The sequence below is a fragment of the Micromonospora marincola genome (assembly GCF_056150385.1).
Window position 1 is genome coordinate 381,019 of sequence record NZ_JAXCFT010000004.1, and the last position, 56,879, is coordinate 437,897.

Consider the following 56,879-nt stretch of genomic DNA (forward strand, 5'->3'; position numbering starts at 1 on the left):
TCCGGAACAACTATCGCGGACGCCGGCTCAGCCGGGACACCCGACCGGAGCCGGGCATCGTCCGCGCCGGTGACCGGGCCCCGGACGCGCCCCTCACCCTCGCGGACGGCTCGCGACTCCGGTTGTTCGAGTTCATGCGTGGCGTGGAGTTCACCGCGCTCGCGTTCGGCGACGAGGCGGTCGGTGGCGGCGAGGCGGTCATGGGCCGACGCGACCCGGCGGAGGCCTTCCGTGTGCTCGACGTCCGGCGCGGGTCGTCGGAAAGCGCCGACGCGATCCAGGCGATCTACGGCGTCGCGCACGACGAGGAGGCGCTCTTCGTCGTCCGTCCGGACGGGCACGTCGGGCTCGTCGCGGTGAGCCGGTTCGCCGAGGAGCTGGGCCGTTACCTCCCGCTCCTGGCGGGTGGCGGGGCCTGAGGCGGGCGCCGGAGCAGTCGCGTCAGCCGCGACCGCGCACCAGGGGCAGGAACACCTCGTCCACGATCTCGACGAGCACCTCGTCGGGGACCGAGGGAATGCCGCGCATCGCGTACTCGGCGCGTAGCAGCATCATCGGCGTGGTCGCCACCCGATGGTGGGTGGCCGCCGCCGGCGCCTCGCCACGGGCCGCGGCCCGTTCGAGCATCCCGATCCACGCGCGGTCCATGGTGTCCGCGCCGGACCGTTCGCGCATGAGGGTGAGCAGTTCCGGGTCGTCGGCCGCGGCGGCGAGCAGGCCGCGCAGGATCGCTCCGTGCGGCGACGACCACGTCTCGTTTGCGCGCCGGAGCATCTCGAGCGCGTCGCCGCGCAGGCTGCCCGTGTCCGGGCGCGGCAGGGCGGCGTCGGACAGGTGGCGGTAGGCCGCGATGCCAAGCGCCGCGCGGTGCGGCCACCGGCGGTAGATGGCGTTCTTGTTGGTGCCGGCGCGGGCGGCCACCCGGTCCATCGTCATCGCCGGGTATCCCGACTCGCGCAGTTCCGCCGCCGCCGCAAGCAGGATCGCCCGTTCCAGTTCCTCGCCCCGCCGCCGCGTACCCATGTCTTGCAGGGTACTCGCCGTACCTTATAGGGTACGAGGCGTACCTTAAGGAGAGGGTTCCTGATGCGCGTCTTCGGCATGAACTACGACACCGGCTTCGTGAGCGCCGGGTCCACCACCCACGAGCCGTTCGAGCCCGACGCCGTACGCGACGACATGCGTGTCATCCGCGACGAGCTGCACTGCGACGCGGTGCGGATCACCGGCGGCGTCCAGGACCGGCTGGAGCTGACCGCGCGGCTGGCGGCCGAAGCCGGGCTCGAGGTGTGGTACTGCCCGTTCACCAACGGCCTGGACCGCGACGAACTCATGGCGTTCGTGCTCGACGGCGCCGAGCGGGCCGAGCGGCTGCGGCGTGGAGGCGCCCCGGTCGTGTACCTCACCGGCTCCGAGATCTCCATCTTCACCGACGGCTTCCTGCCCGGCCGCGACCTGGCCGAGCGGATGGCGCTGTGCACCGATCCGATGCGGATACGGGAGGCGCTGCCGGCCGCCCGGGCCGCCGTGCGCGACTTCCTCGCCGAGGCGGTGCCCGCGGTGCGGGAACGCTTCGGTGGCCCCGTCGGATACGCCTCGATCCCGCTTGAGGACGTCGACTGGGCGCCGTTCGACATCATCGCCAGCGACGCCGGCTACCGCGACGCGACGAACGCCGCGGCGTTCCCCCAGACCCTGGCGGCGGCGGTGGGACAGGGCAAGCCGTACGCCGCGACCGAGTTCGGCTGCTGCACGTACCGCGGCGCGGCCGACGTCGCGGGCGCGGCCGAGCCGGTGACGTACGACGAGCACGGCCGCGCCGCCACGCTCACCGCCGAGTTGGAGCGCGACGAGGAGGGCCAGGCCCGCTACCTCGTCGACCTGCTGCGCGACTACGAGGCCGGCGGGGTGGAGGCGGCGTTCGTCTACACGTTCGCGAACCGGCACCTACCGACCACCGGCGACCCCGCGCACGACTACGACCTGGCCGCGCGGGGGATCGTCCGGGTGCTGCCGGACGGCTCATGGACACCGAAGGCCGCCTTCCACGCCCTCGCCGGGTATGGCCGATCCCGCGCGGCGCGGAGCCGGCCGGCCGGCTAACCGGCACCGCGGACCCACTCGCCGTACACGGGCCGCGACAGCGTTCGTCAGCTCCTCGGCAAGGCGGGTCTCCCGCCCGGCGAGATCTCCCGCATGGCGGACCGGACGCGCTGCCGGAGAAGGTCGTACTGCTGCCGGCACCGCCCGGGCGGGCCCGGCGGACGGTGCTGCACCCGGCCGCCGACGACTGCCTCTCCCGGGTGGAACTGGTCGGCGGTGAGGTCGACGTCGTCGCTGCCGGGCAGCCGGTTCCAGTAGTGGTGACCGACTTTGACGTCACCGACGAAGACCTCGCCGAGGATGAGCGCTCCGCCGAGGAGTTCCTGCACGACAAGTGCGGTGACCCCGCACTGCCCGCGGGCCGGGTTGCCGGGGTGCCAGGCCGCCACGTCGTGCGGATCGCAGGTGTCCGCTCCCCAACTCGCCCGCAGGATCGGCCGCAGCCGCTCCAGGTCGATCACCTGACGATCCTGTCGCGTGTCACGTTCTTCGAATGTCACGCACGAAGGGTGCGGGCTCCACCAGGTCGAGGGTCAAGGAACAGCGGGTACGCCTCCTGCGCCGGCCGCGATCCGCCCGGCACCTACCATGGTCCCGATGACATTTCCCGAACGGCGACGCGACGACGTTCCCACCGACGAAGCCCGGGTCGACGAGGCCCTGCGACTGCTCTCCGGCGCGCCGGCCGGCCTCGATGTCGCAGTCAAGCGGCTCAGCCGTGGCAGCGGTGTCTACGCCTGGTGGGCTGCGCACTCCGTCCTCCCCGACCTTCCCGGGCCGACGAACGAGCACGACCCGTCCGTACGGCTGCTGTATCTCGGGCGGGCGACAAGCCTGCGGGGCCGGATCCTGCGCAACCATCTGAGGCGTTCGGGCAGTTCGACGCTGCGGCGCACCCTGGCCGGGCTCCTGGTGGCCGAGGGCTACCGGACGACCTGGACCGATCGTGTCGTCCTGGTCCCCGAGGACGAGGCGCGGCTGACCGCGTGGATGCGCACGCACCTGCGCCTGACCTGGGCGGAGGACGCGGAGCCGGCGACCATCGAGGCCGAGCTTGTCCGGCGGGTGCACCCGCCGCTCAACGTGCACGGCGTCGATCCCGAGCACCTCCAGGCCGCCGTGGTCGCCGCCAAGGACTCCTACCACGCCAGCAGCCGTCCGGCGGATCCCCCGCCCGCGCCCTGACCGCCGTGCGCGCCACGGCCGGAGGTGTCAGGCGCCGGCCCCACCGTCCACCGGGACGATCGCGCCGGTGACCATGGCGGCGCGGTCGCTGAGCAGCCAGGCGGCGGCCTCGGCGACCTCCCGGGGCTCGGCCATCCGACCCAGCGGAATGCGGGCGTTGATCCGCTCGATCACGCCCGGGGACGCCGCCTCCCAGGCGTCGATCATCTCGGTCGCGGTGCCGCCCGGCGTGATGCCGTTGACCCGGATTCCCTGGCCGGCCCAGGTGACGGCGGCGCTCTCGGTGATGCTGTTGAGCGCCCGCTTCATCGCACCGTAGGCGGGGAGGTCCCGGTTCGCGTGGCGACTGCCGATGCTTGAGGTGTTGACGATCGCGCCGCCGCCGGTGCGCCGCATCAGCGCCGCCTCGGCGGTCATCGCCGTCCAGTGCCCGCGGAAGTTCACGGTGAACTGCCGTTCCACGTCCTCGTCGCTCGTCGTGTCGAGCGGCCCCGGCTGCTGGAGCGCCGCGCCGTTGTTGAAGGCGCCGTCGAGGCGACCGTGCAGCTCGTCGACACGGTCGACGGCGGCGCGTACGCTCGCCCGGTCGGCGAGGTCCATGGTGACCGCGTCGGCGGCGCCGCCGTCGGCGCGGATCCGGGCGACGATCCGGTGCAGGGCGTCAGCGCCCCGGGCGGCGAGCACGACCCTGGCGCCCTCGCGGGCGAACAGGTGGGCCGCGGCTTCCCCGATTCCGCGGCTCGCGCCGGTGATGAACACGACCTTGCCGGTGAGCAGGCCGATCGGTGTGGTGTTCCCGTCGTTGGTCATGGGCCAAGCGTGGTAGCGGCGCGACCGCGCAGACAGGCACAGGCGGTACCAGGCTCCGCCGCCGCGCGGGAGGCAGACTCGGGGGATGGACAGACACGAACTCGGGGCGTTCCTGCGCAGCCGCCGCGAGCGGCTGCGACCGGAGGACGTCGGCCTCGCCCCGGGCCGGCGACGCCGTACGCCGGGCCTGCGCCGCGAGGAGGTCGCGGTGCTCGCGCACATCTCCACCGAGTACTACGTGCGACTGGAACAGGGCCGCGCGCCACGGCCCTCGGGCGAGGTCCTCGCCGCCATCGGGGGCGCGCTGCGGCTGACCGACGTCGAGTCCGACCACCTGCACGTCCTCGCCGGCGCCACGCCGAGCCGCGCCGGGCTGCACCGCCGGGACGTACGCCCGAGCATCCTCGCGCTTCTCGGCCGGCTGCCGGGCACGGCCGCGTTCGTGACGTCCGCGACGTTCGAGGTGCTCGCCTGGAACGAACTCGCCGCCGCGCTCATGGAGGACTTCGGGCGGCTCACCCCTCGGGAGCGCAACCTCGCGCGCCGGGCGTTCCTCGGGCCGGCGCCCGCCGCCGCGCCGATGTACGGCGTCTCCGACGCCGCCGAGTTCCGCCGGCACGCCGTCCGGCGACTGCGGGCCACCCACGCCCGGTATCCACGCGACCCCGCGGTGACCGACCTGGTCGCCGAGCTGCGCCAGGGCAGCGCCGACTTCGCCCGTCTCTGGGAACGCCACGACGTGCGGGCCGCGTCGATGCTCACCAAGACCTTCCACCATCCGGTGGTCGGTGAGGTCACCGTCGACTGCGACTCGCTGGACCTCACCGACCGCGACCAGCACCTCGTGCTCTACACCGCGCCGGCCGGATCCCCGGACGCCGACACCCTGGCCCTGCTCGCCGTGGTCGGCCCCGACTACGCCCCGGCACACCGGTCACCCTGACCGCACCTGCTACCGGCCGGTCGGGCTCGGCGGGTTGAGGTCGGGACCGGCCTGCAACTGGACGAGCGAGGTCGGGGTGACCACCTCCCACGGGTCGCCGACGGCCACCTCGTCACCCGGCCGGTCGAGGGCGTCGGCGATCAGGTCCTCGATCGGCGGGTACGGGTTGCCGCCGTCGCGCCACGGCCGTGGCGACAGGGTGGGCACCCGGGAGGTGGCGAGGAACTCACCGACGGCGTACTCGTAGCCGGGCCGGACCGGCACCACGACCCGGGCCGCGCCGGCCTGGAGGAACGCCTGGTGCAGCGGGTCGCTGCTGGTGCGGCTGCGGACGGTGACCCAGCGGTCCCGGCCGGCCCACTGGTAGGGGTAGCACAGGTAGATCAGGTTCTCCCACTCGAAGTTCTCCTCGGCGAACTGGATCTGGTCGGCCTCGGCGACGATCTGCATCCGGTCGATGCGGGGAGCCTCGTCGTCCGGTGTGTCGAGCGCGCCGTACAGGTCGAACTCCTGCCCGGTGAGCACGGTCTGACAGGCCCGCTTGAGTTCCAGCAGCTCCACCTGCCGCAGGGTGGCCGCCGACCCGTCCGCCTGGTAGGCGGTGCGTGCCTGCCGGCGGGCCTGGTCGTTGTCGTAGGCGGAGCGCTGGGCCAGGTATCCGGCCCGGATCGTCTCCCAGGCCCGCAACCGCCACGCCTCGAACGCGCCGTCGGTCCGGGCACACCGGACCCGCACCACGACGGTGAGCCCGCCCCGTTGGTCGGTGCTGATGCCGATCGGGACCGGCCCGGGGACCGGTGAGTCGAAGTCGATGACCGACACACCTTGGGTGCTGTCGTTGAGGGTCAACCGGTGCTCACCGACCGCGATCTGCACGGCCTGTGGCGGGCTGCCGACGTCGGTGGGGTACTCACCCTCGGACAGGCCCCAGGTGGTCCGGACGTACGCCCGGCTCGCCTCGTAACCGGCCGGCACCGCGACCTCGCCGGTGTAGGAGGCGTACCCCCATTCGGGCTGGGACTTGTCGGTGGAGTTCTTGGGATAGTCGAACGGCCGGGCGGGCGGGTCGACGAACGTGGCGGTGGCGAAGACCTCCGGATCCGGGGGCGGCTCGACGCCGAAGATGTCCCAGCGGGCGGCCTTGGCGGCCCAGTTGTCGTCGTCCAGGTCGTCGACGTCGAGGAACCAGGCGGGCGGCTTGGGGACGGCTCCCGCGCTCGTGTCCTCGGACGTCCGGGTGTTCAACCAGACGAGCGTGGCGGCGGGCTCCGGGACGATGAACTCCAGCATCAGCCGCTCGCCGTAGTTGTAGACCTGCGCCTGGTCGACCTTGTCCAGCCAGCGGTAGACACCGCTGATGTTCGCGGCGCCGGCGGCGTTGTCGAACGAGTGGGTGTTGGTCTCGGTGACCCGGACGCTGCTCGTGGTGGTGCGGCGTTGCCCGGTCTCGGTACGCAGGAGCTGGCTGGCGCTCTCGGTGAGCGTCTTGGCGTAGGACACCGCCGAGCTGCTGCTCGTCTCGGTCGAGGTGGACTGGTCGACGTTGATCTCGATGCCGGCCTGGACCGGCCCGAGCCCACCTGACACGCTCACGCCCAGCGAGGTGGAGTTCTGCTGCGACGCCGCCGTCACCAACGCCCGGTCCAGGCTGTTCTGCTCGGTGGACTCGAGTTCCTCGGTGGACGCGTCGATCGACTTGCTGATCGTGGTCACGGTGTCGCTGGTGCGGGTGTCGGCCACGTGGGACCGCCCGCGCGTCTCGCTGGCGAGCACGTTCTCGACGTACGAGATCTCGCCGGGCTGGTAGCGCAGCAGCGCGGTACGGATGACCATGAGGTCGCCCCGGCCGGCGATGCGGGCGTACGCGTCGAGCACCGGCACCGTCGGCTGCCCCGGATAGGGCAGCGGATCGGCCGGGCCGGGGTGCGACGGGACCGGTTCGAACTCGCCCGGGTCAAGCTTCGCCGTCGCCCGGCGCCGGGCGTCGTCCTGCTCGGCGGAGAACACCCGGGCGAGGCTGCTCAGCGTGGTGGTGTCCGGAACACCGAGATCGGCCGCCGCCTGCGTGGTGGCCGCGATCGCCGGACCGAGATCGGGAAAGCCGCTGTCCCGCAGGTCCCGCACCGTCGCGTCGGTCAGCCCGACGGCGCCGGCCCGGGCGCGCAGCCGCCGCAGGGTCTGACCGAGGTCGGCGAACCGGTCGGCCCGATCGGCGTCCGCGTCGGTCCGCGGCGGCGCCGGCGGGTCCGGCAGCAGCACGTCCCGTCCGCCGAGCAGGGCCCGGACCAGACACGCCGCGTCGGCGTCGGACCGGGCGAGGCGCAGCAGCGTCATCCCGCGCAGGACACGGACCAGCACGACCGCTGCCGGTGACCGGGGGATCCGCAGGAACCGGCCCAGCACCAGCACGTCCACCACCCAGGTGGTCAGCTCCGCCGCCGCCGAGGCGAGCTGCCCGGCGTCCAGGTCGTGCTCGGTGGCCCACCCGGCGACGCCGTCGCGCAGCCCGCCGACGGTCAGCCGGGCATCGACGGCGACCCGGAGCAACAGCCACAGCGTCTGCCGGCCGAGTTCGTCGAGGCGGTCGTCCCTCCCCGCCAGCCGTTTGGCGAGCAGTCGCCGCGCCCGGTCGTCGTCCCCCTCGGTGACGACCTCCCGGACGGGATCCGACCAGGCGTCCCGGAAGTCGACGACCGCGTCGATCAGTTTCGGGCCGGTGGTGCAGGTGTCCGGGGCGGCGTCGCCCTCCCGGCGCAACTGGACGAACCGTAGGCCCACGTGGGTGGTGACAGGGGTGGTCATTGTTCCCCTCCGGTCTCCCGACTCGGTTGTGGTCAGATCTTCGGCAGGTGCAGGGCCGCGGGCATGCCGTACGCGGCGAGGTGTGTGTCGAGCCGGTCCACGAGCCGGTTCCAGTCGGCGCGCACCTGGCCGCTCTGGCCGGCCGCCGCCTTCAGAGCCCGCTGCCACTCGTCCTCGTGCAGCGCGCCGACCAGTTCCGCGAGGGTGAACTGGTCGAACGCCACGATCGGTTCGTCGGCGCGCGCCGTGTCGGTGAGCGGGAACGCCCGCAGCGTCCCGCCCTTCGACAGCGGGGAGTCGGCCGCCCGGGCGGCGTCGTCGTACGCCGCCACCTCACGGAGGGTGGGTACGGCCCGGTTGCCGTACCTGTCGACGCGTGTCACACCGTTGAACATCCGCCCGGCGTGCAGGTCGACGCGGGCGTGCTCCCAGGGCGAGAGGAGCTGGAGGTTGGCCGGCTCGGCGGCGCCGGTGAGCATCGACAGTCGGCTGGTCCAGAGGGTCTCGTCCAGGTGCTTGCGCAGCCGTCGCGCCCAGCCGTTCATGAGTCGGGCGAATCGCTGGGTCAGGCTGTGTTCCCATTCGTAGGGGCGGATCCGCACGTTCCAGGCGCCCGGGAGGCGTAAGGCCATCCCGAACAGCTCGTCCCGGGACATCCGGTAGTACGGATCCCGGGCGTACCGTGTCTCCAGGTTCGTGGGATCCCCGGTCTCGCGGGCGGTGTCGCTGCCGTGGTGGCTCCACAGCCGTTGCAGCTCGGCCTCGTCGGCCTCGATGAAGGCGTCGTCCCCCAGCCGGGTCGCCAACTCCCACCGTGCCTGCTCGGCGGTGCGGGCGCTGGGCTCCTCGCGCACGAGTTTGAACTGGTACACCGGCGCTTCGCCAGTCGTGATCATGTGGGCGATCTGCGGCTTGGACAGCAGCAGATCGGGGTCGAAGTCCCAGGCGTGCAGCATGTCGTCGCTCGTGAGATCCAGCGCCCGGAACAGGCTGACACCGCGCGTGTCGAGCGGGATGTCGCGTCCCCACGCCCGGGATGCCATCACCATCGCGATGATGCGATGGCCGCGGCGGGTGACGAGCGACCCGTAGGGCGGATAGTGCGAGTCCGGCCCGGTCGGCGCGTTCATCGGGAGGACGTTGAGGTCCTCCGGCAACGCCACGTGGCGCCCGGTCTGGTAGCGGTACCTGCTGTAGGCGATGCCGCCGTCGTACGGCGTCGGGCTGAACCGGAAGTCGTGGAACGCCTGGACGAGCGCCTGGCGGTAGAGGTCGGGGTCGGTGGTGCGCAGCATGGTCGCGGCGGCCGGACCGAGGTACGCGTCGACGAAGCCGTGCAACACCGAGCCGGAGACACCGCCGGCGAGGAACTCGTCGGCCGTCAGCCGTGGCTTGTCCCGCCGGGCGGCCTGGAAGAGATCCTGCAGGAGCGCGGGTTCCAGAGCGACGCCGGAGCGGTCGACGAGTTGCGCCGGATCACGCAGGAACGCGGTCGGGATCGGCGCCTCGGTCGCCGCTTTCGCGATCTCCCTGCCGGCCCTGGTGGCCAACCGCTGCTGCGTCACCAGCAGCGCCTGCTGCCGCAGCAGTTCCATCTGCCAGGTCATGGCGACACCTGCGACAGGCCCGTGAGCAGGGTTTCGGCCAGATCCTTGTCCAACGGGGTGGTTGCCACCGCCGCCGCCCGTGCCAGTCGGGGCAGCGGCACGTCGCCGCGGGTCAGCACCCGCCGACCGGCCGCCAGCAGCGAACCGCCGACCCGCTCCACCACCGGGGGCACCAGCACGCCGCCCAAAGTCAGCGCGGCCGACAGGCCACTCACCGGCTCCCCGGAGAGATCCTTGCCGGTAAGCACGTACGCGGCGACGGAACCGAGGTCACGCAGGTCGTACATGGCCTGGATGGTGGGTACGGGGACGAACTGGCCCACCGTGACCACCACGTGGGCGATCTCCTCCACCGTCGCCGGCTCATCCCGCAGATCCACCACCGGCACCACCTCGTCGGTGATCTCCAGGGGCACGTCGTCGAAGTGCGTGGCCACCTGCTCCCGATACCTGACAATGCCCTTGAGAGTGCTCACCCCGGCGGCGCCGACCGCGTCGTCGAGGAACACCCGCACCCCCGCGGTGCGGATCACGGTCAACTGGAACGCCGGCCCGTCGGGCACCCCGGTCACCGGGCCGCCGACCGGCTCGCCGTCGGAGTCCAGCACGTCAAGCCGGTAGGCGAAACGGTCCTCGGCGCTGGCCGGGTCGACCCGGATGCGGATCGGCAGCGGCGCGCTGTCGGGTATCCCGCCCAGCCAGTCGACGTAGGTGTCGTACAGGTCCTTGGCCAGCGCGAACGCGACGGCGTCGAGGACCGAGGCGGCGGCGACGAACCACTCGGGCTGCCAGGACCAGGGCTGGCCGGCGGGCGGGCGGTCCGGGTCGGGGCGGACCAGCACCAGGTCGAGTCCGTCCACCCGGGCCTGCTGGACGGCCGCCGGCAGCAGCGCGCCGCCGCTCCCCCCGACCGCCGCCTCCAACGCGACGGTCCCGGCCACCAGGTCGGGTTCGGTGAGCGGGACCGCCCGCAGCGGACCGCCGAGCGGCGGCAGCGTGTCCGGGTGCCGGTGGCGCTGGATCTCGAACGCCAGGCTCTGGTCGCAGCGGGTGGGTCCGTCCCCGGGCAGGTGAACGGCGCGCAGCGCCCGCAGCCCGTCGGCGCCGAGCAGGGGCCGCGCCGAGTACGACACACCCGGCGCCATCGCCAGCAGCAGCCGCATCGCGCTCCAGTGCACGAGTGGGGTGACGTCCGGGTTCGCCTCCTGGATCTCGAAGGCGCGTGCGGGCGTGAACGTGTATCCCATCGGCAGCGGCGCGTACGAGATCGTCTCTCCGCCGACCACGACGTTCCGCTCTGCGCCGGTGATCCGGTGCTCGACCCTCAGCTCGAAGGCAAGCGGCTGGGCGGTGTCGACGTCGGTAACCAGGATCGCGGACGCCTCCGGTCGCCGGTCCGCGTGCGCCGCGGTGGCGGCCTCGTAGCACCAGCCCGGCAGATAGCTGACGGTGAGCGAGTCGGCCCCCTCGAAGCGGACGTGCAGCACGTTGCTCATCGCGTCGACGCACACGAACACCGGATCGGCGGGTACGCCGCCGTAGAGCTCCAGCCAGCGGCCCTCGCCCTCGACCGCGGTGTCGAGGGTCGACCAGACGTCCTCCAGCACGGCGCGCAGCGGCCGGGCCGCCTCGTCGGCGGCCTCCAGGATGGTCGGCGGACCCGGCGCCATGGTTGGCAGCCTAGAGACGGGCTGTCAGGCCGCAGTCACCTATCGACAGTCGTCGAATCGGAAAGCGGACATCGACGAGTTGACCTCCGCACGAGGCCCCGTGGTGTACGCGTAGGGCACCGCGGCCACCTCCGTGGCGAACCCGGTCCGGGTGTCGACAGCGGTCACCGTCAACGATCCGGACACCCGTTCCCCGACCGGTCCGCCCGGGGTGAACGTCACCATGACCCGGCCGCGCTGCCCCGGCGCCAGGGTCAACGGCGCGTACGGCCAGGTCGACCCCTCCACCACCCGCCGCCACCAACTGCCTGTCGACGACGCGCTCCGCCGGTCGGGGAGTCGGGTCAGCGCGGTCGCCGCACAGTCCACCCGGGCCGGTGGCTGCGGCGCGGCGCCGAACGGGCCGGCCCGGTTGGCGTTGCAGATCCAGGTCGTCGCCGCCACCTCGGCCGACGGCACCACCACCACCGCCGATCGCCGGCCGCACCACGGGCCACCGGCCGGCCTGCGGGGCACGACCGGGGAACGGTACGGGGAAGCGAGCGCGCTCAACGGGATCGCCGAAGCAGCGCGCCCGACCGGCGACATCGCGGACGCGCTCAGCCACCACACCGCGGCCCACACGATCGCGGTCGACATCGGCGCGCACCAGGAGCACGCCCGCGCGCAGGTCGACTGCGGACGCCGGCCGCCCGGCACATGAGGGCCGGTCGAGTTCTTACCGATCCGTGACGCGCCGGGAAAAGCTGATCGGCCGTACCAGGTGCGGCCGTACCCGAACGCGACAGCCGGCGAGACGACGGGCCGGCCCCCGCGATCGAGGAGAAGCGACATGAGAAGGCGTTACGGAAGGGGACCGTCGGGTGGCGCGACACCCACGCGGATCGTCCTGGGCGCGGTGGTGCTCGCCGCGACCGGCGCGCTGACGGCCACGTTCGTCTCCAGCGGCGGTAAGGGCACCGCGGACGCGGCGACGAACCTGTCGTCCTTCGTCCCGATCGACCAGGTCAGGCCGAACGTGGTCCGCCCCCGGACCGGGCCGGGCGCCTCGACCGGCCGGTTCACCGTCGACTGCGGGACGAACGGCAACCGCAAGTTCAGCCCGGACAACCCGGTCGCCCAACCCGGGGTGCGGAACGGCGCCGAGCACGTGCACGACTTCATCGGGAACCTCGCCATCACCGCCAACTCGTCGGACGCCGACCTGGCCGCCTCGGGAACCACCTGCGTCAACGGTGACAGGTCCTCGTACTTCTGGCCGGTGGTGCGGATCGACCGCACGGTGCGCCCCGACGACGAGGACATCCGGCGGGCGCTGGCCGCCACCCCGGGAACCGTGGTCTGCCCGTCCGTGCGTGACCGCCTTCCCGCCGTACCCGTCCGGGCGAAGGCGGCAGTCGACAGTCACTTGGCCGACCTGGAGCGGTACCGGGTCGCCGCCGACCGGCGCGTCTGGGCCACCCGCGGCGTGCACGTCCAGCTCACCAACGACGTGCTGCAGTGGCTGCGGACCCGCCGGGCGGCCTCGCTGGCCGCGATCGGCGACACGATCCGCCGGGCCGGCGGGCAGAACCCGGCCCGCCTGCGCTCGCTCACCGACTGCGATGTCAGCTACGACGCCATCCACGCCCGTCTGCGCGCCGGGCACACCGCCGCCGCCAGGTCGGCCACCCCGCAGGTGACCTGCCCGTCCGTACGGGATCGGCTCCCCGGCGTGCCTCAACCGGCCCTCGCCGAGGTCGACCGCGGCCTCGGTGAACTCGACCGGCAGATCTCCGAGGCGAACCAACGCCTGGTCACCAGCCGCGGTGAGGGTGGTGCCGGCTTCGTCGAGAACGTCGTCCTCGGCCCGCTGAGGGCCAAGCGGATCGCCGTGCTCGACCGGATCGCCATCGCCATCGGCCGCGGTGGCGCCCGTCCCCAGGGCCTCGACGCCCTCGCCACGTGCACGCTCGACCAGCGCGGCGGCCAACCGGCCACGGCGCCGACCGGCAGCGCGAGCCCGCTGCCCGACCCGCAGGGCGCGAACCTGGAACTCCCCAACAACACAGGCGAGATCCTGCGACCGGCGTCGGTCCTCATCGAGTACCGCGGCAACCCGGTCGGCAAGGTCGTGCCGATGCCCGCGTTCCTGCGCGCACTGACCGGCGACGCCAAACCCACTAGCCGTGGCCCGGCCAACGCCCGCGCCACCTGGACCTGCTCCGGGTTCACCGATCGGCTCTCCGACAGGTATCCGATCTGCCCGGCCGGCCGCCAGGTGCAACGGGTCCAGGACTTCCCCGGCTGCTGGGACGGCACGAACACCGACAGCGCCAACCACCGCGACCACCTCGCGTTCGCCGACCGGGCCACCGGCGCCTGCCCGCAGGGTTTCGTCGCGATCCCGCAGCTCCGGATCACGATCTCCTACGACATCCCGCGGGAGGTGCAGGTCAAGGGCCAGTACGCCCTCGACTCCTTCCCGGAGGAGAACCACAACCCCTTCTCCGACCACAACGACTTCGTCAACGTCAACTCCGCCCAGACCATGCAACGCATCGCCACCTGCCTGAACAAGGGCAAGAACTGCCGATGACCGCACCCGTGGATAGGCTCCGGAGATGGACAACCAATCCCAGCCGGAACCGTCGGCCGAGACCGCGGTGATCATCCCTGCCGTCCCACCGAGCGGAACGGGCTGCGTCGAGTGCGAGTCCGCCGGCGGATGGTGGTTCCACCTGCGCCGCTGCGCGGCCTGCGGCCACGTCGGCTGCTGCGACTCCTCACCGGGCCAGCACGCGACCGCACACGCGGCCACCACGGGTCACCCGGTCGTCCAGAGCTTCGAGCCCGGCGAGTCGTGGTTCTGGGACTACGCCGACGACCGGCTCCTCGCCGACGGGCCGGAGCTGCCCGAGCCGCACGCGCGCCCGCTCGACCAGCCGGCCCCGGGTCCCCGGGGCCGGGTGCCGCAGGACTGGAAGACCCGGCTGCGCTGACGGTGCGGCCGGCCGGGTCGGTCCGGCGTCACGAGGGTGTTCCGGGGGCCGACGCCCGGGCCATCCGCTCGCGTACCCCTTCGACGTCCGGATGGCCCAGGCCGTCGAGGATGATCAGGGCCCGCCGCCAGGTGCGGAGCGCGCCGGCCCGGTCGCCCGAGGAGTGCCGGCAGTCACCGAGCCGGGTCAACGTGTCCGCCTCGTCGTACCGGTCTCCGATGCGCTGGTAGAGCGTCAGCGCCCGGCCGAAGCACCGGATCGCCCGGCGGTGGTGTCCGAGCCGGTCGTGGATGAGGCCCAGGCTGTCCCAGGTGTTCGCCTCACCGTGCCGGTCGTCGGTGCGGCGCAGCAGCGCCAACGCCTGCTCGCAGTGCTCGCGCGCCGCGCCGTACCGGCCGAGCCGGGCATGTGCCCAACCCATCGCGTTGCGGGCGCTGCCCTGCCCGGCCGGGTTGCCGGTGTGCTGATAGAGCGCCAGCGCCCGCGCGGCGTGGTGCAGCGACTCCTCGTACCGGCCCAGCGCGTCGAGCATGGCGCCGAACGCCCGGTGGGTGCGGGCCTGCCCACTGTCGTCGCCCAGGTCGGCGAAGAGCGCCAGCGCGTCGCGGTAGTGGCCGGCGGCCTCCTCCTCCCGGCCCAGACGGACCAGGGCGCGGGCGAGGTCGCGGTGGGCGTTGGCCTGACCGGCGCGCTCGCCCGCCTGCCGCGCCGCGGTCAGGGCGGTGCGCTGGGCGTCGGCCAGGTCCGACCAGCGTCCCTGGCGTTGCAGGAAGTCCACCAGGGTCCGGGCGAGCCGCCAGGCGTGACCGTCGCACCCGGTGCGCCCGGCATGCACCACCGCCGCCAGGAGCACGCGGTACTCGGCGTTGAACCAGGCGAGCGCGTGCGCCGGGTCGGTGATCTCCTCGGGCACCACGCCGGGTGGGGCATCGGGCAGGGGGACCGGATCCCATCCCGGTTGCAGCAGCACCGCGGCGGCGTGCGCGGAGTGCAGATAGTGGTCCAGTCCACGCCGGATAGCCGCCTGCCGCTTGTCGTCCGGGTCGAGCCGCTCGGTCAGCTCGGCCGCGTACGCCCGCAGCAGGTCGTGCGCGCCGAACCGGCCGGGCGCGTGCTCGCTGAGCAGGTGCGCGTGGGCCAGCTCGGCCAGCAGCCGGGGCATCCGGCTGCGGGGCAGGCCGGCCAGGCTGGCCGCCGCCGGAACTCCGATCTCCGGGCCCGGGTGGCAGCCGATCAGCCGGAACAGCCGCGCCGCCGGCGGGGTCAGGTTCCGGTACGACCAGGAGAAGACCGCCTGCACGTCGGTGCCGGTGTCCCCGGTGTCGAACGCGTCCAACAGCCGTGCCGCCTCGCGTAGTTCGGCGGCGAGGGTCGCGAGCGGAAAGGCGGGGTGCGCCGCGCCCCGGGCGGCGAGCACCGCCAGCGCCAACGGCAGCCGCGCGCAGCGCTCGACCATCTCGTCCACGATCTGCGGCTCGACCGTCAACCGGTCCGCGCCCAGACGCCGGGCCAGCAACTGCCACGACTCGGCGCTGCTGAGCAGCCCCACCGGGATCGACCGGGCGCCCTCGGCCGCGATCAGGCCGGCGAGCCGGTTGCGGCTGGTGACCAGGACCAGGCAACCCGGGCTGCCGGGCAGCAGGGGCCGGATCTGCTCGACGTCGCGGGCGTTGTCGAGCAGCACCAGGATCCGGCGGTCGGCGAGCAGGCTGCGGTAGAGGCCGACCTGCGCGGACAGGTGGACGGGCATCCGCTCCGGAGACACGCCCAGCGCTTCCAGGAAGCCGTGGACGGCCTCCGCCGGTGTCACCACCGCCCCGGTGGCGTCGAACCCCCGCAGGTCCACGTAGAGCTGGCCGTCCGGGAACCGGTCCGCGGCGCGGTGCGCCCAGTGCACCGCGAGCGTCGTCTTGCCCACCCCGGCGGTGCCCGACAGGACCACGATGGTCGAGGCGGGTTCGCCGTCCGCCGGCCCGTCCCGGTCGTCGCCGGCGTCCAGCCGCGCCAACTGCGTCGCGCGGCCGACGAAGCCGGGCAGGGCCGGCGGCAACTGGCGCGGTACGGGCAGTCGTGCCGGCCGGGAGCGGGCCCGTCCGCCGCCGGCCCGTACGGCGGGTGTCTCGTCCCGGTCCGGCTGCCGTCGGGCCTCCTCCACCCGGTCCCGCGCGGTGGCCAGCGCCCCCTGCTCGGCGGCGGTGGCTCCGAGCAGCCGGATCAGGATGTCGAACCGTTCCGTCGGCGGCAGGATGTTCCCGGCGAAGTACTCCCCGATCACCCCTCGCGACCAGCCGGTCTTCGCCGCCAGTTGCCGGTACGTCAACTGGGTCTCGCCCTGTTGCCGCGCCTCCCGGCGACGCAGCTCGCGCAGCAGGCCGGCCAGTTCCGGCACGGTCCGGGCCGCGTCGGCGGCGTGGATCAGCGGACTCACGGAGCGGTCCGTCGCGGTCGCGCCCGGTGACGTTCTCCGGGCACCACGACGCCCCACCTGATCGGACATCCGGCCTCCCCACCGGCCCCACCCCGGCCGCCCAGGGGGAGGGTAGGGCCGAGCGTGAGCAACCCCATAGACCCATGCTGATGTACGACAGTTCCCTCCCGAAGGACGGGATCCGGCCCGTGGCTGTCCGGCGGTGTCCAGCCGAGTCCAGGATGCGCGGCAGGGCACCGACGCCCCGTGCCACCGTCCCGGTGCGGGTTCGGCCCGCGCCTTGCCACCTGGGGAAAGGGAGCACCTGATGAGTCACCGACCACTGAGCACACGGGGCGGACTGCTGCGTCGCGCCGCCGTCGCGGCGTTCGGCCTGGCGCTGCTCGCCACGGGCGTGTCCGCCGCGCCGGCCACCGCCGCCGCGCCGTCCGACAAGACGGCCACCACCCGGTCGTTCGTGGACAGCACGCCGGCACCGGCCGGCTTCGCCTCGTGGGCGGAGCTGTTCCGGGTGCAGCAGCGGATGAACACCGCCGCCGCGCGGATCGAGCAGGCGGCGCGACGGGGACCGGACTTCGGGTTCGCCGGCGTCGTCGCCGACCCCACCACCCGGCAGCTGCGGGTCTACTGGAAGGGCACGGCGCCCGCCGGTCTGCTGGCCGCCGCCCGCAGCGTCGTCCCGACCCGGGTGCTGCCCGCCGCGTACTCGCAGCGGGAGCTGGCGGTGGCAGCCGCCCGGCTGCGCGCCGCGGCCGGCAGCGAGGTCACCACGGTCGGGCCGCGCGCCGACGGCGCCGGCCTGCTCGTCGGTACGCAGGACGGGCTGCTCGGCGCGGCGAGCCTCGCCGGCGTCCCGGTGACCGTGCAGACCGGCGTCGCCGCCGCGCCCGCCACCCGGTGGGACGACTCGCCGCCGTGGTGGGGCGGCGCGGCGTGGCGTAACGCGACCACCGGCGGCGGCTGCTCGACCGGCTTCGGCGTCTACCAGGGCGGGGTGTCGCGGGTGCTCTCCGCCGCGCACTGCGGCAACCTCAACAATCTCGCCACCGACCCGACCGGGCAGACGATCGGCATCGTCGGCACCCGCAACGTCGGCACCGACACGCTGCTCCTCGCCGGCAGCGGGGGCGGCCGGGTCTTCAACAACACCACCGACGCGGCCGGCGCGGTGACGAGCGAGTTCAACAACCAGGTGATCGGCGCGCTCGCCAGCCAGGTCGGCAACTTCGTGTGCACCTCGGGCGCCTACTCCGGCACCCGGTGCTCGATCCAGGTCAAGGCCCGGGACCTGTGCATCAACATCCGCAACTTCGGCACGGTCTGCGGCCAGGTGCAGGCGGAGAGCACCACCCGCACCAACGCGGTCGGCCAGGGTGACAGCGGCGGCCCGGTGGAGATCGTGAACGGGGCGAACACCACCCAGGTCTACGCCACCGGCACGAACTCGGCCATCGACGACACCAACACCTCGACGGCCTGCACCGGGTACGTCCCCACCGGCCGGGTCTGCGCCTGGCGGATGTACTACGAGGACATCTTCTCCGGCCTGGCCGGGGTCGGCGCCTCGGGGGTGGTGCTGGGCTGACGATCCTCGGGCGCGACGCCCGATCCCGCGACCCGGCCGGTACGCGCTGCGCGTACCGGCCGGGTCCCGGTCAGCAACCCGGGCAGCGGGTGTCGCCGCCGCTGCGTTCCATGCGGTGCCCGGGCGGCCGGGGCGTGGCAGGTGCCGGCGGCGGGTTGAGGTCCCGGCCGGCCCGCACGGCGACCGGTAGCCCGGGGACGGCGAGCCGGCGTACTCAGAAGCGGGCCCCCCGTGCGGAGGCGCGGGCGGTCACCGCTCGTCCGGACCGGCCGCGCGCTCGGTCTCCTGCACCAGATAGTGCGGTCGGCGTTTGGTCTCGTAGTAGATCCGGCCGATGTACTCCCCGATCACACCCAGGAGCATCATCTGGATGCCGCCGAGCCCGATCACGCTCACGATGATCGTGGTGTAGCCGGGGACGTCGATGCCCTTCTCCACGGCGTCCGCGACCACCCAGGCCATGTAGACCACCGCGATGAGGGTGAGGAACAGGCCGCCGTAGATCGCCAGGCGCAGCGGCCGGTTGTTGAACGACAGCAGGCCGTCGAACGCGTAGTTGAAGAGCTTGCCGAACGTCCACCGGCTCCGCCCCGCCTGCCGGATCTCGTTGCGGTGCGACACCACAGCGGTCCGGAAGCCGATCCAGGAGAACAGCCCCTTGGAGAACCGGTTGTACTCCGGCATGGTCAGGACCGCGTCCACCGCGAGCCGGGACAGCAGACGGAAGTCACCCGCCCCGTCCAGCAGGCGCACGTCGATCCACCAGTTGATGGCCCGGTAGAACGACCGCGAGGCCATCGTGCGGAAGAACCGGTCGCCGCGCCGGTCCCGGCGGGCGATCACCTGGTCGAAGCCGTGCCGGTAGAGCGCCACCATCTCGGGCAGCAGCCGCGGCGGGTGCTGGAGGTCGGCGTCCATGATGACGACCGCGTCGCCGGTCGCCCGCCGCAGGCCGGCGAGCATCGCCGCCTCCTTGCCGAAGTTGCGGCTCAGCGACGTGTAGCGGACGCATCCGTCGGCGGCGGCGAGCCGGCGCAGCGCGGCCAGGGTGCCGTCGGTGCTGCCGTCGTCGACGTACACCACCTCGACGTCCACGTCGGGCACGCCGGCGAGCGCGGCGCGCACCGTCTCGTGCAACCGCTCCACCGACGCTTCCTCGTTGAAGCAGGGCACCACGAGTGACAGCCGCACGGTCGCCACCCCGGCGCCGTCCCGGTCAGAGGTGGTAGACGAGTGCGCCATCGACATCCTCCCGGGTGATGCCCAGCCCGTCGACGGGTCGCGCCTCGATGCCCTCCCACGGCGTCCCCGCGGCCCGGCTCGGCACGGCCACGACGGATCGCACGCCGATCCCGCGCAGGTAGGCCACACTGCCCGGGTCGGGGAAGGACGCGATGGCGGCCTTCGTCTGTGCCTGGCTGACCGGCTCGAAGCCCGCCAACCCGTTCGTCACCCGGGGGAATCCGTCGGTCGACCACAGCATGTACGTCAGGTCGCCCACGCCGCCGGCGGGCAGCACCAGCATCGGTTCCTGCGCGGCCCGCATCGCCGCCGGCGGCGTCGGCACGTCCGGGTGGGGCGTGGTGTTGACCCCCTCCGCGGTGACCAGGGCCAGCGGCACCAGCAGGAGCAGCGCCATGAGGATCCGCGTGCGACGGCGGTGGGCGGGCCGGCCGGGTGACTCGGCCGGCTCGGTCGGGTTGGCGCGCCGGCCCGGAGATTCGGCGAGCGCGGTCACCAGCCCGGCGGCCAACAGCGCCAGCAGCAGGCTTGTCCAGTGCATCATCCGGCCCGGGGTGCGCAGCGCGTCCCAGCCCGGCAGGTGCGTGGACAACGTCAGGTAGCCGGGGTCCCCGTCCCCGCCGAGCGTCGCGCCCAGGCCCAGCAGCACCGTGCCGAGCACGCCGAGCCCGAGCGCGATCCGGCGCCGCAGCGGGTACGCCGAGACGATCAGCCCGGCCGCGGCGAGCCCGAGCACTGTCATCCCCGGCAGCAGCGCCATCTCCGGCGGCCAGCTCAACTGCTCGCGCGCGGCGGCGTGCCGCTCGCCCCACATCCACGAGTCCGCGGGCGCGGTGAGGAATCCCATCAGTGGTGGGGAGAACATCTTCGTCCAGTCCAACCCCCGTTGGGCCTGCGGGTTGAGGTCGACCACGCGCAGGAAGACCAGGCCCAGTAGCAGCGTCACCGCGCCGAACACGGCGCCACCGGCCAGATCCGCGAGCAGCAGCCGGCGGCCGAACGGCGGGCGTTCCCGCCGTCGCCACCAGGACCAGCCGTAGCCGCCGGCCGCCACCAGCACCGCGGCCAGCAGGAAGTAGACAAGCGGCAACCCGATGCCGAAGCCGAGGCTCACCTGCCAGGCGGCGACGAGCCAGCCGGCCAGCGCCCAGCCGGGTCGCCGCCGCTCCGGCCGGTATCCGTGGCGCAGCGACCAGCCGTGACCACGGGCAAGCATCGCCAGCGACAGGGCGATGCCTCCGCTGGACAGGATGTTCAGGTGGCCGGAGTGCGCCAGCCGCCACGGCGCGAAGGCCCACGCGACCCCGGCGACCGCGCCGCCCCACCGGTTCGACCCGAGCTGCCGCGCCAGCGCGTACGCCCCGAAACAGGCAAGCGCGTGCAGCAGCACGTACAGCACGTTGTACCGGACCAGGGCCGCCTCGAATCCGGAGCCGAGCATCCCGATCGGGGCATATCCGAGAAGCGTGTCACTGTAGGCGTACGTGTATCTCTCGGGATAAAACGTGTTCGAATGCCAGAGATTGAAGGGCTCGTGGAGCACGGCGTGTCCCGCCCAGGCGACCTGCCACGCCTGCAACGTCGGGTCGCCGAGATCGCCCGGGATCGTGGTCGCCGGGTGTCGCAACGTCGGCCAGGTCAGCACCACCGACAGCAGCAGGCTGGCCAGGGCCGCCACGACCCATTCGGGACGCGGTCGGCGTCGCCGGTCGGGCCCACTTGGTGACGCTCCGGCGGGGGTCTGTTCGGGGCTCGCGCTCTCGGTGGTGGGTCGAGCGTCGGCGGACCGGGCATTCATGGAATCGATGCTCCGCGATGCTATTGACGATGTCGATCAGTGTCCGAAGTGTGGACCAGGCTGCTTGATTGAATAGCAATATGTCAATAGATTGAGGGCGGGCACCGCCCGAGCCGGGCACATCGGTCATAGCACCGACCAATCCCTGTGGCGCACCGCCGCGCCGCAACCGGAGCGCGTCGTCGCACCGCGTCCGTCCAGGACGCGCGCCGCCGTGCCGCTACCGCCCCGCTCGATGGCAGAAGGACCCTCCATGACGATTCTCCGTGCCCGCCCCGCCCCGACCCTGGCCGCCGCCGCCGCGCTGGCCGCCGCCGTGGCCGCGACCGGAACGGCCCTGCTCACCGGCCCGGCCGCCGCCGCGCAGGGCTGCCAGGTCGACTACACGAACAACCAGTGGCCCGGCGGCTTCACCGCCAACATCAAGGTTTCCCCAGGCGACACCGCCGTCTCCAGTTGGACGGTCACCTGGACGTACGGCGGGGACCAGCGCGTCACGAACGGCTGGAACGCCACGGTCAGCCAGTCCGGGACGACGGTGACCGCCCGCAACGTGTCGTACAACGGCAGCATCCCGGCGGGTGGCTCCACCGAGTTCGGCGTGCAGGGCACGTTCGCCTCCGGCGGCGGGGCACCCACCGGGTTCACCCTGAACGGCGTGCCGTGCAACGGGGCCGGACCGACGCCGACCGGCGGGCCCACCACGCTGAACCCGACCACGCCGCCGCCGACGTCGACGCCGCCGACGAGCACGCCGCCGACCTCCACACCCCCCACCAGCACGCCGCCCACGTCGACGCCGCCGACAAGCGCGCCGCCGACCAGCACGCCGCCGGTCGGGTGCGCCGGGGCGGTGCTCTGCGACGGCTTCGAGAACCAGACCGGCTCGACGCCGTCCGGCGACTGGAGCGTGGTGAACCCGGACTGCTCCGGCGCCGGCACGGCCACCATCGACACGACCACCACCCACAGCGGCAGCCGGGCGGTCCGGATCAACGGCGCCGCCGGATACTGCAACCACGTCTTCATCCGGTCCACCAAGAACCTCGGCAGCGTGGGCAGTGTTCGGTACGCCCGGATCTGGGTGCGGCACACCACCGCCCAGCCCACCGACCACACCACGATGCTGGCGATGACCGACGCCGCCGACGGCAACAAGGACCTGCGGATGGGCGGCCAGAACGGCGCCATGCAGTGGAACCGCGCCTCCGACGACGCGACCCTGCCCGAGCAGAGCCCGGCCGGCGTGGCGCAGAGCCTGCCGCTGCCCACCAACCGGTGGGCCTGCCTGGAGTTCATGGTCGACGGCTCGGCCGGTCAGCTCCGTACCTGGCTGGACGGGAACGCGGTCGCCGGGCTGACCGCGGACGGCGCACCGACGCACGACATCGACGGCCAGTGGTACAACCGCACCTGGCGCCCGCAGCTCACCGACCTGAAGCTGGGCTGGGAGAGCTACGGCGGCGGGTCGGACACCCTGTGGTACGACGACGTCGCGGTCGGGTCCAGCCGGATCGGCTGCTGACCCGGCGGGAACGTGGATGGGTCGAGGGTGTGTCCCGGTGGACGGGGCGCACCCTCGACCGTCACCATCGCCGGTCGGCCCGGTACAGCATCACGTCCAGCTCGGGATCGGGGAGGAGCTCCCGGACCTCCTGCGCGCAGCGGCAGCTCTCGGCGAACCGGGCGGCCCAGGCCAGCGCCTCCTCGCGGGACGCCACGTCGACGACCACGAACCCGCCGATGACCTCCTTGGTCTCCGGGTAGGGGCCGTCGGTGACCATCCCGTCCGTGGCCACGACGCTCGCCTGCTGGCGTTCCAGTCCCGCGCCGAACACGAACACGCCGGCGTCCACGGCGTCCTGGGTCACCGCGTGCGTGGCCTTGCTCACCTCGGGCAACTCCTCGGTGGGGATGTGGTCCATCCCGCCGTCGTTGAACGAGATCAGATATCGCGTCATGCGTGGCTCCCGTCTCCCGGCGACCGTGCCGGTCGCCCCTCACCCGTGTTACGAACGGGTCACCCCGTGTTCGACGCCAGGCCGGAGGAATTCGTTCCCGAACGGCGTGACCCGCCCGTTCCCGGGCAGCCGCAGCGTGAAGGTGCTGCCCGCGCCCGGCGTGCTGACGGCGGTCAGGTCGCCGCCGTGCGCCTGGGCCAGCCGGCGGGCGATCGACAGGCCCAGCCCGCTGCCGCCGGTGGCACGGGTGCGGGCCCTGTCGGCACGCCAGAACCGGTCGAAGACGTGCGGCAGGTCCGCGGACGAGAGGCCCACTCCGGTGTCGGCGACCTCGACGACGAGGTCGCCACCGTCGTCCCGGGCGCGCACCTCCACCCGGCCGCCCGCCGGGGTGTACCGGATCGCGTTGCTGAGCAGGTTGCCCACGATCTGCCGGAAGCGGGCCTGGTCGACCACGGCCACCGGATCGCCCGTGACGGTGCGGTGTACCGCGACGCCCACCCGTTCGGCGGCGCCCCGGTGCGCCTCGGTGACCTGGGCGAGCAGGTCGGCGACGTCGTGCTCGCCCGGGTGCAGGGCGAGCGTGCCGGCGTCGGCGTCGGCGAGGTCGGCGAGGTCGTCGACGATGTGTTGGAGCAGGCCCGACTCCTCCAGCAGCAGCCGCAGCATGTCCTGGTCGAGGTCGGCCAGCCCGTCCTGGCCGGCGGTCAGCCAACTGCGGATGTTCGTCAGCGGGCTGCGTAGCTCGTGCGCGATGTCGTTGACCATGGTGCGGCGCTGCTCCTCGCTGCGCTCGCTGCGTTCGGCGAGGTCGTTGAACGCGCCGGCCAGGCGGCCGATCTCGTCGTTGCGGGCGATCGCCACCGGCTCGGGCCGATGGGTGGCCCGATCCGCCGCGGCGGTGAGCGCCCGCAACGGCCGCACCAGGCGCATGCCGACGACGAGGGTCGCGGTGATCGCGACCAGCAGCACGAACCCGGTGGCCCCGGCGATCCGCAGCGTGCTGCCGGCGGACAGGTCGAACACAGGTGTCGGCGGTCGGGCGGGCCGGCTGAGGTAGAGGCGCGCCGGCGCGGCCACGTAGGGGCGGAGCTGCGCGCGCCGGGCCTCGTCCAGGCAGTCCTGGGCGTCCACCCGGCTGGCCGGCGCCTCCGGGTCGTGGAACTGCCAGGTGAGGTCGTAGTCGAGGTCGATGGCGCCGATGCGACGCTCCCGCAGGCACGGGGTGACCCGGTCCAGCAGATCGCGCACCGCCAGTTTCTCGGTGCTGGTGGCCGTGGTCTCGCGGAACCGGCAGTCCGCCCGCGGTGTCGGGTTCCGCGAGCCCAGCCGCACCACCGCGCGACCGTTGGGCGCCTCGTGCACGGTCGCCCCGACGCCCTGCCGGCGCAGGCAGCTCACCCGCTGCTCGGCCAGCCGGTGCTGCTCGGCCCGCTCCGAAGGGGTCAGCTCGTACGGACCGACCACACGGGGATCGATGACGCCGGAAGCGGCGCCGAGCGGGTCGACGACCGCCGTCGGCCGGTCCGGCAACGCGGCGCCCGGATGGGTCGCGGCGATCGGCGTACCGTCGGTCGTGGTGAGCGTGACCTGCCGCCCGGTCTCCTCCCCGAGCGCCTGGACGATCAACTCGACGCCGTCCCACGCCGGGTGGGTCGCCGCGTACCCGAGCAGCGTGTTGTAGATCCGCGAGTCGCCGGCCAGCGACTCGCCGCGCTCCTCCTGCGCCGCCCTGGTGGCGGTCTTCGCGGCCAGCCAGGCGGCGGTCGCCACCGACAGCACGACGATCAGCACCGAGGTGCCCAGCAGCCGCACCACCAGGCTGCGGTGCGGCGGAACGGGACGGCTCACCCGGCCGACCCGTCGACGAGCTTGTAGCCGACGCCGTGCACGGTGAGCAGGTAGGCCGGTCGGCGCGGGTCGCGTTCCAGCTTGCGGCGCAGGTTCATTACGTGCATGTCGACACCCCGGTCGGTGGCGTTCCGGTCCAGGCCGTTGATCCGCTCGACGAGCTGCGGGCGGGTGAAGACCCGCCCCGGCTCCGCGGCCAGCACCGCGAGCACGGCGAGCTCGCGGCGGGTGCAGGCCACGTCGACGTCGTCCATGCGTACCGTGTGTCCCGCCGTGTCGACGGTCAGCGCGCCCACCCGCAGCCCGGCCTCCCGCGGCGGGCGCCGGGCCGCGCGCCGCAGCAGCGCCCGCACCCGGGCGACCAGCTCACGCGGGTCGTACGGCTTGGTCAGGTAGTCGTCGGCGCCGACCTCCAGCCCGAGCACCCGGTCGTCAGCGCCGGAGCGGGCGGTGAGCATGAGGATCGGCACGTCGTACTCGACCCGCAGCACGCGGCACACGTCCCGGCCGTCGATCTCCGGCATCATCACGTCGAGCACGACCAGGTCGGGAACGCGCCGCCGGACGGCCGCGACGGCCGCGCGGCCGTCGGCGACCACCACCGGGTCCCAGCCGGCGGCTTGGAGGTAGCGGCGCACGATCTCGGCCTGCCGGGGGTCGTCCTCGGCGATCAGGATTCTGGCGAGCACGGTCCGACTGTAGGACGCCCGACGACGCCGCCGGCGAAACCTGACAACCGCTCGACAAACCGCTGACCGGGTCCGGACGACTCCCGGCCACCGTGGTGGGCATGACGAGACGGGCAAGGGCGCTGGCGCTCGCCGCCGTGGTGCTGGCCGCCGGCGTCGCCGGCCAGGTCGTGGTGACCAGGTGGCTCGCCGCCGCCGACGAGCCGGTCCGGGCCGGGAAGAACGACAACGCGGCGGCGACCGTGGCGGTGGAGCGGACCGACCTGTCGACCGCGCGGACGATGCCGGGCACCCTCGGGTACGGGGTGCCGCGCACGATCCGGGCGACCGGCGGGACGGTGACCTGGCTGCCCACCGTCGGTGCGGCGGTGAAGCGGGGCCGGCCGCTGTACCGCAACGACGACCGCCCGGTGACGGTCCTCTTCGGGACCACGCCGCTGTTCCGCAAGCTGGACGGCCCGGATCTGGTCGGCCGGGACGTCCGGGTGCTCGTGGACAACCTGCGTGCCCTCGGCTACCGGGTCGGCGACGAGCCGACTCGGAAGTCCGCCACGCTCACCGTCCGGCCCGGCGACGCGGTGCTCACCGCGCAGGTGGTCCGCGCGGTCAAGGCGTGGCAGAAGGACGTCGGCCTGCCGGCGACCGGCGTGCTCGACCCGGTGGACGTGGTCGTGTTGCCCGGCGCGGCCCGGGTCAGCCGGGTCACCGCCCAGCTCGGCGACCCGGCGACCGGCGACGTGCTCATCGTCACCGGCACGCGGAAGGTCGTCGCCGTCGCGGTGCGGGCCGCCGAGCTGGGCTCGATCCGGCACGGCGCCACGGTCGACGTGGAACTGCCGGCCGGCGACACCACCCGGGGCCGGGTCACCCGGATCGACCGCGACGCCCGCAGCCCCGAGGCGGGCGGGGACGGGGACGCCACCGCCGCCGAGGTGACAGTGACCGTGGAGCTGACGGGCTCGGTGGCGGTCCGGAACCTGGACTCGGCGCCGGTGCAGGTGACGTTCGCGGGGGAGAGCCGCCGGGACGTGCTCGCGGTGCCGGTCGCCGCGCTGCTCGCGCTGCGCGAGGGCGGCTACGCCGTCCAGGTCGCGGGTGGACCGATGGTCGCCGTGGAGACGGGCATGTTCGCCATGGGCATGGTCGAGATCAGCGGCGCGGGCGTGGACGAGGGCACCCGGGTGGTCACCGCCTCATGACCGACATCGTCCTGGCGGTACGCGACGTCAGCATGGTCTACGGCGGCGCCGTGACCGCCCTCGACCGGGTCTCGCTCACCGTCGCCGACGGCGAGCTGCTGGCGATCGTCGGCGCCTCCGGCTCCGGCAAGTCGACCCTGCTCAACATCATGGGCACGTTGGACCGCCCGACAAGCGGAACGGTCCTCGTGCGGGGGCACGACGTCGGCGCGCTCTCCGACCGGCAGGTGTCCGCGTTACGCGGGCGCAGCATCGGCTTCGTGTTCCAGCAGTTCCACCTCACCGACGGCCTCACCGCCACGGAGAACGTCGGCACCGGGCTGCTCTACGCAGGCGTACCCCGGCGGGAGCGCCGCGACGTGGCCCGGGCGGCGCTCGACCGGGTCGGCCTCGGGCACCGGACGGAGCACCTGCCGCACCAGCTCTCCGGCGGCGAGAAGCAGCGGGTGGCGATCGCCCGCGCGTTGGCCACCCGGCCCGCCCTGGTGCTGGCCGACGAGCCCACCGGCGCGCTCGACACCGCGAACGGGCGGGCCGTGCTCGACCTGCTCCGCCGGCTCAACGCGGAGGGCGCCACGATCGTGGTGATCACCCACGACCGGGGCATCGCCGGTTCGCTGCCGCGCCGCGTCGAGATGCGCGACGGCGTCGTCGTCGCGGACACGAGGCCGGCATGAGGACCACGCGGCTGTCCCCCAGAGACCTTCTCGCCCTGGGACTTGTGGGCCTTCGGGTACGCCGGGCGCGGGCCGCCCTCTCGGCACTCGGCATCTCCATCGGCATCGCCACGATGGTCGTGGTGATGGGCATCCCGGCCGCCAGCGAGCAGGCCCTGATGCGCGACCTGGCGAAGCTCGGCACCAACCTGCTCCAGGCAAGCGCGCTGCCCGACCAACAGCCGCCGGTGGCGTTCGACGAGCACGCCGGCGAGATGGCCCGGCGGATCGGGCCGGTCACCGACGCGGCGGCGGTGGCGAACACGCGCAGCACCGTCGCGCGCAACGACCGCGCGGACAACTCGGCGGCCACCACCGTGCTGGCCGCCCAGCCGCGACTGCTCGATCTCCTCGACGGCCACGTCCGGTCGGGTCGCTGGCTCGACGCCCCGACCGCGCGGTTCCCGGCCGTCGTGCTCGGTGCGGAGGCCGCGGGACGGCTCGGCATCGAGAGCCCGGCCGGCGGTCCGCAGCTCTTCATCGGCCGCCGCTGGTTCACCGTGACGGGCATCCTCGACCCGGTCCCGCTGGCCCCCGAGATCGACCGCGCCGCCCTCGTCGGCTGGCCCGCCGCGCAGCGCGAGCTGGGCTTCGACGGCCGACCCACGGTGGTCTACGTCCGTTGTGACGAACCCGCCGTGGAGGCGGTCCGCGAGGTGCTGCCGGCGACCGTGATGCCGGGCCGGGCGGGGCTGGTCCGGGTCACCCGTCCCTCGGACGCGCTCGCCGCGAAACGCACCACCGAAACCACGTTCAGCGCGCTCTTCCTCGGCCTCGCCGGGGTGGCGTTGCTTGTCGGTGGCATCGGGGTGGCCAACACGATGGTCATCTCGGTGCTGGAGCGGCGCCGCGAGATCGGCCTGCGGCGGGCCCTCGGCGCCCACCGGGGCCAGATACGCGCGCAGTTCCTCGCCGAGTCGGTCGCCCTGTCGTTGCTCGGCGGCGTCGTCGGCACCCTGCTCGGCGTCGCCGCGACCGTCGGGTACGCGGCGCACCAGCACTGGCCACCGGTCATCCCGCCGGCCGCGCTCGGCGCCGGCATCGGCGGCGCCCTGCTCGTGGGCGTGGTCGCCGGGGTCTACCCGTCGATGCGCGCCGCCCGCCTCACCCCCACCGAAGCCCTCGCGTCCACCTGACGAAAGGTCCCATCATGCGTACGAAGCTTCCCGTCGCAGTCCTCGCCGTCTCCCTGGCCGTCCTGGCCGGTTGCGCCGCTCTCCCGCGGAAGGCGGAACCCGGCGGTCGCCCGGAGGTGGCGACGCTTGAGTCGTCGAGCGCCGCCGCTCCCTCCGCGACGGCGCCCGCGCCTGTCGCGCCGGTGATCCGACCGGACACCACGACCGAGGAGCAGAACCGGATGAATCAGCCCTGGTTGCAGTGCCTGAAGAAGGCGGGCGTGCCGACGCGCACCACGGCGGACGGGTTGCTGGATCTCGCCGGCGGCGACACCGACGAGACGAACGGGCGCATCCTGTCGAACGAACCGAAATACGCGCAGGCGTGCGGGAAGCTCCGGCCGGTCCTGGCCCCGGAGCTGGACGAGGAGAAGAACCCGTACTGGGCCGACGACAACGAGAACTACCACAGGTGCGTCGTGGCGAACGGCAAGCCGCTCGTCAAGAAGGACGGCAGGTGGGTGCCGGGCCCCGGCTTCAACGACTGGGCGCCGAACGAGGCGATGGAGCTGGAGTGCCAGGCGAAGTCCTTCGACGGCAGAAAGGGCTAGGGCGGCCCGATCCGGACGGCGGGGTTCAGGTGGCAGACTCGTCGGAGTGAACGACGTGGCCGCATCGCCGATGGATGGCGAGCTGGAGAGTGTCAGCCTGGTGGACCTCGCCGTCACCCGGCTCACCCGGGAGATCCTCAGTGGCCGGAGCGACCCGGGCGAACGCCTGGTGGAGGAGCAGTTGACCCGGCGCCTGGGGATCAGCCGGGCGCCGCTGCGGGAGGCGCTGCGCCTGCTGGCCCAGCAGGGGCTGGTCGAGCACGTGCCCCGCCGGGGGGCCCGGGTCGCCACCCTCTCCGACCGCGACGTACGGGAGCTGTACGAGCTGCGGGACGTGCTGGAGCGCTTCGCGGTGCGGGCGGGTATCCCGGTGGGGCGGGAGGGCGACCTGGTCGGCCTGCGGGCGGCGCTGGACCGGATGCGGGAGGCGGTGCGGCTGGGCGACCGGATGGCGGTCGCCGGTTCGCACCGGGCGTTCCACGTCGCGCTGGTGGCGCTCGCCGGCAACCGGCAACTGTCGGCGGTGTACGACTCGATCCTGGTGAAGGTGCAGCTCTACATGGCGGTCAACCTGCGTCGTGAGGCGGAGCTGGCCCAGCCGTCCGACGGGGTGCACCGGCATGAGCGGCTGTTCGAGGCGGTCGCCGGGGGAGACCCGGAGGAGGTGCTCGCCGTGCTCTCCGCGCACGGTGCGCGCTCGTATCTGGGCTAGGCACGCGTCACGGCGTCGTTACGAACCGCTTCATCGTTCGTAACCGAACTGTCGACAATCGACAGTATGTCAGAGCGAATCGGCTCGATCGCGGCGCTGCGGGCGGCGTATCGCAGCGGCGCGACGAACGCCGCCGAACAGGCCGAACACGTCCTGGCCGGGCTCGCCGGGCAGGCCGGCGGACCGGTCTGGATCAGCACCGTCCCGGCCGGCGAGCTGCGGGCCCGCGCCGACGCGCTGACCCGCCACCCCGACCCCGACGCGCTGCCGCTCTACGGGATCCCGTTCGCGGTCAAGGACAACATCGACGTCGCCGGCATGACCACCACGGCCGGCTGCCCCGACTTCGGCTACCGGGCCACCGAGGACGCGCCAGTGGTGCGCCGGCTGCTCGACGCCGGCGCCATGCTCGTCGGCAAGACCAACCTCGACCAGTTCGCCACCGGCCTGACCGGCTCCCGCTCGCCGTACGGCTGTGGCGAGAGCGTCTTCGGCGGCGGCCTCATCTCCGGGGGCTCCAGCTCCGGCTCGGCCGTCGCGGTGGCCGCCGGCCAGGTCAGCTTCGCCCTGGGCACGGACACCGCCGGCTCCGGCCGGGTGCCTGCGGCGTTGAACGGGATCGTCGGCCTCAAACCCACCCGGGGGCTGCTCAGCACCGCCGGGGTGGTGCCGGCCTGCCGCTCGCTCGACTGCGTGTCGGTCTTCGCCGCCGACGTCGCGGACGCCGTCGACGTGCTGCACGCCGCCCGGGGCGTCTCGGCGGCCGACCCGTGGGGTCGCGCGCTGCCGGCGGACCGGGCGGTCGCCGGCGTGCCGGGAACGCTGCGCCTCGGCGTGCCCGGCACGGCGGACCTCGACTTCTTCGGCGACCACGGGCAGGCCGACCGGTTCGACGACGGCGTACGGCGACTGGGCGCCCTGGTCGCCGATGTGCGGCAGGTGCCGCTCGACGCCTTCTTCGAGGCGGGGGACCTGCTCTACCGGGGCCCCTGGGTCGCCGAGCGGCTCGTCGCGCTCGACGACTTCCTGCGGGCGCACCCCGGGTCGGTCCTTCCGGTCACCCGGACCGTGCTGGAGACCGGGCGCGGTTACGACGCGATCGACGCCTTCCGGGGCCTGCACCGGCTCCGCGAGCTGGCCGCCCGGGTCGACAAGCTCTGGCGGGAGGTCGACGTGCTCGTGGTGCCCACCGTCGGCACGACGTTCACACTCGACGAGATCGCCGAGGACCCGATCGGGCGGAACCTGATTCTGGGCCGCTACACCCAGTTCGCGAACCTGCTCGACCTGGCCGCGGTGACCGTACCCAACGGGTTCACCGACGCCGGCCGGCCGGCGAGCCTGACCCTGGTCGGGCCCGCGTTCAGCGACCTCACCCTGGCCCGGCTCGCCGCCGCGCTCACCGCCGGGGACGACCCGGGCGACGGGAGCGCGACGCCGGCCCGCCCACCCGGGGAGCTGCTGATCGCCGTCGTCGGGCGGCACCTGGCCGGCGAGTCCCGCAACGGCGAGCTGACCGGCCTCGGGGCCACCCTCGTCGGCGCGGCCCGGACCGCGCCGCTCTACCGGCTCTACCGGATGGACACCCCGGACGGCGAGGGACTGCCCGGCCTGGTCCGGGTCGCCCCGGCCGGTCCGGACGGGCAGCCGATCGACGTCGAGCTGTGGCGACTGCCGGCGTCCGCAGTCGGCGCGCTGCTGGCCGGGGTGCCGGCGCCGCTCTCGCTCGGCTGGGTGCGGCTGCACGACGGGCGGGACGTGCTCGGCTTCCTCTGCGAGGCGTACGCCGTGGGACCGCAGGTCGAGGACATCAGCGCCACCGGCGGCTGGCGGGCCTGGCGCCGCGCCGTGCGGCGGTGAACCGGACACCGTAACGACGACAGCAGGGAGCGAGGATGGGCAGCATCGGGCCGGTACCGGCCAATCCCTACCCGTGGCCGTACGACGGCGCGGCGGACACCACGCGTACCGCTCTGCTCTGCATCGACTGGCAGACCGACTTCTGCGGTCCGGGCGGCTACGTCGACGCGATGGGCTACGACATCGGCCTGACCCGGGCCGGGCTGCCGGCCACCGCCCGGCTGCTGGCGCACGTCCGGTCCCTCGGGATGCTCGTCGTGCACACCCGGGAGGGCCACCAACCCGACCTGTCCGACCTGCCGGCGAACAAGCGTTGGCGGTCGGCGCGGATCGGCGCCGAGATCGGCGCCGCCGGGCCGGCCGGCCGGATCCTGGTCCGTGGCGAACCGGGCTGGGAGATCGTGCCCGAGGTCGCCCCGGCGCCCGGCGAGGTGATCGTCGACAAGCCGGGCAAGGGCGCCTTCTATGCCACGAACCTCGACCTGGTGCTGCGTACCAGGGGAATCACGCACCTGATCCTCACCGGCATCACCACAGACGTCTGCGTGCACACCACCATGCGCGAGGCGAACGACCGGGGGTTCGAGTGCCTGATCCTCTCCGACTGCACAGGCGCGACCGACAAGGCGAATCACGACGCGGCGTTGCACATGGTGACCATGCAGGGCGGCGTCTTCGGCTGCGTCGCCACCTCCGACGACGTCATCGCCGCCACCACGGAATGAGGAGAAGCAGCATGGTGACCGTCGCCGAGGCCCGGCCCACCCCCTACACCTTCGACATCCCGAGCACCGCGCTGCTCGTCATCGACATGCAACGCGACTTCCTGGAGCCCGGCGGGTTCGGTGAGAGCCTCGGCAACGACGTCGGCCAGCTCCGCCGCACCATCGCGCCGCTTGCCGCGCTGCTCGCCGACGCCCGCGCCGCCGGCCTGACCGTCGTGCACACCCGCGAGGGGCACCTGCCCGACCTCTCCGACTGCCCGCCGGCGAAGCTGCGCCGGGGCGCGCCGAGCCGGCGGATCGGCGACCCCGGGCCCAAGGGCCGGATCCTGGTCCGGGGCGAGTACGGCCACGACATCGTCGACGAGTTGGCGCCGCGACCAGGCGAGCCGGTCGTCGACAAGCCCGGCAAGGGCGCGTTCCACGCCACCGACCTGGACACCCTGCTCGTCGAACGGGGCGTCCGCAGCCTCCTGGTCACCGGCGTCACCACCGAGGTGTGCGTGCACACCACCGTCCGCGAGGCAAACGACCGCGGGTACGAATGCCTCGTGCTCGCCGACTGCGTCGGGTCCTACTTCCCGGAGTTCCACCGGGTCGGGCTCGACATGATCGCCGCCCAGGGCGGGATCTTCGGGTGGGTCGCCGATTCCACGTCGGTACGCGCCGCGCTGCCCACCGTCTCCGTTCCGCAGCCCTCCTCCTGACCGGGAGCAGCCATGGTCCCCACCAAGCCCACCGCCGTTCCGCTCCCGTTCTGGGTGCGCGGCGACACCAACGCGTTCTTCGGTTTCGGCGTCAACGTCCTGGTCAACGTGCTCACCCTGACCGGGCTGTGCCTGGTGGTGGTGAACCTTCCCGAGGGGGAGGTGTTCGGCACCATCCTGCCGGCGCTCGGCATCGCCCTGGTCGCCGGCAACATCTACTACACGCACCTGGCGCGGCGGCTGGCCCGGCGGGAGAACCGCACCGACGTGACGGCCCTGCCGTACGGGCCGAGCGTGCCGCACATGTTCATCGTCATCTTCGTCATCATGCTCCCGATCTACCTGCGCACCCAGGATCCGGTGCGGGCGTGGGAGGCCGGGCTGGCCTGGGCGTTCATCATCGGCGTGATCGTGCTGATCGGCGCGTTCGTGGGTCCCTACATCCGCCGGTACGCGCCGCGGGCGGCCCTGCTCGGCACGCTCGCCGGCATCTCCGTCACGTTCATCTCGATGAATCCGGCCGGGCAGATGTGGCGGATGGCCTGGGTCGCCCTGCCGGTCTTCGCGCTGCTCCTGATCGGCCTGCTCACCGACGTGAAGCTGCCGTTCAACTTTCCGATCGGGCTCGCCGCGCTGCTGCTGGGCACCGCGATCGGCTGGATCGGCGGGGCGATGTCGGTGCCGGACGTCACGGCCGCCGCCCGGGACGTCGCGGTCGCCGTACCCTCGTTCCGGGTCGACCTGCTGCTCACCGGGCTCGGCGACATGGCGCCGCTGCTGGCGACGGCGATCCCGCTCGGGGTCTACAACTTCACCGAGGGCATGTCCAACGTGGAGAGCGCGGCGACGGCCGGGGACAACTACAACCTGCGCAGTGTGCTGCTCGCCGACGGCGCGGGCGCGGTGATCGGCGCGGCTCTCGGTTCACCGTTCCCGCCCGCCGTCTACGTCGGGCATCCGGGCTGGAAGGCGGCCGGCGGCCGGAGCGGCTACTCGATGGCGACCGGCATCGTGATCGCGGTTCTCTGCTTCCTGGGCATGTTCGGCCTGCTGGCGACGATCTTCCCGACGCCTGCCATCGTGCCGATCCTGCTCTACATCGGGCTGCTGATCGGCGCCCAGGCGTTCCAGGCGACGCCGCGGGCGCACGCCGCCGCCGTGGTCGCCGCGCTCGTCCCGAACATCGCGGCCTGGGCCACCAGTCAGATCGACAACGCCCTGGCCGCGGCCGGCACCACCGCCGCCGCGGTGGGCGACGACGCGCTCAACGGCGCGGGCGTGGTCTACGACGGGTTGCTGGTGCTCGGCCGGGGCGCGATCCTCGCCGGCCTGGTGCTCGGCGCGATCGTGGTCTTCATCATCGACAAGCGGTTCCTCCGGGCCGCGATCTTCGCCGGCACCGGCGCGGTGCTGTCGTTCGTCGGGCTGATCCACGGCGAGAAGATCGAGTGGAACGCCAACGGCCCGGTGGCGCTCGGCTACCTCTTCGTGGCGGTGATCTGCGCGGTCTTCGCGCTTACCCGCCCGACGCCCCGGGTGCCCGACCCGGAGGAACAGGAGCTGGACCGCCGGCACGACGGCCCGTCCGTACCCACCGGCCCGGCCGCCGTCGAGCAGCCGGCGCCGGCGGTGAGCGGCTGAGGCCGGCGGACCCGACGGCGGAAGGGAACGAACCGGATGGAGATCGACCGGGCGGACGTGGTGGCCGAGGTCGCGGCGGCCTTCGCCGGCTACGAGCAGGCGTTGGTCGACGGTGACGCGGACCGGATCTGCGGCTGGTTCTGGGATTCCGGGCGGACCGTGCGGTTCGGCCTCGCCGACCACCAGTACGGCCTGGACGAGCAGCGCAAGTGGCGGGCCGCGCAGCCGCCGCTGCCGGCCGGCCGCCGGCTTGTCGATCCGATGGTCACCACGTTCGGACCCGACCTCGCGGTCGTGACGACCCGGTTCGGGTACGCCGGGACCGCCGCCACCGGCCGGCAGACCCAGACCTGGGTACGCCTGCCGGCCGGCTGGCGGATCGTCACGGCGCACGTCTCCGAACCCGCTTCCCCCGACTAGGATCGGCCCGGCAATCCTCGTCGGACGGAAGTGTCTCCCCACGCCCCTGACCTGATCGCCCGGGACGCCGGGCCGGAGGGTTCGCCGCCGGACCGCGTGCGGGGTCAGCCGGCCTGGCTGTTGTCCTTCAGCGCGCCCCACCCGTGCCAGCGGTCGATGTCGATCAACGCGCTGACCCGGGCCCGCTCCCGACGCGGATACGGCCCTCCGGTGTAGTGCCGCGCGATCCGGTCGATGTCGGCCAGGCCCTCGTCGTCGCGCAGCTCGGTGACGCGACCCATGATGCTCAGGTGCGTGTACCAACCCTGCTCGTCGAGCACGGTGAGGGTGACCCGGGGGTCCTTGCGGAGGTGCGCCAGCCGGCGACGGCCCTCATCCATGTTCACCAGGATCCGGCCGTCGTCCCAGAGATACCAGGTGGCCGCGGAGACCGGCTGCCCGTCGGGGCGCAGCGTGGCGATGACTGCGGGGTTCGGCTTGCGCAGCATGGCGACGGCGGGCTCGGGCAGCGGCGGCTTCGACATGGATCTCCTCTTCGCGACGGTTCTGCCTCCGCACTGTACGTACCGGACGCGCCCGTCGCTGGCCCTACCGCGGACGCGGGCCCGGAGCCGGGTGGCTCCGGGCCCGCGTCCGCACTCCGGTCAGGAGCTGGTGCAGGTGACGTTGCCGGGCGCGGTGGCGCCGTTGCCGGTGGCGGTGAACCCGAAGGTGGTCGAGGCGTTCGGGGCCAACGTGCCGTTGTAGGCGGCGTTCTGGACGCTGACGTTGCCCGTGGTGCCCGTGTTGACACCGTTCCAGAGGCTGCTGATGGCCTGGCCGCTGGCCATGGTCAGGCGAACGGTCCAGCCGTTGACGGTGGCAGCGGTGTTGTTGGCCACGGTGACCTCACCCTGGAAGCCGCCCGGCCAGGTGTTGATGGTGCGGTAGGCGGCGGCGCAGCCGGTCGGCGGGGGAGTCGTCGGCGGCGTGGTCGTGGGCGGGGTCGAGGTGGGCGGCGTCGAGGTGGGCGGGGTGCTCGTCGGCGGCGTGCTCGTCGGCGGGGCGGTGGTCGGCGGCGTGGTCGACTCGAACTGGCTGAAGAACCGCCAGATCTCGCCCGACGTCCAGGTCCGGGAGTCGTTCGGGCTGCCCGAGCCGTCGACCGGGCTGGGGGTGTGGTCGCCGTCGAACGCGGCCCACTGCACGGGGTAGCCGGACCGGCAGCCGGAGTAGGTGGTGGTGATGTGGCTGAAGCTGTTCAAAGCCGGCTCGCGTGGGCTCTGCGCGGTGCAGCCGTTGTTCCGGACGAACGTGTCCCGCAGCGACCGGCCCATGGAGATGTTCAGCACGCTGTCGTGGGTGCCGTGGATGCCGAAGTAGGGCACGGGCGCGGTGCCGCCGTTGCATCCGCTGAGGTTGGCGCCGGACAGGACGGCGACCGCGCGGATGACGCTGGCCCGGGCGCAGGCCACCGCGTAGCTCATCGCCCCGCCGTAGCTCCAGCCGAGCGCGAAGCGCTGGGTGGTGTCGACGCAGAGGTCGTTCTCGACCTGCCGGGAGATGTCGTCGAACAGGGTCAGGTCCCGGCCGTTGGTGTTGGCCCAGCCGGCGTCGATGCCCTGCGGCGCGACGAAGATCGTGCTGTTGTTCGACAGCGGCAGCAGCCCGTAGTAGCCGGCCGACGCGACGTTGTTCGCCGAGCCGTTCAACCAGTGGAAGCCGAAGACCAGGCGGTAGGGGCGGTTCCGGTCGTATCCGTCCGGGATCCGCAGGATGTAGCTGCGGTTCTGTCCGCTGCTGGTGATGGTGCGGGTTCCGTTGGCGAGCGTGGGCGCCTTGCCGCAGCCGGCGGTCGCGGCGAGCGTGCCGTTCGTCGCGGCCTCCGCCGCGCCGCCGAAGCCGGCGTTGAGCACGCCGGCGGCGGTCGCCGCGAGGAGCACGGTGGCGGCAGCGAGGGATGAGAGGAGCTGTGTACGTTTCACTATGGCTTGCCTCCTTGCCAGTGGTGGTGGTCCGGTGCCCGGGCGCGCGAGGGTTCGCCTGCGGGAGGGCGTGGGGGACGGGGCATGTGGCGGGCCGACTCGTCCGGCAACGACCTGCGGTCGGCTGCCATCGGCGCAACGGCCCGGACTGGTCACCGAGCGGCGGGAGGTGTGCCTCGTCGGCGCCTTCCGACTGCCGGGGTGACCGGGAGCGTGCCCTTCGCTCCCTGTTCCGAAAGATAGCAGTTTATCGATAACATTTTCAACCGCTCAGGTTCCGGCACGCGCCCCGGTGGCCGGTCGCGCCGGCCGCGTTATCCCCGGTCAGATGAGGCAATCCCCGCCTTCGAGGCGCGCTGGGGCCGCCGAAACTCTCGCCCGTGCCAACCGGAAACTTCCGGTCGGCACGGGCGAGATCGCTGACTGTTAACGCTCACAGTGAGTGCGCGGTCAGCTCCTCCGTGAGGTCCATCAGGCGGTCGGCGTTGCCCGGGTCGAGTGTGGGGAAGCTGAGCGGAAGCTGCCGTTTCCGGTCGACCGCGGTCAGTGGCGCGGTCGGTGGCTCGTCCAGGAAGCGGTGGATCGGCGCCACCGCCTTCGCGACCGGCTGAGCCATCAGCGAGGCCGCGGCCAGCAGCCCGCGGACGACGAGCGGCATGGCGCTCCGGTCGCCGCTCCTGGTGAAGCCGGGGTGGTAGAGCACGTACCGGGCGCGACTTTCGGACCGTCGGGCGAAGCCGACGCCGAGCAGGTCGTTGGCGCGACCGGCCTGGAGTTGCGCGGTGACGGCCGAGTAACCCGACTCCAACTGCGGATCCGACCAGCGGACCCCGCCCCGGGTGACACCGACGCCGGCAACGTTGACGATCACCGGCGTGGCGGCCCGGTCCAGTGCCGGGCGCAGCCCGAAACTGAGCAGGTAACGACTGAGGTAGTAGAGCGCGAACGTGCGCTCCAGGCCGTCGGCGGTGACGATGCGACGAGGCGTTACGGCATTGGCGAACAGCGCCAGCGCGTCGACGACGGGGTAGGCCGTGACGAGGTGCTCGACGACCTGCCGGGTTTCGGCGACGCTTGACAGGTCCACGGGAAGGAAGGTGACCGAGGCTTCCGCCAACGCCTCGCCGCGCTCGCGGTTGCGGCCGAGGACCACGACCTGGTCTCCGCGTTCGGCGCGTTCCAGGGCGAATGCGCGTCCCATCCCATTCGTGCCACCGCTGACCACCACGACTGCCATGCCGCCCCCCGACTACCGTTTCCCACTGACCGTGCTCATCCTGGACGGGTGACCGGCGACGCGAAAGAAGGCACTTTCATGGCCACAGGGAACACAGGTGTGCGTACCGTGCTGCCCGGGCACCTGTTGCCGGAGCCTGTCCCGGCCGGCGAGTACGAGGACTGCCCGGTCACCGACGTGTTGCGACGGGTGAGCGACAAGTGGACGCTTGTCCTTCTCACGCTGCTGGGGCGGCGGCCGTACCGGTACAACGAGTTGAACCGAGCCGTCGAGGGCATCAGCCAGCGGATGCTCACCCGCACGCTGCGCACGTTGGAGAGCGACGGCCTGGTCGAACGGGACGTGCTTCCGACGTCGCCGCCGAGCGTCGAGTACCGGCTGACGCCCCTCGGTGTCAGCCTGCTGGAGCCGCTGTCCGCACTGGCCGGCTGGGCGGTCGACCACCACGCCGAAATGATGGCGGCCCGACGCGCAGCGGCCTGAGGTTCGGCGGGGCGCGAGCCCGCCGCCGCGCCTGGCACTATCGTTCGGGCGTGCACATCCGTTTCGACGTCCCGGCCGATCCCGCCTACCCGGGCCGCGTGGCCGCCGCGCTCGGCAGAGTGCGGCTGCGCAGGTTCGGATACGTCGGCGCGGCGCTCGCGGCGGTCGGGGTGGTCGGTCTCGTCGTCTCCCTGGTGGTCCCGTCCGGCGGCCGGTTCGCGTCGCTGTGGACGGCGCTCGTCGTCGGCGGTCTGCTGTCGATGCTCTACTCGCCCTGGGTGCGGTGGCGCGCCCGACGCCGCTCCGGCCGCTACGCCGTCGACGGCGGCTACGACATCACCGACGACAACATCATGATGCGCAGCGGCTCGGAGTCCGGCGGCATCGCCTGGGACGGGGTCGCCCGGGTCGAGGACACCCCGGAGTTCTGGATCGTGTACGTCGGCCGGATGCCGGCGACCGTGATCCCACGCCGGCTGATGAACCCCGGGGACGACGACACGTTGCGCGCCTTCATGGCCGGACGCGGGCTGCTGCCGCGCACGTGATGATCGATAGACTCCGGTGATGCGATACGACGAGCTCGAAGCGGCGATTCTCCAACTGGTGAGCGATGCCGGCGACGAGAGTCTCCGCGTCTTCGGCGCCGAGACGGTGGCCCGCATGGTCCGGGCCGAGGACCTGCTGACGGAGGACGAGCTCGACGAGGACGCGGCGGCGGCGATCGCCGTGGCCTGTGCCCATGCCCCGACGGCCGGCGCGGCCGAGCTGCGCGCGCTGCTCACCCGCATCGACGACGGTATCCTCAGCGACGGGGACATGGATCCCGCGCTCCTGACCGTCATCTCGGCGCTCGAACACCTGACGACCTACCGGGAGACGGGCCGGCGCGACGAGATCTACGAGCTGGCCATCCGCTCCGTCGAGCAGGTCGACCACCAGGTCTCGGCCGCGCTCGACGACTTCCTCGCCACGCCGGAGATGGCCGCCGAGTACGAGCGGATCCGGCGCCTGCTGACCGCCTAGGGCCAGCCGACCGCGGCCCGACCGGGCCGCGCGGCGCTGCACTAGGGTGTGGCCATGACGGCTCGCGTCGATGGGTTCGCCTTCCCACCTCGCCGCCCGGCGGAGCGTCTGGGGGTGGCGGTGGTGAGCGAGCTGGTCGAGCTCGTCGTCACCGGCCAGCTCGGCGAGGGCGAGATGCTTCCCCCGGAGGGGCCGCTCAGTGAGCACTTCGGCGTGAGCCGCACGGTCATCCGCGAGTCGGTGAAGCGGCTCGAGGAGAAGGGCCTGGTGGTGGTCTCGCAGGGCCGCGGGACCCAGGTCGCCCGGGTCGGCTCGTGGAACATGCTTGACCCGATCGTGCTGTCCGCGCTCATCGACAACGACGAGTCGCTTGGTGTCCTGGACGAGCTGACAGTCGTCCGGGGCAGCCTGGAGGCGGCCATGGCGGGCACCCTGGCGAGCCGGCGGACGACGGAGGAGCTGACCCGGGTCGAGCACGCGCTCGCGGCGATGCGTGAGATCCGGCACGAGACCGACTCGTTCCGGCAGGCGGACGTGGTCTTCCACTTCACGGTCATGGAGCTGTCCCGCAACCGCCTGGCGGAGAACATCTGCAAGCGGCTCTACCGGCGGGCGCTGGAGAGCAGCCGCTACCACGGCCTGAAGTACGAGAGCGCGTTCGAGTCGACGCTCGACGAGCACGCGCGGGTGGTCGATGCCATCTCCCGCCAGGACGTGCCGGGCGCCGAACGCGCGATGCGGGACCACATCGTCGGTTCCTGGCAGCGCCGCCGGTTCCAGGGGCCGTCCGAGGAGCCGGGGCCCGGCGACGCCGCCCAGGGGTGACTCAGCGCTCGGGGACGAGGCGCAGGCCGGCGCGGTCGGGGCGGACGTGCGGACCCGCCGCCGCGGGCGGGCCGGTGAGCGCCCGAGCGGCTTCGAGGCGTTGCTCGTCGACCCGGATGCCGAGGCCCGGCAGGTCGCCGAGGACGATGCCGCCGTCCGCGATCTCCTGGTCCACCTCCAGCCCGATCGGCCAGGAGAAGTCCTGGATCTCGCAGGCCAGGTGGTTGGGCACGGCGGCGGCGGCGTGCGCGAGCGGGTTGCCGTGGTATGCCACCGGGCTGACCGGCAGGTCCCGCCCGTGCGCCACGGCGGCCGTACGCAGGAAGTGGGTGATGCCCCAGACGCTGCCGACCTGGACGACGTCGACGGCGTCCGCGTCCAGCAGCGGCCGGTACTGTTCGAGGCCGGTGAGGTTCTCGCCGGTGGCGACCCCCGCCCGGACGCCGCGGCGGACCGACGCGAGACCTGCCGCGTCCCACCGGCGCACCGGCTCCTCGATCCAGGTCAGGTCGACGGTACGCTCCAGCGCGGTGACGAACCGGACGGCCTGTGCGCGGTTCCACGCCTCGTTGGCGTCGAACATCAACGCCGGGCGGGGCGAGTTGCGGCCGAGGATCGCCCGGACCGCCTCCAGCCGGCGCCGGTCCCGCTCGACGTCGTGGCCGCCCTTGAGCTTGGCGGCGTCGAAGCCGCGCTCGGCGAAGCGCTCGTACAGCCGCCCGAGCGCGTCGTCGTCGAGTGCGATGTCAAGCCCGGAGGCGTAGCCGGGGACGAACCGGTCCGCGGCGCCGATGGTGCGCCAGAGCGGTTCGTCGGCGGCCTTCGCCTTGAGATCCCACAGCGCCATGTCGATCGCGCCGATCGTCCCGAACGTCGCGCCGGCGTGGCCGGTCTTGAAGACCTGGTTCAACATCCGGTCGTACAGCGCCGGGGCGGACCGGGGATCCTCGCCCTCGATCGCGCGGAAGAGCCGCTCGACCTCCGCGTGCGGGCCGACACCGACGCCGTCCAGGCCCGAGTCGGTCTCCAGGATCAGCACCGGCACGTCGGTACGGGTTTCCGGCATGACCCCGTTGGCGTCGCCGATCAGCCGTCCCCAGTCGTGCGCGGTGGTGAGGCTGCGGTAGCCGGTGACCTTCACAGTGGCTTCCCCTCGTCGGTGTCGTGGTCAATCCTTGGTGCCGCCCGCCGTCATGCCGGCGACCAGGAACCGTTGGGCGAATCCGAAGACGACGAGCACCGGCAGCACCGAGACGACGGTGGCCAGGGCGAGCGTCGGCAACTGCACCGACTGGGCCCCGGCGGAACTGGGGTTGAACGCCGGCGTGGAGGCGAGCAGCGAGGTCAGGCCGACCTGGATCGGGTAGCCGTCGCTTGCGGGCAGCATGACGAAGGGCAGGAAGAAGTTGTTCCAGCTCTGCACGAAGCTGAAGAACCCGACGAGCGCCACGATCGGGGTGGCGAGCGGCAGCGCGATCCGGGAGAAGACCTGGAACTCGCCGCACCCGTCGATGCGCGCCGCCGCCAGCAGGTCGCGTGGCAGCGCGGTGGAGAAGTAGACGTACGCGAGGTACACGCCGAACGGGAAGAACGACATCGGCAGGATCACCGACAGCGGGCTGCCGATCAGCCCCACCACGTTCAGTTCGAGGAAGATCGGCAGCACCAGCGCGGTGTTCGGGATCAGCATGACGACGAGCGTCAGCACCAGCAGCGGCCGGCGCAGGCGGAACTCGGTGAGCGCCAAGGCGTACCCGGCCGGGATGCTGGCGACCACGGTGATGACGAGCGCGCTCAGCGCGTACAGGGCCGAGTTGGCGACCCAGGTGGTGACCGCGCCGTCCTGGAACCCGAAGAGCTGGTGCCAGTTGTCGCTCAGGTCGCCGACGCTCCCGGGGCGGAACGGGTGGGTCGCGACGAGATCGTGCGCCGACTTGGTGGTCGCCACCAGCAGCCAGGCGATCGGGATGACGAAGAAGAGCACGAAGACCGTGACCACGGCCCCGAGCATCGCCCGGCCGGCGCGTGCCGTCATGGCGTCAGTCCGTTCCGAACAGGCCGCCGCGCACCACGAAGACGGCGGACAGGGCGAGGGCGACGACGAGGAGCAGCAGCGAGATGGCCGCCGCGCCGTTGAAGTCGTTGTGCTGGAAGGCGTACTGGTAGGCCAGTTGGTTGAGCGAGTAGTCGTTCGGCACGACCGCGTTGCTCGCCTGCGAGAGCAGTTGCGGCTCGACGAAGAGCTGGGTGCCGGCGGCGAGCGACATGATGCCCATGTACGAGATCCATTTACGCAGCAGCGGGAGCTGGACGTGCCAGGCGATCTGGACGGCGTTCGCCCCGTCGATGCGGGCGGCCTCGATCACCTCCGCGCCGATGGTGTTCAAGGCGCCGTACATGATGACGACCCACCCGCCCGCGCCGGTCCAGAACGCGATGATGGCGAAGATCGCGGGCAGGTTCCCCGGCACGATGACCTGCACGAAACTGTGGAAGCCGAACAGGCGCAGCAGGCCGCTGACGGGGCTCGCGGTGGGATCGAGCACGAACAGCCAGAGCAGCACGCTCGATGCGCCGGCCACCGCTCCCGGCAGATAGAAGACGAGCCGGAGGTAACGGCTGAGCCACCGCACCCGGACGGCGTGGACGACGACGGCCAGGAACGATACGAGCACGACCAGCGCGGCGAGCCAGATCGCCAGGTAGAGCGCGACGTGGGCGACGGCCGGCCCGAACCGGAAGTCACCGAGCACCCGGGTGAAGTTGTCCACCCCGGCGAAGCCGCCGGCTCCGGTGGTGAACGCCAGCCAGAGGGCGTAGAGGGCGGGCAGCACGCCGAACGCCAGGGCCAGCGCCGCGTACGCCGCGACGAAGCCGTAGCTCAGCGCGCCGCGCCCTCTCGTTCCGCCGGCCGCCATCGGCGTCACTTGACCGTGTAGCCGTTGACCTGGGCCTGGTTCCTGATCGCCTGCTCCCACTCGGGGAGCAGGTCGGCCACGCGCCGGCCGCTCGCGATCGCCGGGGTGACCGCCTTGGCCCAGACCGCCTCCTGGCTGAAGACGCCGGAGCCCCAGCCGTTCCAGATGCTCGCCCCGGCCTCGGTGACCGGCCGGAGGTCGGTGGCGTAGTAGCCGCTCGCCTCCTGCTTCTTGATCCACTTCTCGGCGGCCGGCGCGTACGCCGGATAACCGGGGGCGAGCGCCACCTGGTAGTCGTCGGCGGTCGTGACGAACTCGACGAACCCCGCCGCCGCCTTCAGGTTGCGGGAGTGGCTGCTGACGAACCAGGTGCCGCCGCCGACGTTGCCGGTGACCGGCGCCTCTCCCCGCCAGGGCAGCGGGGCCGCGACGCCGAGCTGGCCGGCGGGCACGTCGAGGGACTGCGGGTTGTGGAAGATGGCCCCGGCATACCAGGCCGGGCCGGGCATCATCAGCACCTTGTTCGTGTACGTCTTGACGAACTCGGGCGTGAAGACGCTGATGTTGGGCGCGGTGCGGTTGCGGACCAGGGTGTCGACGAGCGTCGCGGCGCGCCGGCACTCCGTGCTGTCCGTGCGCACCGTCACCGTGCGGGGGCCGGTGATGCCGTTGGCCTGGCACCTGCTTCCCCAGAAGTAGATCTCGGGGGTCCACGGGTCACCGACCGTGCCCACCAGATAGCCGGGGTGCTCGCGTGCCACCCGCTCGCCCAGCGCCTGGTAGTCCTCCCACGTGGCGGGCAGGGTGTAGCCGAAGTCGTCGAGCAGCTTCCGGTTGTACCAGAGCACCACCTGGGCGAGGTCGTTGCGCAGGCAGTACACCTTTCCGTCCACCGTGCACGGGTCCAGCGCGCCCTTGGTGAACCCGTCGAGCACGCCGGTGGAGACCAGCCCGCGGTCGAGCACGGCCGCGAACGCCTGCCTGCCGTTGCTCTGCTGGCTGGCCCACGCCGCGTCGTTGTTCTGGGTCGAGAACACGACGTCGGGCCAGCCGCTGTCCGCCCGGTCGAAGAGCTGCGCCTTGGTGCGGAACGAGTTGGAGCCGTTGGCCGACCCGTCGTACGTCTCCACCTTGAGCGCGACGTCGGGATGGGCCTTCTTGAACGCGTCGACCGCCTTGGACCGGTCGGCGTCCACCCAGACCGTGATGGTGGCCTTGTCGTCCTGTTTGACCTGGGGGAAGCCGTAGGCGCCGGGGGAGGACTCTTCGTTGCCACAACCGGTGAGCGCCAGCACGCCGGCGAGCATCCCCGCGACGCCTGCGGCGAGCAGCGGTCGACGGGCGGCGATGACGCGCGGAACGTCTGTCATGTCGGTGGTCCTTCCCCGATCGATGCCGGCCGGGTCAGCCGCGCAGGGTCCACTGCTGGTTGGCGCCGCCGTTGCAGGTCCAGAGGATCAGTTTGGTGCCGTTTGCGGTGCCGGCGGCGTTGGCGTCGAGGCAGAGGCCGGATTGTTGGCCGGTGATGGTGCCGTTGGAGTTGACGTTCCACTGTTGGTTGGCCTGGCCGTTGCAGTCCCAGATGATGACCGCGGTGCCGTTGCTGGTGCCCTGGCCGTTGGCGTCGAGGCACTTGGTGCCGTACACCTGGAGTTGCCGGCCGGAGGTGACGGTGAAGCGTTGGCCGGTGGCGCTGCCGCAGTCCCAGAGCTGGACCTGGGTGCCGTTCGTGGTGCTGCCGTTGGGCACGTCCACGCACCGGCCGGACTGCCCGCCGACGATCTGCCGGGCGCTGCCGGTGGGCGGCGGGGTGGTGGGGCCACCGGTGCCCTGCGGGCCGGCGGAGTTCATCACGGTCTGCGCGCCGGACGGCCAACTGCCGTTGGAGACCGTCGTGTTGCCGTAGACGACGTTGCCCCGGTCGCCGTTCGTGACGTTGGTGCTGCCGTTCGTCGACCAGTTGTTGGTGACCGTCCAGTTGCCCATGTTCTCGCCGCCCCAGTAGTTGGCGGTGGCCCAGGTGCCGGTGTTGGAGAACACGTTGTTGGTGACGGTGTAGTACTTCGAGCCCTCGTCGAAGTAGACGCCGAAGTAGCCGTTGGTGCGCAGGCAGTAGTTCTCACGTATCAGCGCGTTCGGGTCCCACCCGAGGGTGTAGATGCACCCGCCGTCGTTCATCTGCTGCATCACGTCGTGGACGTAGTTGCCGACCACCCGGTTGTTGGACGCGGTCGTCGGCGTGCTGTAGCGCGGCTGGTAGTTGTAGAGGCCACGGTTGGCGTACTCGTTGTTGCCGCCGGCGTCGTTCGATCCCCAGCCGTATCCGATCGTGATGCCCGAGTAGGGCAGGTTGTAGATCTCGTTGTGGCTGATCGTGGCGTTTGTGACGTAGGTGGGCAGCACGGAGCTGATGCCGCGGTAGTCGAGGCCGAGGTCGTGGATCCGGTTGTTGCTGACGGTGATGTCCCGGTTGGTCATCCGGGTGTCGCTCGGGTGGTGCGCGTCGGCGCGCACGCCGCCGATGACGAAGCCGCCGGCGGCGTTCCGGGCGATCTCGGAGCGGGTGACGGTGATGGTGCTGGCGCCCAGCCCGACGCCGGTGCCGTGCGCGTTGGCGTCGTTGCCGATGCCGACGGCCGTCTGCCCCAGGTTGACGAACTGGGAGTCGCTGAACGTGATGGTGTTGGCGGCCGAGACCTGCACCGCGGCGGGCATCTGGGACCAGTTCGGCCGGGCCGCCTCGAACTGCTGGCAGCCGGAGGTGCAGGAGCCGAACCCGGGCCACGACCAGTTGCCGGCGATGTACGAGCCGGTCTGCTGGTCGACCCAGCCCTGGTTGCTGCTGGGGCCCAGCCAGCTCGTGCCGGTGAAGGTGATGCCGCTGAACGCGATGTGGTGGGCCGGGCTGGCGTAGCTGCCGCCGACCTGGACCAGGGACTGCACCACCGGGAACTCGACGTCCACGTTCGCCATGTTCTGGCCCGAGCGCGGGATGTAGTAGAGCGTGCCGGTGCCGGTGTTGACGTACCACTCGCCCGGGGAGTCGAGGAACTCGTACGCGTTCGCCAGGTAGAACGGGCCGGCCCGGAACGGGTTCATCAGGGTGTCGTAGCCGAAGTTGTTGTTGTTCCACGCCGGCTGCGCCATGGTGAGCATGCCGCCGCTGATGCTCTGCACCGGTGAGTAGCGGTCGGTGAACGAGTTGACGCCCTCGACCTCGACCCGGTTGGCGTTGGCGACGTTGTTCAGATAGTTGAGGTTGCCGTTGGTGATCCGCAACCCGCTGGCCGAGGCGCTGAAGTCCGACCGGTTCACCTGCGTACGGGCCCGGGTGGCGACCTGGCCGTCGACGTAGAGCTGCCGGGTGTCCTGCCCGGCGCCGACGGTGGCCTTCCAGATGTTGCGGCCGGAGTCGGCGACGGACCAGCCGGTCACCTGCTTCGCCCCGCTGATCGCCGGGTGCGCGCCGGAGGCGGCCTGCCAGCGCACGGTGTGGCCGTTCGTCCCGGAGTCGGCCGCGCCGAACGTCAGCGGCGAGGTCACCCGGTAGACGCCGTCGGCGAGCTGCACCACGATGTCGTCGGACATGCCGCCGGTCATCGTGCGCACCGTGGCCTGGGCCGCGGACAACGAGCAGGGTTGTGCCGCGGAGCAGGCGCTGCCGGTGCCGCCGGGGGCCGCGTACAGCGTGGTGACGGCGGCCGACGCGGACGAGGCGAAGGCCGCCACCGCGATGCCGGCGGCCACCGTCGCCAACGCGAGACCGGCCACGGCGGACCGTCGCAGGGCGGATGGGTTCACGGGGACCTCCCCGATCGAGGGGACATAGGTATGACGTCTGATGTTAAGCGCCGATGTCGAACCGGTCAATATAGAGACACGTCTATAATGTGTGGGCCCGCGCGTTGACAGGCGTCACCGCCACACCTAGGGTCGGCCCACCAGGTGAACCGATTCGACGACCGTTGCCGGGAGCGGGATGAACATCGGTGAGATCGCCCGGCGGGCCGGGGTGTCCCGCAGCACGGTGTCGTACGTGCTGAGCGGCAAGCGACCGGTCTCGGCGGCCACCCGGCAGCGCATCCAGGCCGTCATCGACGAGCTTGACTACCGCCCCAACGCCAGCGCGCGCGCCCTCAAGGAGGGCCGGACCCGCACCCTCGGCCTGGTCATCCCGCCCGCGAGCCAGCGCCTCACCGACATGCAGCTCGGTTTCGTCGCAAGCGTGGTCGAGGCCGCCGCCCGGGCCGACCTCGACGTGCTGCTGTCGCCCTCCGGCGGCGACCACGACCGGTCGTTCGAGCGGATCGTCACCGGCCGCCGGGTCGACGGGGTGGTCCTGATGGAGATCCGGTTGACCGACGAGCGGGTGACCCGGCTGGAACAGACCGGCCTGCCGTTCGTGACCATCGGCCGCACCGCCCAGCCGCACGGGATGAGCTGGGTGGACGTGGACTACGACGGACTCATCGCCAGTTGCGTGCACCACCTGGCGGACCTGGGGCACCGCACCGTCGCCCTGGTCAACCGGTCGGCCGAACTCGTCGCCGCGGGCTACGGCCCGGGCAGCCGGGCGCTCACCGGCTTCACCACGGCGACGAGGGAACGCGGCCTGGTCGGCATCGACGTCTGCTGCGGCGACGACGTCACCGCCGGCGAGGCGTGCGTCGAGGAACTGCTGGCGAGCCACCCCGACATCACCGCCGTGGCCACCGTCAACGAGGCGGCCCTGCCCGGCATGCAGCGGGCGCTGGAGACCGCCGGGCTCGTGGTGCCGCGCGACTTCTCCCTCACCGGGGTCGCCGCGCGGCACTGGGCGGAGAACTTCCGCCCGCCGCTCACCGCGGCGGACGTGCCGATCGTCGACATGGGCGCGGCGGCCGTGTCGCTCCTGCTGGAGCGGATCGCCGCGCCCGAAACCGCGCCCCGGCACCGGCTCTACCGCCCGCCGATCTCGCTGCGCGCCAGCACCGGCCCGGTGCCCCGGACCATCGGCTAACCGCCGGCCCGCCGCCGTCGGTCGTCGCCGGCCAGCAGGAGATAGCCGCTCGCGGTCCAGGTGTACGCGCGGTCCCGTAGCCCCGCGCCGGTCTTGGCGTCGAAGTTCTCGGCGAAGCCGGACCGTTCGCACAGCACCCGGAACCGCCGGCTGATCTCGTCCGCGAGCGCGGTGTGCCCGGCCCGGCGCAACCCGTCCTCGATCAGCACCGTGGCCGGGGCCCAGATCGGGCCGCGCCAGTAGCCGTCGGCGGCGTGATGCGGCGAGTCGAGCGGCTCGGTGGCCAGCCCGTGCTCGGTGAGGTGGGTCTCGACGCGGCGGGCGAGGGTGGCGGCGACGCCTGCCGGAAGGGCCTCGCCGAGCACGATCGGCATCAGGTCGAGCAGGCTGGTGCCGGACCTGCCGCTCCCGGCCCGCGCGCCCCGCGACGTGAACCGCTCGCCGGTCCACAGCTCACCCAGCAGCGCCTCGCGCACCTCGTCGGCGACGCCCGCCCACCGCGCCGCCTCATCAGGGCGCGCCAACTCGTCGGCCAGGCCCGCGAGGCACCCCAACTGGATCACCAGGAAGGCGGCGAGGTCCGGGGCCTCGATCACCCGGTCGTCGTCGAACGTGGTGGCGTTGTCCCAGCCGCTGTCGTTGCCGTGCTGGTAGTGCGGCAGGAGCCGGCCGGGCGCCCGCCTGTGGTCCAACCAGAACGTGGTCCACCGGGCCAGCCGCTCGTAGACCTCGACCAGGTCGTCGCGCGACGCCGGCCGGCCCGACCGCTGACGCAGCCGCCGCAACGCCCAGCCGTGGATCGGCGGCTTGACGAAGTTGTGCAGGATCTCCGAGTGCGTCACCGAGTCGGGCAGCGCGCCGGCGTCGTCCATGTGGTCGAACGGCAGGTGGAACTGGTGCCAGGCGAGGTCGGCGTCCCCGCCCGCGAGGGCCAGCGCGTTGAAGCAGTGGTCCCAGCTCCACACCTTGTTCATCCAGTGCTTCGACATCAGGACGGCGGGCCTGGTGACGAAGCCGGCCGCCCCCACGGTGGCCGACCACAGCACGTACCCGGCAAGCTCGGCGGCCGGGGTCTCCGCGTCGCGCCACGGCGCGACCACCTCCACGAACGCCGCGAAGTCGGCGTGGCCGGCGGCGACCAGGTCGTCGAAGTCCACGGTGGCCGCGTACGGCCGGCGGGCGGTCGCGTACTCCTCGATCGCGACCTCCCACGGCCGGTCCGCGGGCAGGACCAGGCCCCGGGCGGCGGTGCCGAGGGCCTGCGCGCCGACCGTCTCGGCGGCGCCGGCGAGCACCGTGACCCGGTAGCGGCGGCCGGTCTCGTACGAGGTGAACACGGCCGAGGAGTCCGTCGGGTCGTCGTAGAGGTAGGTCCCGCTGAACGGGGTGAGGGTGGCCGCGGCGGCGGTGATCCGCAGCCCGGCCCCCCGCCCGCGCAGCCGGAGCGTGTCCGGGCCCGCGTAGGTCAGCTCGACCCGGCCGGCCCGGTCGTGCCAGCTCAGCAGCGCCGGCCGGGCCGTCACCGTGGCGTCGGCAGGTGCGCTGAACCGCAGCACCGGGTGCATGCCGTTGCGGTGCGAGACGAGGTGCAGGTCGTCGGCGTAGGTGTTCTCGGCGACCACGGGGGAGACGCTCAGCCAGGACCCGCGGTGGCTGAACGGAATCTCCCGGACGGAGAACGCCGGACCGGAGGGGGCAACGGTCATCTGCGCTGGCTGCCTTTCTGGGGTGCGGATGGCTCAGTCCTTGACGGCGCCCGCGGTCACGCCCGCGGCGACGTATCGCTGGGCCACGATCAGCAGGACGGTGGCGGGGACGGAGGCGATCACGGCGGTGGCCATGATGGCGTTCCACTGCTGGTTGTTGTTGCCGATGTAGCGGTAGATGCCGAGCGTGATCGGCCGGGCGGCGCCCCCGGCGTCGAGCGTGGACGCGAAGAGGAAGTCCGACCAGGCCCAGAGGAAGGCGAACAGCGACACGGTGATGACCGAGCCCCGGCTCAGCGGCAGCACCACCGACCAGAACGTCCGCCACCGGCCGGCGCCGTCCACCACCGCGGCGTGCAGCACCTCGTCCGGGATGCCGGACATGAACGCCGTGAAGATCAAGACCCCGAAGGGTACGGCGATTGTGGAGTCGGCGAGCACCAGACCGGCGGCCGAGTTGAGCACCCCGAGGCGGAGATAGATGGCGTAGAACCCCATCGCCATGATGATCCCGGGGATCATCTGCGCGATCAGCAGCACGAAGCTGAGCACGCCGCCGCCGGCCGGGCGCAGCTTGGCCAGGGCGTATCCGGCCGGCGCGGTGAGGGCCACGGTCAGCGCCACGGTGCCGAGCCCGACGAGCAGGCTGGTGCCGAGGTACGGCAACTGCTCCCGCAGCACCACCCGGTAACCCTCGACGGTGCCGTCGACGGGGAACAGGTGCGGCGGGTCGGCCCGCAGGTCGCCGTCGCGGGTGAACGAGACGTTGACCATCCAGTAGACCGGGAACAACATCAGCGCGGTGAACACCACCCCGAGGCCGGTCCGCCACCAGGCGGTACGCGCGGGTCTTCTGGTCACCACCGCTGCCTCCGCTGCGCTCGGGCGTAACTCAGCGCGAAGATGAGGGCGACGACGATCAGCAGGTTGCCGACGGCCGCGCCCGGCCCGAACTCCGGCAGCAGGCTGCCGAACCCGAGCCGGTAGGACCAGGTGGCGAACGTGGTGGACGAGTCGACCGGCCCACCCCTGGTCATGATCCAGATGAGGTCGAAGACCTTCAGCGTGTAGATCAGCCCGAGCAGCAGCGTGATCGCCGACACCTGCCGCAGCAACGGGAACGTGATCCGCCAGAACCGTTGCCACCCACTCGCCCCGTCCAGCGCCGCGGCCTCGTACACCTCCTCCGGGACGGCCTGGAGGCCGCTGTAGAGGACGACCAGGTTGAACGGGATGCCGATCCAGATGTTCGCGATGATCACCGAGACCAGCGACCAACGCGGCGACGTCAGCCAGTTGACCGGGTCGAGGCCCACCGCGCCGAGCGCCGCGTTCACCACGCCGGCGTCGCTGTTGAGCATCCACGACCAGGTCGAGGCCGAGACGATCAGCGGCAGCAGCCAGGGTACGAGGAACAGCGCCCGCAGCGTCGCCGAGAGCGGGAAGTGCCTGTGGAAGAAGACCGCGAGCGCCAGCCCGAGGGCGAACTGGAACAGCAGCGACACCGCCGTGAAGACCGCGGTGTGGACGAGCGCCGGCCCGAAGGTCGGATGGTTCACCACGTCCCGGTAGTTGTCCAGCCCGGCGAACGGGGCGTCGCCGGAGACGAACGAGCGGACCGTGTACCGCCGCAGGCTCAACTCGACGTTCCGGTAGAGCGGATAGGCGTAGAAGGCCAGCAGGTAGAGGGTGACCGGGGCGAGGAACGCCCACGCCGTCCACCGGTCGGTGCGGTTTCGGCTCATGGATCTACTTCGCGGCGGCCACGCTCTGGGCGGCGGACAGGGCCGCCTGCGGCGTCTTCGAGCCGCTGAGCGCGCCCTGCACGGCGGTCCACATCTGTTCGGAGATCTTCGGGTACCGCGTGCCGAGGTTGTCGCCGGTGCGTCCCTTGGCGGCGTTCACCGCGTCGACCCACACCTTCAGCTCCGGGTCGGCGGCGACCTGCTTCTCCTGCACCGCCGCCACGGGCGCGACGTACGACAGCGTGGTGTCGGTGGTCAGCAGGTTCTCCGGGTTGGTCAGGCAGGTCACCAGCTTCTGCGAGACCTCGTACCGGTCGGTGTCGCGCTGCACCGGGATGGAGACGAACTCACCGCCGGTCGGGGCCGGGGCGGTGCCGCCGGCACTCGCCGGCACCGGGATGATCCCGTACTCGAAGCCGAGCTTCTCGGCGTTGGCCCGCTGCCAGGTGCCGTTCTCGGCGAACGCGTAGTCACCGCCGGCGAACTCCTGCCAACTGGTGGTCTGGGTGTTGTTGATGACGGAGTTCGGCGCGTACCCCCGGGTCAGCCAGTCCTTCCACAGCGCCAGCGCGGAGACGGCCGGCGGCGAGTCGAGCGCGGTCAGCCGGGCGCCCGAGCCCCAGAACCAGGGCAGGAACTGGAAGCTGCCCTCCTCGGTGCCGATCGCCGAGAACGTGATGCCCTTCTTGCCGGCGCCCTTCACCTTGGCCAGCGCGGCGGTGAGCGACGGCCAGTCCCGGACCGACGCGACGTCCACCCCGGCCTTGCCCAGCAGGTCCTTGTTGTACCAGAGGGCGAGCGTGTTCGCCCCGATCGGGACGCCGTACGTCTTGCCGTCGAGCTGGCCGGCGCCGAGCAGGTTGGGCGCCGAGGCCGAGGTGTCGAGCTTCGTCTCGTCCGCCGAGGTCAGCGCGCCGGCCTGGGCGAGCGTCGAGATGACCGGGTTGTCGATGATCAGCACGTCGGGGGAGTTGCCCTGCTGGGCCGCGAGCAGCGCCTTGTTTGTCAGGTCCGTGGTGTCGTAGCCGGTGCGTCGCACCGTCACGCCCGCGGAGCTGCCACAGCCGCTGAGCAGCTTCTCCCAGTCGGACCCGCCGGCGAACTGCGGGTACGGGTCCCAGACGGTGTACGCGGCGCCGCCGGCCCCGCCTTCCGGGGTGTCGTTCGCGGAGCAGCCGGTGACGGCGCCGGCGACCGTGAGGGCGGTCAGGGCGGCGCCGGCCACGCCCCGCCGCCAGGCGGATGTCGTCATGGTGTGGCCCCTCTCGGGCAGCGAAGCAGCGAATCGGTTCGACCGAAGATAAGCCGATCGATGTACCCGGTCAAGGCTCTCGATCTTCTATTGGCGAAACTGATTCGTTACGGGCTGGTCATGGCGTTGACATCCATGTGTATCGACGCCTAGGCTGCCCGGCGAATCGATTCGCTAGGACGTCCTCCGCAGCCCCACCACACTGCCGAAGGAGTCGCAGTGAACATCCCCCACGTCCGGGCGCACCGGATCCGCGGCCTCGCCGCCCGGATCGCCGCCGGCACCCTCATCGTCGCCTGCTCACTAACGGTCGGCGCGTCCCCGGCGCAGGCCGCCGACGAGTCGCTCACCGTCAACTTCTCCGCCTCCCTGGGTACGCCGACGTACCGAGGATCGGGGTGGATCTACGGGATGACCGAGAACGGCCAGAACCCGCCGGACAGCTACTTCCGGGACGTGAAGTTCCGGGCCATGCGCGCCGGCGGCGCGCAGCTACCCGGCCAGGGCTGGGTCGGCGGCGGCTACGACCGACGGTGGAACGCCACGGTCGCCCAGGCGCGACGCACCGCCGCCCTCGGCGGCACGTTCGTGCTGCTCGACCACGACCTGTGGGGCGCCGACGGCGCCTCGATCAGCCGCTTCCCCGGCGACAACGGTGACTGGAGCGACTACGACCGCTTCCTGGACCGGCTCTTCTCCGACGTGCGCTCGGCCGGGATCACCGTGCAGTGGGACATCTGGAACGAGCCGAACATCAGCCTGTTCTGGAACCGGCCCCAGTCGCAGTACTTCGAACTGTGGCGGCGCACCTACCAGCGGATCCGGTCGGCCTTCCCGGGCATGCTCATCGTCGGGCCGAGCTGCGCCTGCGTGCCGTCCACGAGCGGCTGGTGGACCCAGTACCTGGACTACGTCAAGGCCAACAACGTGGTGCCGGACATCTTCAGCTGGCACTCGCTGCCGGGCGACCCGGTGTCGAACGTGGCCACCGCCAACCAGACGCTCGACTCCCGGGGCATCGCCCACCCGCGACCGCACCAGATCAACGAGTACGGCGCGTCGAACCAGCAGAACCCGGCCGGCGGGGCGTGGTACCTGGCCCGGCTGGAACGCGCCGGCGCGGACGGGCTGCGGGCCAACTGGGCCGGTGGCCAGAACCTGCACAACGACCTGGCCAGCCTGCTCACCCACAACTCCAGCGGGCAGTACCAGCCCAAGGGCGAATGGTGGGCCTACCAGTACTACGGCTCGATGACCGGCCAGATCGCCTCGGTCACCCCGAGCGCCTCCTACGACGCGTTCGCCACCCGGGACACCGGCTCGGCGAAGATCCTCATCGGCGGCAACACCACCACCGGCAACGTCGCGGTGAACATCCAGCGCCTGGACGCGACAAGCGGCATCGTGGTCAACAACCAGGTCCGGGTGGTGGTGCAGAACATCCCGTACAACAACGGCGGCGCGGTGTCCGGGCCGGTCACGGTGCGGGACAGCGTGGTGACGCTGTCGAACAACGGCACCACCGTCAACGTGTCGCACTCGGCCATCAGCGACACGTCCACCGTCACCCTGCTGCCGCCCGGTGGCGGCGGGCCGACGAACCAGAACGTCCAGATCGTCGGCGGCCAGTCCGGCCGGTGCGTGGACGTGCCGGGCTCCACCACCACGAACGGCAGCCAGATCCAGCTCTGGGACTGCCACGGCAACGCCAACCAGCGCTTCAGCTACACCTCGGGCAAGCAGCTCACGGTGTACGGCAACAAGTGCCTGGACGCCTCCGGCCAGGGCACCGCGAACGGCACCCCGGTGGTCATCTGGGACTGCAACGGCCAGGCCAACCAGCAGTGGAACCTGAACGCCGACGGCACCATCACCGGCGTGCAGTCCAACCTGTGCCTTGATGCCAGCGCGTTCGGCACCACAAACGGCACCAAAATCCAGCTCTGGCAGTGCCTGAACGGCGCCAACCAGAAGTGGACCCTCCGAAGCTGAGATGCAAGGCGGGGCCCCTTCTTAACGCCTGCGGTATAGGAAGGGGCCCCGCTTAACACCTCAGCGCCAGCTCCACCGCTGGTTGGCGCCGCCGTTGCAGGACCACAGGATGAGCCTCGTGCCGTTCGCGGTGCCGGCGGCGTTGGCGTCCAGGCAGAGCCCGGACTGCACACCTGTGATGGTGCCGTTCGCGTTGACGTTCCACTGCTGGTTGGCCTGGCCGTTGCAGGTCCACACGATCACGGCCGTGCCGTTGCTGGTGCCCGCCCCGTTCGCGTCCAGGCACAGGTTGCCGGCCAGTTGCAACTGCCGGCTGGAGCTGGCGGTCCAGAGCTGCCCGGACTGCCCGGCGCAGTCCTGCAACTGCACCTGCGTACCGGAGGTCTGGGTCGGCGCGGTCACGCAGCGGCCGGACTGCTCGCCGCCGAGCTGCCGCCCGGTCGTGGGCGGCGGGCTGGTCGGCGGGGTGGTCGGCGGGTTCGTCGGGGTGGTGCCGTCGAACTGCGTGAAGAACCGCCACACCACCGCCTGCGTCCAGGACCGCTCGCCGGGCGCGAACGGGTCGGCGGTGCCGTCCACGGCGTTCGGGGCGTGCGGCCCGTCGAAGGCGCCCCACGCGACCGGGTAACCCGCCCGGCAGCCGGAGTAGTAGGTGACGACGTGGGTAAGGCTGCCCTGTGCCGGCTCCGGCGGGTTCTGCGGGGTGCAGCCGTTGTTGCGGACGAACTGGTCGCGCAGCGAGCGGCCCGCCGAAATCGGCAGCGTGCCGTCACGCAGACCGTGAATTCCGAGGTACGCGATGGGCTGGGTGCCGCCGTTGCACCCGCTGAGGTTCGCGCCCGAGTAGACCGCTACCGCGCGGAAGACGTTCGCCCGGGCGCAGGCGATGGCGTAGCTCATGCCGCCGCCGTAGCTGAAGCCCATCGCGTACAACTGGGTGGTGTCCACGCACAGTCCCGCCTCGAACGTGCGGACCATGTCGTCGACGAACGTCAGGTCCTGGCCGTTCGGGTTGGCCCAGCCGTTGCCGTTGCCCTGCGGCGCGACGAAGATCGCGCTGTTGTTCGACAGCGCCCGGACCCCGTAGTAGGACCACGGATATCCGCTGGTCCCGCCCGAGTCGACGTCGTTCGCGGTGCCGCCGTTCCAGTGGAAGCCGAAGATCAGCCGGTACGGGCGGTTGTTGTCGTAGTTGTCGGGGATCCGCAGGATGTACGAACGGTTCTGGCCGCCACTGGAGATGGTGTGCGAGCCGCTCGTCAACGCCGGCGCCTTGCCGCAGCCGGCGGTCGCCGCCAGCGGGCCGACGCCGGCGGAAGCCTGGCCGGCGGCGAGCGCGGCGCCGCCCATGGCGAGGACGAGCCCCGCCACTCC

Annotated in this window: 50 protein-coding genes (2 of these 50 only partly in view); 25 read left to right on the forward strand and 25 right to left on the reverse strand. The window is 72.4% G+C overall.

The window, feature by feature from the left end:
- Window positions 1–419 carry the 3' portion of an FAD-dependent monooxygenase gene (locus SM450_RS13000; protein ID WP_474619966.1) on the forward strand. Its footprint begins 1,099 nt before the window's first position, so 419 of the gene's 1,518 nt are visible here — the last part of the coding sequence; its start codon lies beyond the left edge, outside the window; its stop codon occupies window positions 417–419.
- A 22-nt stretch (window positions 420–441) separates the two neighbouring features.
- On the opposite strand, the gene SM450_RS13005 is transcribed toward SM450_RS13000, so the two are convergent.
- Entirely contained in the window at window positions 442–1,023 is a 582-nt protein-coding gene (locus tag SM450_RS13005; RefSeq protein ID WP_474619967.1) for a TetR/AcrR family transcriptional regulator, read from the reverse strand.
- A 63-nt stretch (window positions 1,024–1,086) separates the two neighbouring features.
- Between SM450_RS13005 and SM450_RS13010 the strand changes: the two genes are divergently transcribed.
- On the forward strand, window positions 1,087–2,103 hold the full coding sequence (locus SM450_RS13010; RefSeq protein WP_474619968.1) for a hypothetical protein: 1,017 nt from the start codon (window positions 1,087–1,089) through the stop codon (window positions 2,101–2,103).
- Between the two features lie 47 nt (window positions 2,104–2,150).
- Here the strand turns inward: SM450_RS13010 and SM450_RS13015 are convergent, their stop codons facing one another.
- Window positions 2,151–2,564 (reverse strand): YunG family protein, encoded by a 414-nt coding sequence (locus tag SM450_RS13015; RefSeq protein WP_474619969.1) that lies wholly within the window; start codon window positions 2,562–2,564, stop codon window positions 2,151–2,153.
- Window positions 2,565–2,700: 136 nt separating this feature from the next.
- Between SM450_RS13015 and SM450_RS13020 the strand changes: the two genes are divergently transcribed.
- A complete protein-coding gene (locus SM450_RS13020; RefSeq protein ID WP_474619970.1) occupies window positions 2,701–3,288 on the forward strand; it encodes a GIY-YIG nuclease family protein in 588 nt (195 codons plus the stop codon).
- 27 nt (window positions 3,289–3,315) lie between these two features.
- Here SM450_RS13020 and SM450_RS13025 read toward each other — a convergent pair whose 3' ends face one another.
- On the reverse strand, window positions 3,316–4,098 hold the full coding sequence (locus tag SM450_RS13025) for an SDR family NAD(P)-dependent oxidoreductase (protein WP_474619971.1): 783 nt from the start codon (window positions 4,096–4,098) through the stop codon (window positions 3,316–3,318).
- An 85-nt stretch (window positions 4,099–4,183) separates the two neighbouring features.
- On the opposite strand from SM450_RS13025, the gene SM450_RS13030 reads away from it, so the two are divergent.
- Complete coding sequence (locus SM450_RS13030) at window positions 4,184–5,041, forward strand: helix-turn-helix transcriptional regulator (RefSeq protein ID WP_474619972.1); 858 nt, start codon at window positions 4,184–4,186, stop codon at window positions 5,039–5,041.
- 9 nt (window positions 5,042–5,050) lie between these two features.
- Here SM450_RS13030 and SM450_RS13035 read toward each other — a convergent pair whose 3' ends face one another.
- Genes SM450_RS13035 through SM450_RS13045 form a run of 3 tightly spaced genes read right to left on the reverse strand, consistent with a single transcriptional unit; the run spans window position 5,051 to window position 11,120 of the window.
- Window positions 5,051–7,843: a hypothetical protein gene (locus SM450_RS13035; RefSeq protein WP_474619973.1), complete on the reverse strand. Its 2,793-nt coding sequence runs from the start codon at window positions 7,841–7,843 to the stop codon at window positions 5,051–5,053.
- A 32-nt stretch (window positions 7,844–7,875) separates the two neighbouring features.
- Window positions 7,876–9,450: a hypothetical protein gene (locus tag SM450_RS13040; RefSeq protein ID WP_474619974.1), complete on the reverse strand. Its 1,575-nt coding sequence runs from the start codon at window positions 9,448–9,450 to the stop codon at window positions 7,876–7,878.
- Window positions 9,447–11,120 carry a hypothetical protein gene (locus tag SM450_RS13045; RefSeq protein WP_474619975.1) on the reverse strand — a complete coding sequence of 558 codons (1,674 nt, stop codon included), beginning with the start codon at window positions 11,118–11,120 and terminating at the stop codon, window positions 9,447–9,449. The genes SM450_RS13040 and SM450_RS13045 overlap by 4 nt, the downstream gene beginning before the upstream one ends.
- A gap of 133 nt (window positions 11,121–11,253) precedes the next feature.
- On the opposite strand from SM450_RS13045, the gene SM450_RS13050 reads away from it, so the two are divergent.
- The 3 genes from SM450_RS13050 (at window position 11,254) to SM450_RS13060 (ending at window position 14,101) form a co-directional block, all read left to right on the forward strand.
- Window positions 11,254–11,823, forward strand: coding sequence for a hypothetical protein (locus tag SM450_RS13050; RefSeq protein WP_474619976.1), 570 nt, complete (start codon window positions 11,254–11,256; stop codon window positions 11,821–11,823).
- A 129-nt stretch (window positions 11,824–11,952) separates the two neighbouring features.
- Complete coding sequence (locus tag SM450_RS13055; RefSeq protein WP_474619977.1) at window positions 11,953–13,698, forward strand: DUF1996 domain-containing protein; 1,746 nt, start codon at window positions 11,953–11,955, stop codon at window positions 13,696–13,698.
- A gap of 25 nt (window positions 13,699–13,723) precedes the next feature.
- Window positions 13,724–14,101 carry a UBP-type zinc finger domain-containing protein gene (locus SM450_RS13060; RefSeq protein ID WP_474619978.1) on the forward strand — a complete coding sequence of 126 codons (378 nt, stop codon included), beginning with the start codon at window positions 13,724–13,726 and terminating at the stop codon, window positions 14,099–14,101.
- Between the two features lie 28 nt (window positions 14,102–14,129).
- On the opposite strand, the gene SM450_RS13065 is transcribed toward SM450_RS13060, so the two are convergent.
- Window positions 14,130–16,529, reverse strand: coding sequence for a tetratricopeptide repeat protein (locus SM450_RS13065; protein ID WP_474619979.1), 2,400 nt, complete (start codon window positions 16,527–16,529; stop codon window positions 14,130–14,132).
- A gap of 307 nt (window positions 16,530–16,836) precedes the next feature.
- Here SM450_RS13065 and SM450_RS13070 point away from each other — a divergent pair, with 307 nt between their 5' ends.
- Window positions 16,837–18,114, forward strand: a complete 1,278-nt coding sequence (locus SM450_RS13070; protein ID WP_474619980.1) for a chymotrypsin family serine protease — start codon at window positions 16,837–16,839, stop codon at window positions 18,112–18,114.
- A 249-nt stretch (window positions 18,115–18,363) separates the two neighbouring features.
- On the opposite strand, the gene SM450_RS13075 is transcribed toward SM450_RS13070, so the two are convergent.
- Both SM450_RS13075 and SM450_RS13080 read right to left on the reverse strand, forming a co-directional pair.
- Window positions 18,364–19,356 carry a glycosyltransferase family 2 protein gene (locus SM450_RS13075; protein ID WP_474619981.1) on the reverse strand — a complete coding sequence of 331 codons (993 nt, stop codon included), beginning with the start codon at window positions 19,354–19,356 and terminating at the stop codon, window positions 18,364–18,366.
- Window positions 19,331–21,154: a hypothetical protein gene (locus SM450_RS13080; RefSeq protein WP_474619982.1), complete on the reverse strand. Its 1,824-nt coding sequence runs from the start codon at window positions 21,152–21,154 to the stop codon at window positions 19,331–19,333. The genes SM450_RS13075 and SM450_RS13080 overlap by 26 nt, the downstream gene beginning before the upstream one ends.
- Before the next feature lie 253 nt (window positions 21,155–21,407).
- Between SM450_RS13080 and SM450_RS13085 the strand changes: the two genes are divergently transcribed.
- Window positions 21,408–22,679, forward strand: coding sequence for a cellulose-binding domain-containing protein (locus SM450_RS13085; protein ID WP_474619983.1), 1,272 nt, complete (start codon window positions 21,408–21,410; stop codon window positions 22,677–22,679).
- Window positions 22,680–22,740: 61 nt separating this feature from the next.
- Here the strand turns inward: SM450_RS13085 and SM450_RS13090 are convergent, their stop codons facing one another.
- From SM450_RS13090 to SM450_RS13100, 3 genes are read right to left on the reverse strand one after another with little or no spacing between them, the layout of a single operon-like run.
- Window positions 22,741–23,115 carry a YciI family protein gene (locus SM450_RS13090; RefSeq protein ID WP_474619984.1) on the reverse strand — a complete coding sequence of 125 codons (375 nt, stop codon included), beginning with the start codon at window positions 23,113–23,115 and terminating at the stop codon, window positions 22,741–22,743.
- Window positions 23,116–23,163: 48 nt separating this feature from the next.
- Window positions 23,164–24,966 (reverse strand): sensor histidine kinase, encoded by a 1,803-nt coding sequence (locus SM450_RS13095; protein WP_474619985.1) that lies wholly within the window; start codon window positions 24,964–24,966, stop codon window positions 23,164–23,166.
- On the reverse strand, window positions 24,963–25,655 hold the full coding sequence (locus SM450_RS13100; RefSeq protein ID WP_474619986.1) for a response regulator: 693 nt from the start codon (window positions 25,653–25,655) through the stop codon (window positions 24,963–24,965). Before SM450_RS13100 ends, SM450_RS13095 begins: the two co-directional genes overlap by 4 nt.
- A gap of 101 nt (window positions 25,656–25,756) precedes the next feature.
- Here SM450_RS13100 and SM450_RS13105 point away from each other — a divergent pair, with 101 nt between their 5' ends.
- The 10 genes from SM450_RS13105 to SM450_RS13150 all read left to right on the forward strand — a co-directional run bounded on the left by SM450_RS13105 (window position 25,757) and on the right by SM450_RS13150 (window position 35,358).
- A complete protein-coding gene (locus SM450_RS13105) occupies window positions 25,757–26,854 on the forward strand; it encodes a peptidoglycan-binding protein (protein ID WP_474619987.1) in 1,098 nt (365 codons plus the stop codon).
- Window positions 26,851–27,531 (forward strand): ABC transporter ATP-binding protein, encoded by a 681-nt coding sequence (locus tag SM450_RS13110; RefSeq protein ID WP_474619988.1) that lies wholly within the window; start codon window positions 26,851–26,853, stop codon window positions 27,529–27,531. The genes SM450_RS13105 and SM450_RS13110 overlap by 4 nt, the downstream gene beginning before the upstream one ends.
- Window positions 27,528–28,706 carry an ABC transporter permease gene (locus tag SM450_RS13115; protein ID WP_474619989.1) on the forward strand — a complete coding sequence of 393 codons (1,179 nt, stop codon included), beginning with the start codon at window positions 27,528–27,530 and terminating at the stop codon, window positions 28,704–28,706. The genes SM450_RS13110 and SM450_RS13115 overlap by 4 nt, the downstream gene beginning before the upstream one ends.
- A 14-nt stretch (window positions 28,707–28,720) precedes the next feature.
- On the forward strand, window positions 28,721–29,296 hold the full coding sequence (locus tag SM450_RS13120) for a hypothetical protein (protein WP_474619990.1): 576 nt from the start codon (window positions 28,721–28,723) through the stop codon (window positions 29,294–29,296).
- Between the two features lie 46 nt (window positions 29,297–29,342).
- Complete coding sequence (locus SM450_RS13125; RefSeq protein ID WP_474619991.1) at window positions 29,343–30,008, forward strand: GntR family transcriptional regulator; 666 nt, start codon at window positions 29,343–29,345, stop codon at window positions 30,006–30,008.
- Between the two features lie 66 nt (window positions 30,009–30,074).
- The gene (gene atzF, locus SM450_RS13130; RefSeq protein ID WP_474619992.1) at window positions 30,075–31,868 is read left to right on the forward strand and encodes an allophanate hydrolase; all 1,794 of its coding nucleotides are present in this window, start codon (window positions 30,075–30,077) and stop codon (window positions 31,866–31,868) included.
- Between the two features lie 35 nt (window positions 31,869–31,903).
- A complete protein-coding gene (gene biuH / locus SM450_RS13135; RefSeq protein WP_474619993.1) occupies window positions 31,904–32,593 on the forward strand; it encodes a biuret amidohydrolase in 690 nt (229 codons plus the stop codon).
- 11 nt (window positions 32,594–32,604) lie between these two features.
- A complete protein-coding gene (locus SM450_RS13140) occupies window positions 32,605–33,297 on the forward strand; it encodes a cysteine hydrolase family protein (RefSeq protein ID WP_474619994.1) in 693 nt (230 codons plus the stop codon).
- Window positions 33,298–33,309: 12 nt separating this feature from the next.
- Window positions 33,310–34,938 carry a permease family protein gene (locus tag SM450_RS13145; RefSeq protein ID WP_474619995.1) on the forward strand — a complete coding sequence of 543 codons (1,629 nt, stop codon included), beginning with the start codon at window positions 33,310–33,312 and terminating at the stop codon, window positions 34,936–34,938.
- A gap of 36 nt (window positions 34,939–34,974) precedes the next feature.
- Window positions 34,975–35,358: an AtzH-like domain-containing protein gene (locus tag SM450_RS13150; RefSeq protein WP_474619996.1), complete on the forward strand. Its 384-nt coding sequence runs from the start codon at window positions 34,975–34,977 to the stop codon at window positions 35,356–35,358.
- Between the two features lie 104 nt (window positions 35,359–35,462).
- Here SM450_RS13150 and SM450_RS13155 read toward each other — a convergent pair whose 3' ends face one another.
- The 3 genes from SM450_RS13155 to SM450_RS13165 form a co-directional block, all read right to left on the reverse strand.
- Window positions 35,463–35,882: a PPOX class F420-dependent oxidoreductase gene (locus tag SM450_RS13155; protein WP_474619997.1), complete on the reverse strand. Its 420-nt coding sequence runs from the start codon at window positions 35,880–35,882 to the stop codon at window positions 35,463–35,465.
- A gap of 120 nt (window positions 35,883–36,002) precedes the next feature.
- A complete protein-coding gene (locus SM450_RS13160; protein WP_474620073.1) occupies window positions 36,003–37,325 on the reverse strand; it encodes a CE1 family esterase in 1,323 nt (440 codons plus the stop codon).
- Between the two features lie 430 nt (window positions 37,326–37,755).
- On the reverse strand, window positions 37,756–38,559 hold the full coding sequence (locus tag SM450_RS13165; RefSeq protein WP_474619998.1) for an SDR family NAD(P)-dependent oxidoreductase: 804 nt from the start codon (window positions 38,557–38,559) through the stop codon (window positions 37,756–37,758).
- 78 nt (window positions 38,560–38,637) lie between these two features.
- On the opposite strand from SM450_RS13165, the gene SM450_RS13170 reads away from it, so the two are divergent.
- Genes SM450_RS13170 through SM450_RS13185 form a run of 4 tightly spaced genes read left to right on the forward strand, consistent with a single transcriptional unit; the run spans window position 38,638 to window position 40,893 of the window.
- Window positions 38,638–39,042, forward strand: coding sequence for a winged helix-turn-helix transcriptional regulator (locus tag SM450_RS13170; protein ID WP_474619999.1), 405 nt, complete (start codon window positions 38,638–38,640; stop codon window positions 39,040–39,042).
- A gap of 50 nt (window positions 39,043–39,092) precedes the next feature.
- On the forward strand, window positions 39,093–39,590 hold the full coding sequence (locus SM450_RS13175; protein WP_474620000.1) for a YcxB family protein: 498 nt from the start codon (window positions 39,093–39,095) through the stop codon (window positions 39,588–39,590).
- Between the two features lie 19 nt (window positions 39,591–39,609).
- The gene (locus SM450_RS13180) at window positions 39,610–40,068 is read left to right on the forward strand and encodes a hypothetical protein (RefSeq protein WP_474620001.1); all 459 of its coding nucleotides are present in this window, start codon (window positions 39,610–39,612) and stop codon (window positions 40,066–40,068) included.
- A 54-nt stretch (window positions 40,069–40,122) separates the two neighbouring features.
- Window positions 40,123–40,893 carry a FadR/GntR family transcriptional regulator gene (locus tag SM450_RS13185; protein ID WP_474620002.1) on the forward strand — a complete coding sequence of 257 codons (771 nt, stop codon included), beginning with the start codon at window positions 40,123–40,125 and terminating at the stop codon, window positions 40,891–40,893.
- A gap of 1 nt (window position 40,894) precedes the next feature.
- Here the strand turns inward: SM450_RS13185 and SM450_RS13190 are convergent, their stop codons facing one another.
- The 5 genes from SM450_RS13190 to SM450_RS13210 are packed head-to-tail and all read right to left on the reverse strand — an operon-like array spanning window position 40,895 to window position 47,612.
- Window positions 40,895–42,034: a mandelate racemase/muconate lactonizing enzyme family protein gene (locus SM450_RS13190; protein WP_474620003.1), complete on the reverse strand. Its 1,140-nt coding sequence runs from the start codon at window positions 42,032–42,034 to the stop codon at window positions 40,895–40,897.
- A 27-nt stretch (window positions 42,035–42,061) separates the two neighbouring features.
- Entirely contained in the window at window positions 42,062–42,928 is an 867-nt protein-coding gene (locus tag SM450_RS13195; RefSeq protein WP_474620004.1) for a carbohydrate ABC transporter permease, read from the reverse strand.
- Between the two features lie 4 nt (window positions 42,929–42,932).
- A complete protein-coding gene (locus SM450_RS13200) occupies window positions 42,933–43,811 on the reverse strand; it encodes a carbohydrate ABC transporter permease (protein WP_474620005.1) in 879 nt (292 codons plus the stop codon).
- 5 nt (window positions 43,812–43,816) lie between these two features.
- Complete coding sequence (locus tag SM450_RS13205; protein WP_474620006.1) at window positions 43,817–45,181, reverse strand: ABC transporter substrate-binding protein; 1,365 nt, start codon at window positions 45,179–45,181, stop codon at window positions 43,817–43,819.
- Window positions 45,182–45,215: 34 nt separating this feature from the next.
- Entirely contained in the window at window positions 45,216–47,612 is a 2,397-nt protein-coding gene (locus SM450_RS13210) for an RICIN domain-containing protein (protein ID WP_474620007.1), read from the reverse strand.
- Window positions 47,613–47,790: 178 nt separating this feature from the next.
- On the opposite strand from SM450_RS13210, the gene SM450_RS13215 reads away from it, so the two are divergent.
- A complete protein-coding gene (locus SM450_RS13215; RefSeq protein ID WP_474620008.1) occupies window positions 47,791–48,810 on the forward strand; it encodes a LacI family DNA-binding transcriptional regulator in 1,020 nt (339 codons plus the stop codon).
- Here the strand turns inward: SM450_RS13215 and SM450_RS13220 are convergent.
- The 4 genes from SM450_RS13220 to SM450_RS13235 form a co-directional block, all read right to left on the reverse strand.
- The gene (locus tag SM450_RS13220) at window positions 48,807–50,516 is read right to left on the reverse strand and encodes an amylo-alpha-1,6-glucosidase (RefSeq protein ID WP_474620009.1); all 1,710 of its coding nucleotides are present in this window, start codon (window positions 50,514–50,516) and stop codon (window positions 48,807–48,809) included. The two genes, SM450_RS13215 and SM450_RS13220, sit on opposite strands and share 4 nt — an antisense overlap.
- 33 nt (window positions 50,517–50,549) lie before the next feature.
- Entirely contained in the window at window positions 50,550–51,311 is a 762-nt protein-coding gene (locus tag SM450_RS13225; RefSeq protein ID WP_474620074.1) for a carbohydrate ABC transporter permease, read from the reverse strand.
- A 62-nt stretch (window positions 51,312–51,373) separates the two neighbouring features.
- Window positions 51,374–52,261, reverse strand: a complete 888-nt coding sequence (locus SM450_RS13230; protein WP_474620010.1) for a carbohydrate ABC transporter permease — start codon at window positions 52,259–52,261, stop codon at window positions 51,374–51,376.
- A 4-nt stretch (window positions 52,262–52,265) separates the two neighbouring features.
- Window positions 52,266–53,513: a sugar ABC transporter substrate-binding protein gene (locus SM450_RS13235; protein WP_474620011.1), complete on the reverse strand. Its 1,248-nt coding sequence runs from the start codon at window positions 53,511–53,513 to the stop codon at window positions 52,266–52,268.
- 219 nt (window positions 53,514–53,732) lie between these two features.
- On the opposite strand from SM450_RS13235, the gene SM450_RS13240 reads away from it, so the two are divergent.
- Complete coding sequence (locus SM450_RS13240) at window positions 53,733–55,505, forward strand: RICIN domain-containing protein (RefSeq protein WP_474620012.1); 1,773 nt, start codon at window positions 53,733–53,735, stop codon at window positions 55,503–55,505.
- Window positions 55,506–55,565: 60 nt separating this feature from the next.
- Here the strand turns inward: SM450_RS13240 and SM450_RS13245 are convergent, their stop codons facing one another.
- Window positions 55,566–56,879: the 3' portion of a ricin-type beta-trefoil lectin domain protein gene (locus SM450_RS13245; protein ID WP_474620013.1), read on the reverse strand. 36 nt of this gene lie beyond the right edge of the window; the window shows 1,314 of its 1,350 coding nt (coding positions 37–1,350); its start codon lies off the right edge, out of view; it ends in the stop codon at window positions 55,566–55,568.

Bases quoted from the DNA above. Each gene is read 5' to 3' on its own strand.
- SM450_RS13020 (WP_474619970.1), top strand. From the start codon at position 2,701: ATGACATTTCCCGAACGGCGACGCGACGACGTTCCCACCGACGAAGCC.
- SM450_RS13070 (WP_474619980.1), top strand. From the start codon at position 16,837: ATGAGTCACCGACCACTGAGCACACGGGGCGGACTGCTGCGTCGCGCC.
- SM450_RS13030 (WP_474619972.1), top strand. From the start codon at position 4,184: ATGGACAGACACGAACTCGGGGCGTTCCTGCGCAGCCGCCGCGAGCGG.
- SM450_RS13230 (WP_474620010.1), bottom strand. From the start codon at position 52,261: ATGAGCCGAAACCGCACCGACCGGTGGACGGCGTGGGCGTTCCTCGCC.
- SM450_RS13215 (WP_474620008.1), top strand. From the start codon at position 47,791: ATGAACATCGGTGAGATCGCCCGGCGGGCCGGGGTGTCCCGCAGCACG.
- SM450_RS13055 (WP_474619977.1), top strand. From the start codon at position 11,953: ATGAGAAGGCGTTACGGAAGGGGACCGTCGGGTGGCGCGACACCCACG.
- biuH (WP_474619993.1), top strand. From the start codon at position 31,904: ATGGGCAGCATCGGGCCGGTACCGGCCAATCCCTACCCGTGGCCGTAC.
- SM450_RS13060 (WP_474619978.1), top strand. From the start codon at position 13,724: ATGGACAACCAATCCCAGCCGGAACCGTCGGCCGAGACCGCGGTGATC.
- SM450_RS13150 (WP_474619996.1), top strand. From the start codon at position 34,975: ATGGAGATCGACCGGGCGGACGTGGTGGCCGAGGTCGCGGCGGCCTTC.
- SM450_RS13140 (WP_474619994.1), top strand. From the start codon at position 32,605: ATGGTGACCGTCGCCGAGGCCCGGCCCACCCCCTACACCTTCGACATC.
- SM450_RS13040 (WP_474619974.1), bottom strand. From the start codon at position 9,450: ATGACCTGGCAGATGGAACTGCTGCGGCAGCAGGCGCTGCTGGTGACG.
- SM450_RS13115 (WP_474619989.1), top strand. From the start codon at position 27,528: ATGAGGACCACGCGGCTGTCCCCCAGAGACCTTCTCGCCCTGGGACTT.
- SM450_RS13120 (WP_474619990.1), top strand. From the start codon at position 28,721: ATGCGTACGAAGCTTCCCGTCGCAGTCCTCGCCGTCTCCCTGGCCGTC.
- SM450_RS13105 (WP_474619987.1), top strand. From the start codon at position 25,757: ATGACGAGACGGGCAAGGGCGCTGGCGCTCGCCGCCGTGGTGCTGGCC.
- SM450_RS13170 (WP_474619999.1), top strand. From the start codon at position 38,638: ATGGCCACAGGGAACACAGGTGTGCGTACCGTGCTGCCCGGGCACCTG.
- SM450_RS13085 (WP_474619983.1), top strand. From the start codon at position 21,408: ATGACGATTCTCCGTGCCCGCCCCGCCCCGACCCTGGCCGCCGCCGCC.
- SM450_RS13205 (WP_474620006.1), bottom strand. From the start codon at position 45,181: ATGACAGACGTTCCGCGCGTCATCGCCGCCCGTCGACCGCTGCTCGCC.
- SM450_RS13110 (WP_474619988.1), top strand. From the start codon at position 26,851: ATGACCGACATCGTCCTGGCGGTACGCGACGTCAGCATGGTCTACGGC.
- SM450_RS13220 (WP_474620009.1), bottom strand. From the start codon at position 50,516: ATGACCGTTGCCCCCTCCGGTCCGGCGTTCTCCGTCCGGGAGATTCCG.
- SM450_RS13010 (WP_474619968.1), top strand. From the start codon at position 1,087: ATGCGCGTCTTCGGCATGAACTACGACACCGGCTTCGTGAGCGCCGGG.
- SM450_RS13045 (WP_474619975.1), bottom strand. From the start codon at position 11,120: ATGGCGCCGGGTCCGCCGACCATCCTGGAGGCCGCCGACGAGGCGGCC.
- SM450_RS13200 (WP_474620005.1), bottom strand. From the start codon at position 43,811: ATGGCGGCCGGCGGAACGAGAGGGCGCGGCGCGCTGAGCTACGGCTTC.
- SM450_RS13185 (WP_474620002.1), top strand. From the start codon at position 40,123: ATGACGGCTCGCGTCGATGGGTTCGCCTTCCCACCTCGCCGCCCGGCG.
- SM450_RS13195 (WP_474620004.1), bottom strand. From the start codon at position 42,928: ATGACGGCACGCGCCGGCCGGGCGATGCTCGGGGCCGTGGTCACGGTC.
- SM450_RS13075 (WP_474619981.1), bottom strand. From the start codon at position 19,356: ATGGCGCACTCGTCTACCACCTCTGACCGGGACGGCGCCGGGGTGGCG.
- SM450_RS13080 (WP_474619982.1), bottom strand. From the start codon at position 21,154: ATGAATGCCCGGTCCGCCGACGCTCGACCCACCACCGAGAGCGCGAGC.
- SM450_RS13235 (WP_474620011.1), bottom strand. From the start codon at position 53,513: ATGACGACATCCGCCTGGCGGCGGGGCGTGGCCGGCGCCGCCCTGACC.
- atzF (WP_474619992.1), top strand. From the start codon at position 30,075: ATGTCAGAGCGAATCGGCTCGATCGCGGCGCTGCGGGCGGCGTATCGC.
- SM450_RS13145 (WP_474619995.1), top strand. From the start codon at position 33,310: ATGGTCCCCACCAAGCCCACCGCCGTTCCGCTCCCGTTCTGGGTGCGC.
- SM450_RS13005 (WP_474619967.1), bottom strand. From the start codon at position 1,023: ATGGGTACGCGGCGGCGGGGCGAGGAACTGGAACGGGCGATCCTGCTT.
- SM450_RS13225 (WP_474620074.1), bottom strand. From the start codon at position 51,311: ATGTTGTTCCCGGTCTACTGGATGGTCAACGTCTCGTTCACCCGCGAC.
- SM450_RS13155 (WP_474619997.1), bottom strand. From the start codon at position 35,882: ATGTCGAAGCCGCCGCTGCCCGAGCCCGCCGTCGCCATGCTGCGCAAG.
- SM450_RS13090 (WP_474619984.1), bottom strand. From the start codon at position 23,115: ATGACGCGATATCTGATCTCGTTCAACGACGGCGGGATGGACCACATC.
- SM450_RS13035 (WP_474619973.1), bottom strand. From the start codon at position 7,843: ATGACCACCCCTGTCACCACCCACGTGGGCCTACGGTTCGTCCAGTTG.
- SM450_RS13165 (WP_474619998.1), bottom strand. From the start codon at position 38,559: ATGGCAGTCGTGGTGGTCAGCGGTGGCACGAATGGGATGGGACGCGCA.
- SM450_RS13025 (WP_474619971.1), bottom strand. From the start codon at position 4,098: ATGACCAACGACGGGAACACCACACCGATCGGCCTGCTCACCGGCAAG.
- SM450_RS13180 (WP_474620001.1), top strand. From the start codon at position 39,610: ATGCGATACGACGAGCTCGAAGCGGCGATTCTCCAACTGGTGAGCGAT.